This is a genomic window from Pseudotabrizicola sp., assembly GCF_030656345.1.
Classification (GTDB): Bacteria; Pseudomonadota; Alphaproteobacteria; order Rhodobacterales; family Rhodobacteraceae; genus Pseudotabrizicola.
Map to the genome: position 1 here is coordinate 57,672 of NZ_JAUSNR010000006.1, position 55,611 is coordinate 113,282.

Annotated in this window: 52 protein-coding genes and 1 tRNA gene (2 of these 53 running past the window's edge); 32 read left to right on the plus strand and 21 right to left on the minus strand. The window is 64.5% G+C overall.

The window, feature by feature from the left end:
- Positions 1-410 carry the final stretch of an efflux RND transporter permease subunit gene (locus Q7J44_RS02220; protein ID WP_304876567.1) on the plus strand. 2,686 nt of this gene lie to the left of the window's left edge, so 410 of the gene's 3,096 nt are visible here — the last part of the coding sequence; its start codon lies beyond the left edge, outside the window; its stop codon occupies positions 408-410.
- 141 nt (positions 411-551) lie between these two features.
- On the opposite strand, the gene Q7J44_RS02225 is transcribed toward Q7J44_RS02220, so the two are convergent.
- Entirely contained in the window at positions 552-1,580 is a 1,029-nt protein-coding gene (locus tag Q7J44_RS02225; protein ID WP_304876569.1) for an ornithine cyclodeaminase, read from the minus strand.
- Positions 1,581-1,590: 10 nt separating this feature from the next.
- Complete coding sequence (rocF, locus tag Q7J44_RS02230; protein WP_304876571.1) at positions 1,591-2,514, minus strand: arginase; 924 nt, start codon at positions 2,512-2,514, stop codon at positions 1,591-1,593.
- A gap of 111 nt (positions 2,515-2,625) precedes the next feature.
- On the opposite strand from rocF, the gene Q7J44_RS02235 reads away from it, so the two are divergent.
- From Q7J44_RS02235 to Q7J44_RS02245, 3 genes are all read left to right on the plus strand, one after another.
- Complete coding sequence (locus Q7J44_RS02235) at positions 2,626-3,057, plus strand: Lrp/AsnC family transcriptional regulator (RefSeq protein WP_304876573.1); 432 nt, start codon at positions 2,626-2,628, stop codon at positions 3,055-3,057.
- A 193-nt stretch (positions 3,058-3,250) separates the two neighbouring features.
- Positions 3,251-4,753: an ATP-binding protein gene (locus tag Q7J44_RS02240; RefSeq protein ID WP_304876575.1), complete on the plus strand. Its 1,503-nt coding sequence runs from the start codon at positions 3,251-3,253 to the stop codon at positions 4,751-4,753.
- 118 nt (positions 4,754-4,871) lie between these two features.
- Positions 4,872-6,230, plus strand: a complete 1,359-nt coding sequence (locus Q7J44_RS02245) for a GntP family permease (RefSeq protein ID WP_304876576.1) — start codon at positions 4,872-4,874, stop codon at positions 6,228-6,230.
- Between the two features lie 26 nt (positions 6,231-6,256).
- Here Q7J44_RS02245 and Q7J44_RS02250 read toward each other — a convergent pair whose 3' ends face one another.
- The 5 genes from Q7J44_RS02250 to Q7J44_RS02270 all read right to left on the minus strand — a co-directional run bounded on the left by Q7J44_RS02250 (position 6,257) and on the right by Q7J44_RS02270 (position 11,790).
- Positions 6,257-7,315 carry a 2Fe-2S iron-sulfur cluster-binding protein gene (locus Q7J44_RS02250; protein ID WP_304876578.1) on the minus strand — a complete coding sequence of 353 codons (1,059 nt, stop codon included), beginning with the start codon at positions 7,313-7,315 and terminating at the stop codon, positions 6,257-6,259.
- On the minus strand, positions 7,312-8,073 hold the full coding sequence (locus Q7J44_RS02255; RefSeq protein ID WP_304876580.1) for a PepSY domain-containing protein: 762 nt from the start codon (positions 8,071-8,073) through the stop codon (positions 7,312-7,314). Before Q7J44_RS02255 ends, Q7J44_RS02250 begins: the two co-directional genes overlap by 4 nt.
- Before the next feature lie 35 nt (positions 8,074-8,108).
- Positions 8,109-10,271, minus strand: coding sequence for a TonB-dependent siderophore receptor (locus Q7J44_RS02260; RefSeq protein WP_304876582.1), 2,163 nt, complete (start codon positions 10,269-10,271; stop codon positions 8,109-8,111).
- A gap of 467 nt (positions 10,272-10,738) precedes the next feature.
- Positions 10,739-10,813: transfer RNA gene (locus Q7J44_RS02265), tRNA-Asn, on the minus strand.
- Positions 10,814-10,878: 65 nt separating this feature from the next.
- Positions 10,879-11,790 carry an MBL fold metallo-hydrolase gene (locus tag Q7J44_RS02270; protein ID WP_304876584.1) on the minus strand — a complete coding sequence of 304 codons (912 nt, stop codon included), beginning with the start codon at positions 11,788-11,790 and terminating at the stop codon, positions 10,879-10,881.
- Positions 11,791-11,819: 29 nt separating this feature from the next.
- On the opposite strand from Q7J44_RS02270, the gene Q7J44_RS02275 reads away from it, so the two are divergent.
- Complete coding sequence (locus tag Q7J44_RS02275; protein WP_304876586.1) at positions 11,820-13,142, plus strand: ATP-binding protein; 1,323 nt, start codon at positions 11,820-11,822, stop codon at positions 13,140-13,142.
- Here the strand turns inward: Q7J44_RS02275 and Q7J44_RS02280 are convergent.
- From Q7J44_RS02280 to Q7J44_RS02290, 3 genes are read right to left on the minus strand one after another with little or no spacing between them, the layout of a single operon-like run.
- Entirely contained in the window at positions 13,139-13,789 is a 651-nt protein-coding gene (locus tag Q7J44_RS02280) for an ATP-binding cassette domain-containing protein (protein WP_304876588.1), read from the minus strand. The two genes, Q7J44_RS02275 and Q7J44_RS02280, sit on opposite strands and share 4 nt — an antisense overlap.
- Positions 13,786-15,459 carry an ABC transporter permease gene (locus Q7J44_RS02285; RefSeq protein ID WP_304876589.1) on the minus strand — a complete coding sequence of 558 codons (1,674 nt, stop codon included), beginning with the start codon at positions 15,457-15,459 and terminating at the stop codon, positions 13,786-13,788. Before Q7J44_RS02285 ends, Q7J44_RS02280 begins: the two co-directional genes overlap by 4 nt.
- Complete coding sequence (locus tag Q7J44_RS02290; protein WP_304876591.1) at positions 15,456-16,661, minus strand: ABC transporter substrate-binding protein; 1,206 nt, start codon at positions 16,659-16,661, stop codon at positions 15,456-15,458. Before Q7J44_RS02290 ends, Q7J44_RS02285 begins: the two co-directional genes overlap by 4 nt.
- 175 nt (positions 16,662-16,836) lie before the next feature.
- Here Q7J44_RS02290 and Q7J44_RS02295 point away from each other — a divergent pair, with 175 nt between their 5' ends.
- Positions 16,837-17,466, plus strand: a complete 630-nt coding sequence (locus tag Q7J44_RS02295) for a CDP-alcohol phosphatidyltransferase family protein (protein ID WP_304876593.1) — start codon at positions 16,837-16,839, stop codon at positions 17,464-17,466.
- On the opposite strand, the gene Q7J44_RS02300 is transcribed toward Q7J44_RS02295, so the two are convergent.
- Positions 17,463-18,677 carry an FAD-binding domain-containing protein gene (locus Q7J44_RS02300; RefSeq protein ID WP_304876595.1) on the minus strand — a complete coding sequence of 405 codons (1,215 nt, stop codon included), beginning with the start codon at positions 18,675-18,677 and terminating at the stop codon, positions 17,463-17,465. The two genes, Q7J44_RS02295 and Q7J44_RS02300, sit on opposite strands and share 4 nt — an antisense overlap.
- Positions 18,678-18,854: 177 nt before the next feature.
- Here Q7J44_RS02300 and Q7J44_RS02305 point away from each other — a divergent pair, with 177 nt between their 5' ends.
- The 5 genes from Q7J44_RS02305 (at position 18,855) to Q7J44_RS02325 (ending at position 22,306) form a co-directional block, all read left to right on the plus strand.
- Positions 18,855-19,487, plus strand: a complete 633-nt coding sequence (locus Q7J44_RS02305; protein ID WP_304876597.1) for an ATP-dependent Clp protease proteolytic subunit — start codon at positions 18,855-18,857, stop codon at positions 19,485-19,487.
- Between the two features lie 98 nt (positions 19,488-19,585).
- A complete protein-coding gene (clpX, locus tag Q7J44_RS02310; protein ID WP_304876599.1) occupies positions 19,586-20,851 on the plus strand; it encodes an ATP-dependent Clp protease ATP-binding subunit ClpX in 1,266 nt (421 codons plus the stop codon).
- A 185-nt stretch (positions 20,852-21,036) separates the two neighbouring features.
- Positions 21,037-21,411 carry an NADH:ubiquinone oxidoreductase subunit NDUFA12 gene (locus tag Q7J44_RS02315; RefSeq protein WP_304876601.1) on the plus strand — a complete coding sequence of 125 codons (375 nt, stop codon included), beginning with the start codon at positions 21,037-21,039 and terminating at the stop codon, positions 21,409-21,411.
- Positions 21,411-21,881, plus strand: coding sequence for an outer membrane lipid asymmetry maintenance protein MlaD (gene mlaD / locus Q7J44_RS02320; protein ID WP_304876603.1), 471 nt, complete (start codon positions 21,411-21,413; stop codon positions 21,879-21,881). The genes Q7J44_RS02315 and mlaD overlap by 1 nt, the downstream gene beginning before the upstream one ends.
- Complete coding sequence (locus Q7J44_RS02325; protein WP_304876604.1) at positions 21,878-22,306, plus strand: DUF2155 domain-containing protein; 429 nt, start codon at positions 21,878-21,880, stop codon at positions 22,304-22,306. The genes mlaD and Q7J44_RS02325 overlap by 4 nt, the downstream gene beginning before the upstream one ends.
- Here the strand turns inward: Q7J44_RS02325 and aat are convergent.
- Genes aat through accB form a run of 3 tightly spaced genes read right to left on the minus strand, consistent with a single transcriptional unit; the run spans position 22,201 to position 24,798 of the window.
- A complete protein-coding gene (aat, locus tag Q7J44_RS02330; RefSeq protein ID WP_304876606.1) occupies positions 22,201-22,905 on the minus strand; it encodes a leucyl/phenylalanyl-tRNA--protein transferase in 705 nt (234 codons plus the stop codon). The two genes, Q7J44_RS02325 and aat, sit on opposite strands and share 106 nt — an antisense overlap.
- Positions 22,906-22,960: 55 nt before the next feature.
- On the minus strand, positions 22,961-24,310 hold the full coding sequence (accC, locus tag Q7J44_RS02335) for an acetyl-CoA carboxylase biotin carboxylase subunit (protein WP_304876609.1): 1,350 nt from the start codon (positions 24,308-24,310) through the stop codon (positions 22,961-22,963).
- Between the two features lie 5 nt (positions 24,311-24,315).
- A complete protein-coding gene (accB, locus tag Q7J44_RS02340) occupies positions 24,316-24,798 on the minus strand; it encodes an acetyl-CoA carboxylase biotin carboxyl carrier protein (protein WP_304876611.1) in 483 nt (160 codons plus the stop codon).
- Positions 24,799-25,047: 249 nt separating this feature from the next.
- On the opposite strand from accB, the gene Q7J44_RS02345 reads away from it, so the two are divergent.
- Together Q7J44_RS02345 and preA are read left to right on the plus strand one after the other, a co-directional pair.
- On the plus strand, positions 25,048-26,373 hold the full coding sequence (locus Q7J44_RS02345) for an NAD(P)-dependent oxidoreductase (RefSeq protein WP_304876613.1): 1,326 nt from the start codon (positions 25,048-25,050) through the stop codon (positions 26,371-26,373).
- Between the two features lie 24 nt (positions 26,374-26,397).
- Positions 26,398-27,702, plus strand: a complete 1,305-nt coding sequence (gene preA, locus Q7J44_RS02350) for an NAD-dependent dihydropyrimidine dehydrogenase subunit PreA (protein ID WP_304876615.1) — start codon at positions 26,398-26,400, stop codon at positions 27,700-27,702.
- Position 27,703: 1 nt separating this feature from the next.
- Here preA and Q7J44_RS02355 read toward each other — a convergent pair whose 3' ends face one another.
- Positions 27,704-28,564: a LysR family transcriptional regulator gene (locus tag Q7J44_RS02355; protein ID WP_304876617.1), complete on the minus strand. Its 861-nt coding sequence runs from the start codon at positions 28,562-28,564 to the stop codon at positions 27,704-27,706.
- A 161-nt stretch (positions 28,565-28,725) separates the two neighbouring features.
- On the opposite strand from Q7J44_RS02355, the gene Q7J44_RS02360 reads away from it, so the two are divergent.
- From Q7J44_RS02360 to Q7J44_RS02375, 4 genes are all read left to right on the plus strand, one after another.
- Positions 28,726-31,167, plus strand: a complete 2,442-nt coding sequence (locus Q7J44_RS02360) for an FAD-dependent oxidoreductase (RefSeq protein WP_304876619.1) — start codon at positions 28,726-28,728, stop codon at positions 31,165-31,167.
- Between the two features lie 57 nt (positions 31,168-31,224).
- Positions 31,225-33,675 carry an FAD-dependent oxidoreductase gene (locus Q7J44_RS02365; protein WP_304876621.1) on the plus strand — a complete coding sequence of 817 codons (2,451 nt, stop codon included), beginning with the start codon at positions 31,225-31,227 and terminating at the stop codon, positions 33,673-33,675.
- Positions 33,676-33,743: 68 nt separating this feature from the next.
- A complete protein-coding gene (locus Q7J44_RS02370; protein ID WP_304876623.1) occupies positions 33,744-35,297 on the plus strand; it encodes a trimethylamine methyltransferase family protein in 1,554 nt (517 codons plus the stop codon).
- A 25-nt stretch (positions 35,298-35,322) separates the two neighbouring features.
- Complete coding sequence (locus Q7J44_RS02375) at positions 35,323-36,222, plus strand: NAD(P)-dependent oxidoreductase (protein WP_304876625.1); 900 nt, start codon at positions 35,323-35,325, stop codon at positions 36,220-36,222.
- Positions 36,223-36,342: 120 nt separating this feature from the next.
- Here the strand turns inward: Q7J44_RS02375 and Q7J44_RS02380 are convergent, their stop codons facing one another.
- Positions 36,343-37,266 (minus strand): CehA/McbA family metallohydrolase, encoded by a 924-nt coding sequence (locus Q7J44_RS02380; RefSeq protein WP_370692940.1) that lies wholly within the window; start codon positions 37,264-37,266, stop codon positions 36,343-36,345.
- A 69-nt stretch (positions 37,267-37,335) separates the two neighbouring features.
- Entirely contained in the window at positions 37,336-38,586 is a 1,251-nt protein-coding gene (gene tyrS, locus Q7J44_RS02385) for a tyrosine--tRNA ligase (RefSeq protein ID WP_304876627.1), read from the minus strand.
- Positions 38,587-38,678: 92 nt separating this feature from the next.
- Between tyrS and Q7J44_RS02390 the strand changes: the two genes are divergently transcribed.
- Positions 38,679-39,773 (plus strand): anhydro-N-acetylmuramic acid kinase, encoded by a 1,095-nt coding sequence (locus Q7J44_RS02390; protein ID WP_304876629.1) that lies wholly within the window; start codon positions 38,679-38,681, stop codon positions 39,771-39,773.
- A 4-nt stretch (positions 39,774-39,777) separates the two neighbouring features.
- Here the strand turns inward: Q7J44_RS02390 and Q7J44_RS02395 are convergent, their stop codons facing one another.
- Genes Q7J44_RS02395 through glmU form a run of 3 tightly spaced genes read right to left on the minus strand, consistent with a single transcriptional unit; the run spans position 39,778 to position 43,674 of the window.
- A complete protein-coding gene (locus tag Q7J44_RS02395; protein WP_304876631.1) occupies positions 39,778-40,488 on the minus strand; it encodes a DNA alkylation repair protein in 711 nt (236 codons plus the stop codon).
- Positions 40,485-42,320, minus strand: coding sequence for a glutamine--fructose-6-phosphate transaminase (isomerizing) (gene glmS, locus Q7J44_RS02400; protein ID WP_304876633.1), 1,836 nt, complete (start codon positions 42,318-42,320; stop codon positions 40,485-40,487). Before glmS ends, Q7J44_RS02395 begins: the two co-directional genes overlap by 4 nt.
- Positions 42,321-42,324: 4 nt before the next feature.
- Positions 42,325-43,674: a bifunctional UDP-N-acetylglucosamine diphosphorylase/glucosamine-1-phosphate N-acetyltransferase GlmU gene (gene glmU, locus Q7J44_RS02405; RefSeq protein ID WP_304876635.1), complete on the minus strand. Its 1,350-nt coding sequence runs from the start codon at positions 43,672-43,674 to the stop codon at positions 42,325-42,327.
- An 86-nt stretch (positions 43,675-43,760) separates the two neighbouring features.
- On the opposite strand from glmU, the gene Q7J44_RS02410 reads away from it, so the two are divergent.
- On the plus strand, positions 43,761-44,420 hold the full coding sequence (locus Q7J44_RS02410; RefSeq protein ID WP_304876637.1) for an HAD-IA family hydrolase: 660 nt from the start codon (positions 43,761-43,763) through the stop codon (positions 44,418-44,420).
- Between the two features lie 3 nt (positions 44,421-44,423).
- Here the strand turns inward: Q7J44_RS02410 and Q7J44_RS02415 are convergent, their stop codons facing one another.
- Positions 44,424-44,768 (minus strand): hypothetical protein, encoded by a 345-nt coding sequence (locus Q7J44_RS02415; RefSeq protein ID WP_304876639.1) that lies wholly within the window; start codon positions 44,766-44,768, stop codon positions 44,424-44,426.
- Between the two features lie 66 nt (positions 44,769-44,834).
- Here Q7J44_RS02415 and Q7J44_RS02420 point away from each other — a divergent pair, with 66 nt between their 5' ends.
- From Q7J44_RS02420 to nuoH, 13 genes are all read left to right on the plus strand, one after another.
- Positions 44,835-46,091 (plus strand): DegT/DnrJ/EryC1/StrS aminotransferase family protein, encoded by a 1,257-nt coding sequence (locus Q7J44_RS02420; protein ID WP_304876641.1) that lies wholly within the window; start codon positions 44,835-44,837, stop codon positions 46,089-46,091.
- A gap of 246 nt (positions 46,092-46,337) precedes the next feature.
- Positions 46,338-46,703: an NADH-quinone oxidoreductase subunit A gene (locus Q7J44_RS02425; protein WP_304876643.1), complete on the plus strand. Its 366-nt coding sequence runs from the start codon at positions 46,338-46,340 to the stop codon at positions 46,701-46,703.
- Positions 46,694-47,227, plus strand: coding sequence for an NADH-quinone oxidoreductase subunit B family protein (locus tag Q7J44_RS02430; protein ID WP_103333781.1), 534 nt, complete (start codon positions 46,694-46,696; stop codon positions 47,225-47,227). The genes Q7J44_RS02425 and Q7J44_RS02430 overlap by 10 nt, the downstream gene beginning before the upstream one ends.
- Before the next feature lie 10 nt (positions 47,228-47,237).
- Positions 47,238-47,843: an NADH-quinone oxidoreductase subunit C gene (locus Q7J44_RS02435; RefSeq protein ID WP_304876647.1), complete on the plus strand. Its 606-nt coding sequence runs from the start codon at positions 47,238-47,240 to the stop codon at positions 47,841-47,843.
- A 29-nt stretch (positions 47,844-47,872) separates the two neighbouring features.
- Positions 47,873-49,108: an NADH-quinone oxidoreductase subunit D gene (locus tag Q7J44_RS02440; protein ID WP_304876649.1), complete on the plus strand. Its 1,236-nt coding sequence runs from the start codon at positions 47,873-47,875 to the stop codon at positions 49,106-49,108.
- Positions 49,108-50,358 (plus strand): NADH-quinone oxidoreductase subunit E, encoded by a 1,251-nt coding sequence (locus Q7J44_RS02445; protein WP_304876652.1) that lies wholly within the window; start codon positions 49,108-49,110, stop codon positions 50,356-50,358. Before Q7J44_RS02440 ends, Q7J44_RS02445 begins: the two co-directional genes overlap by 1 nt.
- Before the next feature lie 9 nt (positions 50,359-50,367).
- Positions 50,368-50,592 carry a DUF5337 domain-containing protein gene (locus tag Q7J44_RS02450; protein WP_304876654.1) on the plus strand — a complete coding sequence of 75 codons (225 nt, stop codon included), beginning with the start codon at positions 50,368-50,370 and terminating at the stop codon, positions 50,590-50,592.
- A gap of 10 nt (positions 50,593-50,602) precedes the next feature.
- Positions 50,603-51,898: an NADH-quinone oxidoreductase subunit NuoF gene (gene nuoF / locus Q7J44_RS02455; protein WP_304876656.1), complete on the plus strand. Its 1,296-nt coding sequence runs from the start codon at positions 50,603-50,605 to the stop codon at positions 51,896-51,898.
- A 5-nt stretch (positions 51,899-51,903) separates the two neighbouring features.
- On the plus strand, positions 51,904-52,158 hold the full coding sequence (locus tag Q7J44_RS02460) for a hypothetical protein (RefSeq protein ID WP_304876657.1): 255 nt from the start codon (positions 51,904-51,906) through the stop codon (positions 52,156-52,158).
- Between the two features lie 107 nt (positions 52,159-52,265).
- Complete coding sequence (locus Q7J44_RS02465; protein ID WP_304876659.1) at positions 52,266-52,667, plus strand: DUF5333 domain-containing protein; 402 nt, start codon at positions 52,266-52,268, stop codon at positions 52,665-52,667.
- 102 nt (positions 52,668-52,769) lie between these two features.
- The gene (gene nuoG, locus Q7J44_RS02470; protein ID WP_304876661.1) at positions 52,770-54,779 is read left to right on the plus strand and encodes an NADH-quinone oxidoreductase subunit NuoG; all 2,010 of its coding nucleotides are present in this window, start codon (positions 52,770-52,772) and stop codon (positions 54,777-54,779) included.
- A 3-nt stretch (positions 54,780-54,782) separates the two neighbouring features.
- Positions 54,783-55,184: a hypothetical protein gene (locus Q7J44_RS02475; protein ID WP_304876663.1), complete on the plus strand. Its 402-nt coding sequence runs from the start codon at positions 54,783-54,785 to the stop codon at positions 55,182-55,184.
- Positions 55,185-55,200: 16 nt separating this feature from the next.
- Positions 55,201-55,611 carry the start of an NADH-quinone oxidoreductase subunit NuoH gene (nuoH, locus tag Q7J44_RS02480; RefSeq protein WP_304876665.1) on the plus strand. It continues 627 nt past the right edge of the window, so the window shows 411 of its 1,038 coding nt (coding positions 1-411); the start codon lies at positions 55,201-55,203; its stop codon lies beyond the right edge, outside the window.

Below are 55,611 nucleotides of genomic sequence, written 5' to 3' on the forward strand. Positions count from 1 at the left end.
GGACGCTGAACATCTACACGCAGGTCGGGTTGATCACGCTGATCGGTCTGATCACCAAACACGGCATCCTGATGGTGGAATTCGCCAACCAACAGCGCGATGACCACGGGATGTCGCAGCGTCAGGCCATCGTGGCGGCGGCCAAAACCCGCCTGCGGCCCATTCTGATGACCACGGCTGCCATGGCTCTGGCTGTGGTGCCACTGATCATCGCCGAAGGGGCGGGGGCGGCGGCGCGTCAGGCCATGGGTCTGGTGATCTTTGCCGGCCTGCTGATCGGCACGATCTTCACGCTGTTCGTGGTGCCCGCGTTCTACACCCTGATCTCGCTGAGCGACGCGAAGTATCTGCTGCATAAGCGCAAGGTGGAACGCCAGTTCGGTGCCGGGTCTGCGGCCCCGTCGCACTGACGGACAGGCCGTGCAAGCAACAGGGCGGCATCCGCAGGGATGCCGCCCTTTTTCTGTCCGGTCCACGGTGCCTTTGGCTCCGGCTTTCTTAACAAATCATAAAGATCGAAAATCCGGCCTGTAACACTGGGCAAAGCCCTGTCACCGCGCCCGCAGGATCATCCCGAACAGATCCCGCGGATCGTCCGGGTCGGCGATCATGTCCAGCTGGTCGCAGAACCCGGTTTCGTGCAACCGGGCGCGGATGTAGCGCAGAGCGCTGAAATCCTCGATCGCAAAGCCGACGCTGTCGAACAGGGTGACCTGCGCCGCATCGCGCCGGCCTGGCGCGTCGCCTGCGATGACCTGCCAAAGCTCGGTCACCGGGTGGTCGGGGGCCAGCTGCTGGATCTCGCCCTCAATCCGGGTCTGGGCCGGGTATTCCACAAAGATCGCCGCCCGCAGCAGGATGTCGCGGGCAAGCTCTGTCTTGCCCGGACAGTCGCCTCCCACCCCGTTGATATGGACCCCGGCACCGACCATGTTGTCGGTCAGAATGGTCGCATTGGCCTTGTCCGCCGTCACTGTGGTGATGATCCCTGCGCCCAGAATCGCCTCCTCTGCCGTCCGGCAAGAGGTCACCGTCAGGCCGCGCCCCGCCAGATTGGCCGCACATTTCGCGGTGGCCTTGGGGTCCAGATCATACAGCCGTACCTCGGTCACCCCGCAGATCGCCTTGAAGGCGAGGGCCTGAAACTCCGCCTGCGCCCCGTTGCCGATCAGCGCCATGGTGGCGGTCTTCGGGGCCAGCCACTTTGCCGCCATCGCCGAGGTCGCTGCCGTGCGCAGCGCGGTCAGGATGGTCATTTCCGACAGCAGCAGCGGATAGCCGGTCTCTACATCCGCCAGCAGGCCAAAGGCCGTCACCGTCTGCAACCCCCGTTTGAGGTTCGCCGGATGGCCGTTCACATATTTGAAGCCATAAGTCTCGCCGTCCGATGTCGGCATCAGCTCGATCACCCCCACATCGGAATGCGAGGCAACACGCGGGGTCTTATCAAACTGCGGCCAGCGGCGGAAATCGGCCTCGATCTCTGCGGCCAGATCCACCATCACACGTTCTACGCCCAGATGAAGCACCAGCTTCATCATGTTGGCGACGCTGACAAAGGGCACAAGGTTCAGGGTCATGATCCGCGCCTCACTTCGCACGCGTCGGGCGGTCAAACACCTTTTTGCCCATCAGACTGCCGACCAGATCGACCATCAGCCGGGCCGTCACGCCGCGGTCATCCAGAAACGGGTTCAGCTCTACCAGATCAAGGCTGGTGACCAGACCGGAGTCGTGCAGCAGTTCCATCACCAGATGCGCCTCACGGAAGGTGGTGCCGCCGGGCACGGTGGTGCCGACCGCAGGCGCAATGGCGGGGTCGAGGAAATCGACATCCAGGCTGACATGCAGCATCCCCCCCGCCGCGCGCACGCCTTCCAGAAACAGGCGCAGCGGGGCCACGACGCCATGTTCATCCAGCACCCGCATGTCATTGATGGCGATGTCATGCTCCAGCAGCGCCGCATGTTCGGCCGGATCGACCGAGCGGATGCCGTAAAGGCAGATCCGGTCAGCAGGCACCGGGGCGGGGAAGAGCGGAAACGCCTCAAACCCCGCGCGTCCGGCGATATAGGCAACGGGGGTGCCGTGCAGATTGCCGCTGGTGGTGGTCATCGGCGTGTGGAAATCCGAATGCGCATCCAGCCACAGCAGGAACAGGGGCCGCCCGGTCCGGCTGGCATGCGCCGCCGCCCCCGAGACCGAGCCGAGCGCCAGCGAATGATCGCCGCCAAGGATGATCGGCATCGCCCCATCCGTCAGCGCCTGTTCCACCTTTTCCGCCAGCACCTGCGTCCAGCCCAGAACCTCGGCCAGCGAATGCACCGCCGGGTTGGGGCAGGGCGGGGCCACCACCTGCGGGCAGGTCAGATCGCCCCAGTCTTCCACCCCATGGCCCTGACCGGAAATCGCCTGCGCCAGACCGGCCACGCGGTAAGCCGCCGGGCCCATCAGGCAGCCGGGCCGCTGTTGGCCTGCGTCGACGGGTGCGCCGATAAGGATGGTCTGGGTCATTGCAATCTCCTGTGCTTCGGGCAAGAATTGCGCAGAAGGCTGGTGTCTTCATCCGGTTTCCTGTGCAAAATGCGCAAGGGTTCCGTCAAAACGGCAGGGGATATGCGCAAAATGGACGATACCGATACCCGCCTGCTGTCGGAACTGCGCCGCGACGGCCGTGCTGCCATTTCCGATCTGGCCGACAGCCTTGGCCTGTCCCGCGCCACCGTCCGCGCCCGGATGGAGCGGCTGGTGGAGCGGGGCGAAATTGCGGGCTTTACCGTGGTGACGCGCGCCGATGTCACCTCTGCCGCCGTGCGCGCCCTGATGATGATCGGGATCGAAGGCAAGGGTGCCGAACGCACCATGGCCCGGCTGGCGGGCCTGCCTGCGGTGCAGGCGGTGCATTCCACCAACGGGCGGTGGGATCTGATCGTCGATCTGGCGACCCAGACCCTGCAGGAGCTGGACGAGGTGATCTTTCGTATCCGCAACATCGACGGGGTGATGACAAGTGAGACCAACCTGCTGCTGAGCACCCGCAAAGCCGGTCGCCGCTGAAGGCATGTGCGTTAAGGCGCTGGTGACGCCTGCGCTGCATTCTATGGTTCTGAAACGGCGCAAAGGGTGCTGCCGCCTTTTGCCCTGAACCGCCCCATCAGCCACCACAACTCTGACGCATTTTTTGATTACGCGCCGTGGTTGAACTGCAATAGTGTCCTTGTGGAGGTGCCATGAAAATACCAAGCCAGAAATGACCACGCCGCAGACTTCAGGGCAGGATCGGACGATCCGGCCCGGCCGACGGCACAGCATCGGTTGGCTTGATGCCTTTCTGACCATGGCCGAACGGATCAGCCCCTTTCATCTGAACGCGGCACTGGTCGCAATCATTTTTGGGTCCAGCCTGATTCTTTCGCTGCTGTTTGCCGCTCTGTTTGCGCCGTTGGTGGGCATGCACCCCGAGGCCCCGCTGTTCGAAATTGTGGTGCTGACTGCGGCGTTTGTCTCGGTGATCATTGCCGTGCCTGCGGTCATGTACGCCAACGCATTGCTAAGGAAAATCAGTGGTGTGCGCCGCCAGTTGCGCGATGCCCTGACCGAGGCGACACTGGCGAACCGCGCAAAATCCGAGTTTCTGGCCAATATGAGCCATGAGATCCGCACCCCGATGAACGGGGTTCTGGGCATGGTGCAGGTTCTGGACGCCACCGCGCTGACCGACAGTCAGCGGGAAAGCCTGCGTCTGATCCGCGTGTCCGGTGACATGCTGATGTCGCTTATCGACGACATCCTTGATCTGTCCCGGATCGAGGCCGGGCGGATCGATCTGCGGCTGTCCGCCAATGCGCTGATCAGATCGCTGGCAGATACCGTCGCCCTGTTTCAGGCCAGAGCAGAGGAAAACGGCACCTCGCTTACGTTTATCGCGGCCCCCGATACGCCCGAACGGCTGGTCTATGATTCGGTGCGGGTCAGGCAATGTCTGGGCAACCTTGTTTCCAACGCGGTGAAGTTCACACAGGGCGGCACCATCACGGTCACATTGTCGGCGCTGCCACAGGGTGCCGGGCAGGCCGAAGTTACGCTGACCGTGCAGGATACCGGGATCGGGATGGACCCGGCTGCGCAACGCAAGCTGTTCGAAGCCTTTGCGCAGGCTGAGAATACTCCGGTCCGGGACTATGGTGGCACCGGCCTCGGGCTGGCCATTTCGCGCCGGCTGGCCCGGATGATGGGCGGTGACATCACGGTCACCTCGGCAGCCGGGGTCGGTTCCTGCTTTGTGTTCCGGTTTCGGGGCAAAACCCTTACGCCGGTCAGCGGGGGGGCGGCTGATGTTGTGGAACCCGTCGCCAGCCAGACCGCCAATCTGCAGGGCATCTCGATTCTGGTGGTGGATGACAGCACGGTAAACCGCCGTGTGGCCTGCGGTCTGCTGGCGCCTCTGGGGGCCCTGTGCCATGAGGCTTCGGGGGGTGAAGAGGCGCTTGCCCTATTGGCCGGGTGTCAGACCGATCTGATCCTGCTCGACATGCAGATGCCGGGGATGGACGGCGCCGCCACTTTGCAGGCGATCCGCACCTCTGGCACGCCGTGGGCACAGGTGCCGGTGGTCGCGTTGACCGCCAACGCGATGGAGGGCGAGCGGCGGCGCTGTCTGCAGATGGGCATGCAAGGCTATGCCAGCAAGCCGGTGCGTCTGGCAGCCCTGCTGGAGGAGATCACCCGCGCCTTGCCCGACGCGCGGCCCTGACCGCCGGGCGTTTGCCACGGGGCGGCAGCGAAATCACAGCACCACGCGGCCCCGCGCACAGATATCTCGCATATCCCGGATCGTTCGCCTATGCTGCAACGCAGCAACGGAGGGCCTTGTGAGTGTTGTTCTGATCCTTGCCGCCTTGGCGACGCTGATCGTTGGCGCGTGGCGCGGCGTATCGGTGCTGGTGCTTGCGCCTGCGCTGGCCATGCTTGCGGCACTGGCCTCGGGTGCGCCGGTCCTTGCCGGGTATACCCAGGTCTTCATGCAGGCGGCAGGGGCGTTTGTGGTGGCGTTCTTTCCGCTGTTTCTGCTGGGTGCCGTCTTCGGCAAGGTGATGGAGGCCTCGGGGGCCGCCGCCCGTCTGGCCTCTGCCATCATCACGACGCTGGGGTCGCAAAATGCCATTCTCGCCGTGGTGCTGAGCTGCGCCGTGCTGACCTATGGCGGGGTGTCGCTGTTCGTGGTGGCCTTTGCGGCATGGCCGCTGGCGCGTGCCCTGTTCGCACAGACCGGATTGCCCGCCCGGCTGATCCCGGCGGCGATCGCGCTGGGGGCGTTTACCTTTACCATGACCGCCTTGCCCGGCACCCCGTCGATCCAGAACGCAATTCCGATGGCAACCTTTGGCACGACATCCTTTGCCGCCCCCGGTCTGGGGCTGATTGCGGGCGCTGTGATGCTGGCGATCGGGCTGGTGTGGTTGCAGTTTCGCGTGCGGGCGCTTGCAGGCGATCCGGCCCCCGACGCGCCCGAGACCGCGCCGGATGCGCCACCGCTTGCCCTGTGGGTCGCGCTGGTGCCGATCCTGTCGGTCGGGGTGGTCACATTGCTGATGGGCACTGTCCTGCTGCCCGCGATGGATACCGGCTATCTTGCCGATCCGGCCTTTGGCGCGACGGATCTGTCGCGGGTCAAAGGGCTGTGGTCGGTGATCACGGCGCTTGCGGTGGCCTTGGCTCTGGCGCTGATCCTGAGCCGCCCGGCCAATATGATGCAGGTCCTGAACACCGGCGCCGAATCTGCGCTGCTGCCCTTGTTCAACACCGCCAGTCTGGTGGGCTTTGGCGCGGTGATCGCCTCTTTGCCGGGGTTTGAGGTGTTGCGGGCAAGTCTTGACGGGCTGTCCGGCGGCAACGTTCTGATCGCGGCGGCCCTGTCGTCCAGCGCTCTGGCGGGCATCACCGGATCGGCCTCGGGCGGCATGTCGATCGCGCTGGATGTGCTGGGACCATCGCTTCTGGCGCAGGCTTTGGTTCAGGGTGTTGAACCTGCGCTGCTGCACCGCGTGGTCGCGGTCGCAACCGGGGGTCTTGACACGCTGCCCCACAACGGCGCGGTCATCACGCTGCTGGGGATTTGCGGAATGACCCACAAGCAGGCCTATGGCGATATCTTTGTGGTGGCGGTGCTGGCCCCCACGATGGCCTGCATGATCATTATCGTGCTGGGAATGATGTTCGGCAGTTTTTGAGCTTCACTTTGGCGTGGCGGGACCTGCTACGCCAGATGACGCAGGGTGATGTCGGTTTCCGGAATGACCGAACAGGCAAGGACACGTCCGGTGACCGGGTGTCCGGTGGCGATGTCGCGGACGCGGCCTTGCAGGATTTCGACCGAGCACAGGCTGCATTCTCCGGTGCGGCATTCGCTGTCAGGCGCGATGCTGCCGCGCTCCAGCGCTTCTAGCAGCGAACCGATGCGGCCGGGGCGGAAACTGTGGCTGCCCATGGTGATGGTGATGCCAAGGTCTTCGGGCGGCAGCGCAAGTGAAAACGCCTCGACATGCAGCCGCGCCGCCGGAAGCCCCGCGGCCAAAAGATCATGGCTCAGAACTGAGGTCAGACTGTCGCCGGCACAGATCATGACATGCGTTTCGGGGCCGGTCCGTGCGAGGATATCGGCCGCCGTCAGCCGGGCCTGGGTGGCGGTTGCGCGCGGAATGTAGCGGAACCCGCAATACCGGGCCGAAAGCTGCGTCAAAGCCGCGCGCCACAGCAGTTCTGGCACCGTGCGCGCGGTCTGGTGCAGGGTGACCGGAGCCGCCCAAGGCTGCGCCGCACGCTGCATCACCAATGCGCGGAACGGCGTCACGCCTATTCCGCCCGCAACCAGCAGCAGCGGCGCGCGCGGGTCAGGGTCGGTGAAATGCCCGCGCGGGGCCGAAACCGGCCACCGGGTCAGGGGCCGGGCAGAACGGTGCAGCACGGCGCTTGCGTCCGTGCCCTTGCGGATTGCCAGACAATACCACAAGGGAAAGCGGTGCCAGGCCGCCAGAGAATAGGCGCGCTTTGCAAGGCGTCCGTCGGGCAGCGGAACACTGACAACCACATGCTGCCCGGCGGAAAACCGGGGCAGCAGAAACGGCCAGCCCACCAGCCAGAGGCGGAACAGATCCGGTGCCGGGTCATCGCGCCAGATCACCCTCAGCCGCAGCCCTGTCACCGCAGTTTCAGCGGCATGCCTGCGCCACACCGCAGCGACGCCCCCCGCCAGATGCCACAGGCCAAAGCCAGCGGGCAGGGCGATCAGCAGGATGGCGAGGACCAGTCCGGTCATTCCGCAGGCATCGCAAACGCTTTGTCGCGCGGCACCAGCTTTGCCTCGGCCTGACGGGCCTTTGCCTTTTCAGACCGGCGCCAGATGACGATGCCGGTGATGCCCAGCAGAACCATCGCCCCGCCGACAAGGTCGATCCAGATCCATTCCCAGGTCTTGCCAAAGAAAAACTTGCCGGTGTGCAGGTCCATCACCAGCTTTGCCAGCGTATAGGGCGGGGCAACCCCAAGTGCGGCACCCGCCTGCAGCGGCGCGCCAAACGTGGGGTCGGGGCGGGCGATGCCATGAACACTGACCCGCCAGACCCTGTCGTCCGCCGTTGCCAGAAATCCGCCGCCGGTCTGCCGGGACAGGCTGCGGAACTCACCGTTCGCCACTTTGGTCCAGTCTTGTGACGGCGATTGCACAAACAACCCCTCTTTGGCGGCTGCCACCAGCGCGCCACTGTCCAGCCGGTCCAGATCGCGCAGGTCATAGGGCAGGCCGGCATCCACCGGTGCCGCCCCGTTTTCAGACCGCATCAGACCGTATTTGGTTGCGTAAAGCACCGCACCCTCTGCCCCGGTCGCAACAGCGCGCACTTCGTATTGCAGCAGCAGGGCCTTCTCCCGGGCGGGGGCGTCGGCTGCGATGGGCAGATGAACCTCTTTGGTGCCAAGGCTGGTGTCATGGGCAATCAGAATGGCCGTACCGCCGACAATCAGGATCGGCACGATCAGCAAGACAGAGGCCCAGGTGTGGATTTTGCGCAGGTTCATGATGATCTCCGTTAAATGCGTCAGGGGGTGCCGGGTCAAAAGCGCTTGGTCAGGCCGGCCGAGATCAGATAGGGGCCGGATTCGCGTTCAATGTCGCCATTGGCCTTGCGCTTGACGCGCTCTGTCCGCAGCAGGTTTTCGCCCATCAGATAGACCTGCGTGCCGTTTTCAAAAGTGTAGGTGGTCTTGAGGTCCAGCGTCAGTTCGCTGTTGCGCACTTCGTCGCCACTGTCGCCGGACGAGGTGATCTTTCCGGTGTACCCGGCGGCCGCCATCAGCGACAGGCTGTCAGACGGGCTGCGCCATTCGACAAACACATCCCCCCAGAGCTTGGGCTGCTCTTTGAACGCGCGGGTCGCCCCGGTTGCGGCAACGTGCAGCCGGGATGTTGCCCAGTTCTGGTTTGACCCGAGGGTGAACCCGCGCCAGACCGGGCTGGCCAGATGATCAAGGCTGACACGCTGTGTCAGCGACAGGCCGGTGGTTGTGCCGTTGCCGACATTTTCGGGCGAAACCAGCGCATTGCCGCTGCCATCGGTGCCGATCGTCACATCCTCGATCACGCCCTTGATATTGCGGTGCCACAGGCCGAACACCAGTTCGGCCCGCTCGCCCTTGTAGGTCATGTCCAGATCGTAGGTGATGGCCGTCTGCGGCTGCAGGTCGGGGTTGCCGATGGTGGTCTTGCTGCCGCTGGTGGTCATGAACGGCGACAACTGGTCAAACTTAGGCCGGTTGACCGAGGTGCCGATGCCGCCCGACAACATCCACCTGTCATTGGCCTGCCAGCTTGCGACGAAAGACGGCAGCACATCGCGCGAGGTTCCCCCCGCCCGGTTGCCCGTCGTCGGATCAAAGCCGTTCAGGTGGTTGTATTCATAGCGAAGGCCCGGCTTGAGGGTGACGTCTCCGGCTGAGAAGTCACCCATGACAAAGGCGGCGGCGTATTCCTCATCCAGCACATAGCGGTCTTTGCCGGTGGCCAGAACGCCGTTCTTGTCCTTGTCCTTGACGCGGTGTTTGTCGCGATAGGCAAAGCCTGCCTTGACCTTCCCGTCCAGCGGACCAAAGGCGACCGGAATCTTGGCATCCCCCTCAAGGCTGCGGTTTTCATCCACCTTGTGCTCGGTTTCGACCTCGGTGGTCTGCAGCGTGCCATTGGCGCGATAGGTGTGCTTCAGCTTGGTCTTGTCTTCGTCGCCCCGCATCAGACCCGCGCGCGCCTGCACCGCGACGGTGCCAAAGGTCTGGGCCCATGACAGGGTTGCGCCACGGGTCTGCTTGACCTTGTCTTCGGCTTCCGCCTCAGACCCGTTGGCAGCACCTGCGGCTGTGAACTTCGCCTTGGTCTTGCCCTTGGACTCTTCCTGCCACAGCCAGAGCGGCTTGAACCGGAACGTGCCTGCATCGGTGCCGACCATCACATCCCCCAGAAACTCCCGCGATGTGATGGGTTTGGTCTCGCTCTCGGTTTCGCGTGATCCGTTGGCCGCAAGTTTGACTTTGTCTTTTGACCCTCCGTCGCGCGAAAAACTCAGCACCGCCTGCGCGCCGAAATCGGGGGTGATCATGCCACCGATATGGCCGGTCAGACCATAGGTGCTGACACCATCAGACCCTGCGCCGCCGCTGACCGCAATGCTGCGCGTCAGAGTTTCGGGAATATCCCTGGTGTGCAACAGCACCTTGCCGGCGATGCCATCGGCTTCCATGTCTGCGGTTTTGGCGCGCACCACCTCGACCGAGTCGACCATCGCCACGGGAAAGCGGTCCAGGTTGAATTCGCGCTTTTCGCCGCCGTCGGGAAGTTGCAGCCCGTCGACCACGGTGCGGGTGTATTCCTTGTCCATCCCAAGCACCCGCGCATCCTTGTCTTCGCCGGGGCCGCCGCCCGTGGTGACAGAGGGCAGGCGCTTGACCAGCGTATTGGCGCGTGTGCCGGTTGGCAGGCGGTCAAACTGGCTGCGGTCCAGTGTGGCACCGGGCATGTCCCCCCGACCGACACCCCGACCAAGGCAGACCGGGCGGGTGTCCCCCTCTGTCCGGGCGGCATCAAGGGGCAGGCAGTTGGCGGCAGACAGGCCATTCACGATGATGGAGTCGAGCTCGATCGCCGCCGGATCGGCGTAATGCGCCTGTTGGGCAAGACCGGCCGCCGCCGGAAGGCAGAGCGCTGAAGTCAGCAGCAGTTTGCGCATATGTCCCTCTGTGACCCTTTGGGTCATCAATGGTTCGGGCGCTGGCTTACCGTCTGGCTGACGCGACACTGCGTGATTTGTCGTATCCGAGTATTACAGTCAAGAATTCTTTAAACCAGAACATATCTCCGGATCAGAATTTTCAGAACACGCCCTGTGCTGCCGCCCGGTGGCGACAATGCCTGCCGCATAAAGCAGCAAGACCCGCCCAGGTCGCTGTGGCGCAAGAGGATCAGGGTGACCAGCATACCGAAACCTTCGGAACCCGCGGCGGCCATGCCCTTCGGTTCTGCAAAGCCTGAACCGTGGCACCCTCACAAGGTCGGAGTTGTGGTGTCGGAGTTGTGGTTGCACAAGGTGCAGGCAAACAACGCCGCGCAACTGCTGACGAGATGCCCGTCACCTCAAAAGCAGCCCTCACCGAGGCCGCGAGGCCTACAGTAAGTAGCTGAAATCTTTTGGATTTTTGGCTCCGGCGGTAGGGATCGAACCTACGACCAATTGATTAACAGTCAACTGCTCTACCGCTGAGCTACGCCGGAACACGTGGGCCGTATAGCAAGTGGTTTTGGGGGCGTAAAGGGGATATGGGGAAAAATCGTCATCCTCAGGCGGTTCGGCTGAAGATTGTGTCGGGGCCGGGCAGATCCTTGCAGGTCACCAGGTTTCTTTGTTCCAGATCAATAAGATGCGCCAGGACGTTTCTTTGGGCGGCGGGCAGCAGGGCGGCGGGTGTGGTGTGGTAAAGGCGGCGGGTCAGGGTGGCGGGGCTGGCGGGGCCGGAGTTCAGGGCGGCCAGCACCCCGGCCTCACGCGCGCGGCGGTGGTCTGACAGGGCCTGCAGGCGGGCGTGGACCTCTGGCACCCCTTCGCCATGGCCCGGCAGCATCAGGCGCCAGCGTTCCGCCATCAGACGGTCAAGCGAGGCCATATAGGCCGCCATATCCCCGTCGGGCGGCGAGATCAGGCTCGTCGCCCAGCCCATGGCGTGGTCGCCCGACAGCAGCACATCGCCAAAGCCCGCGCAGATATGCCCGCCCATATGGCCGGGTGTGTGCAGGATGCGCAGGCCCGGCGCGCCGCAGGGCAGCACTTCGCCATCGGCCACCCGCCTGTCGGGGCGAAAGTCGTGATCCACGCCTTCGCCGCCGCCCGCAAGCCCGCTGGCCATCAGCCGCGCCATCCCAGCGCTGCGCCCGGACGCGGCATCGCCAAAGGCGAGCACCGGGGCGGATGTCAGGGCCGAAAGCGGCCGGGCCGCGTCGGAATGGTCTTTGTGGGCATGTGTGACCACAATGGCCGAGACGCGGTCTGAGGCCCCAAGCGCCGCAGTGATCGCCGCAATATGCGACGGATCGTCGGGGCCGGGATCGACCACGATCACGCCCGCGCCATGGCCCAGAATATAGGTGTTGGTGCCCGGCCCGGTCATGGCCGAGGGGTTGGGTGCCAGAATCCGCCGGATATCGCTTGTGATCCGCTCCACCACGCCTGCCTGCACCGTGTTGCCCGCTTTCATTTGCCGCTTTGCGCGGCTAGGCTAACGGCATGCGCCTCAGCCTCAAGCCCTTTTTGCCCCGCAGCCTGTTCGGTCGTGCCGCGCTTATACTGGTGGTGCCGATCATCACCGTGCAGCTGATCGTGTCGGTCGCCTTTATCCAGCGCCATTTCGAAGGCGTCACCCGGCAGCTGGTGCATGGCGTGGTGGTCGAGCTGGCCCTGCTGCGCGACGCGGTCGAAACCGCCGACAGCCCCGAGGCCGCCCTTGCCGCCGTGCGCCCGATTGCCGATACGGTCGAAATGACGGTTGATCTGCCTGCGGCAACCCGTGCCGGGGCCGATCTGCGCGACTGGTCCGATCTGACCGCGCGGCCCGTGATCGCCGAGCTGCGCAGCCGCCTGCCCAATGTGCTGTCGATTGATCTGGCCAGCCAGAAGGGCATTGTGCTGCTGGCCGAGCAGACCCGCCACGGGCCGATGCTGGTGTCTTTGCCGCGCGCGCGCGTGTCGGCATCCAACCCGCATCAGTTGCTGGTGATCATGATGCTGGCCTCGGTCCTGATGACCCTGATCGCCTATCTGTTCCTGCGCAATCAGCTTCGGCCGATCAAGCGGCTGGCCGAGGCGGCGGCGGCCTTTGGCAAGGGCGACGCGGTGCCCTACCGCCCGCGCGGCGCGCTGGAGGTGCGGGCGGCGGGAGCGGCGTTTCTGGATATGCGGGCCCGGATCGAACGCGCGATCGAGACCCGGACGCTGATGCTGTCTGGCGTCAGCCATGACCTGCGCACGCCGATCACCCGGCTGCGGCTGGGGCTGTCGATGCTGCCCGAGGATGAGGACACGCTGGCGCTGCTATCCGACGTGCGCGAGATGGAGCGGCTGGTCGATGCGTTTCTGGCCTTTGCCCGGGGCGATGCGATGGAAGAGCCGGTTGACTGCGATCCGGCTGAAATTGCCGGCCGGATTGTCGAGAATGCGGCACGCGCGGGTCAAAGCCTTGAGTGGGAGTCGCGGCTGGATGGCCCGGTTCAGATGCGCATGCGCCCGCAGGCGGTGCAGCGCGCGGTCGAGAACCTGACCGGCAATGCCTTGCGCCATGGCGACAAGGTGAAGCTGACGCTGTCTGCCACCGACCGGGGCGTGCGCTTTGTGGTGGAGGACAACGGGCCGGGGATACCGGAGACCCAGCGCGAGGCGGCGATGGCCCCCTTTGCCCGGCTGGGGGCGGCGCGTGACCCCAACCACGGCGGCGGGGTCGGTCTGGGCCTGTCAATCGCGGCAGATGTGGCGCGCAGCCATGGCGGGCGGCTGATGCTGGGCCGGTCGGAAAGCCTTGGCGGGCTGCGGGCCGAGCTGTTTCTGGCGCGCTAAAGCGTGACGGGTTCGCCAAGCGGTGTCACCACTGGCCCCCCAGCCGCGCGCGCATCCTCGGCGTCATGGGTGACCAGCACGACGGGCAGCCCTTCGGTCCGGATGCGCGACAGCACAAAGCTGCGGATCTGCACCCGCAGGCTGGCATCAAGGCGCGAAAACGGCTCATCCAGCAGCAAGGCGCAGGGCCTGGCCAGCAGCGTGCGCATCAGCGCCACGCGGGCGCGTTGCCCGCCCGACAGCGTGGCCGGATCACGCCCGGCAAACCCGGACAGCCCGGCCTGATCCAGCGCATCATTCACAGCCGCCCGCCGTGCCGCGCGACCCTTGACCGCAGGCGGCAGCGCAAAGGCCAGATTGTCGCCCACCGACAGATGCGGAAACAGCACATCATCCTGAAACAGCAACCCGACGCTGCGTTTGTGCGGGGGCAGGGTGGTGATGTCGCGCCCGGCCAGCAGGATCTGCCCCTCGCGCCGGAACACCGGGGGCAGCGTGCCCATCATGGCGGCAAGGGCTGTGGATTTGCCGGAACCCGACGGGCCCATGATCGTCAGCACCGCGCCGGGGGCAACCGTTTGGGTCAGGGACACCACCAGCGCGCCGCCCTGGCTGATGCGCAGGCCCTTCAGGTCAACCCCGCTCATGCCGCCACCGCCATGCCGCGCCGGTTGCGGAACAGGATGGCGGGCAGCAGCAGCGCAAGCGCAAAGCCGAGCGCGGGCAGCAGCATCTGCAGCAGGGCATAGGTGCCGATCAGCCTGCGGTTGCCCCCCGATGACAGGGCCACGGCTTCAGTGGTCAAGGTCTCCACCCGGCCGCCGCCGATCAGCAGGGTCGGCAGGTATTGCCCGACCGACACCGCAAGCCCCACCGCCGCCGCCGTCAGCACCGGGCGCAGCAGCATGGGCAGGCGCAGCCGCCAGAACACCCGCGCAGGGCTGGCCCCCAGCGACAGACCGGCGACCGATATGCGCGGGTCCCATGCCCGCCAGCCGGGCGCGAGCGACAAGAACACATAAGGCAGCACAAAGACCAAATGGGCGGCGGCTACCGCCAGCCAATGCCCCTCAACCCCGCTGCGCAGCGCGGCGATCTGCAGGCCGGGCAGAAAGGCCACCTGCGGCACCAGCAGCGGCAGGTACAGCACCCACAGCGCGCGGGTGTCCGGCGACAGGGCAAAGCGGTGCTCGGCCTCCAGGCAGGCCAGCACAAGCGCCAGCGACAGAGCGGTGGCGGTCATCGCGATGCCAAGCGTCAGCGCCCCGGTGCGGGCGAGATCGGGGGCGGCGCGGGCCCATGTCCGCAGCGTCAGGGTTTCGGGCAGGGCCGCGGGAAACTGCCACAGCCCCGCCACCGACCATGTGGCCAACCCCGCCAGCCCCAGAATCAGCGCCCCCGCCGTCACCGTCCCGGCAAAGATCGCCAGCGTGCGGGCGAGGGCATCCAGCCCATGTGCGCGCAGTCCCATCTGTGCCAGGGACACGATCATCCGGCGTACCAGACGCTCGGCCAGCCGCCAGCCCAGAAGCGCCGCGATGACCAGCCCCAGCTGCAGCACCGCCCCTGCCGCCGCCGTGGCCTGAAACCGCAGCGTGGCGTCGGCCATCCAGACCACCACCTGCGCCGACAGCGTGTTGGGCCGGGTCGGGCCAAGGATCATCGCCATCTCGACCGCCGTCATCGAATAGGCCAGAACTGCATAAACCGGCAGCCGCAACTGCCTGTAAAGGCTTGGCAATACTGAAATCACAAAAGCCGCGATCCGCCCCGCGCCCAAGGATTGCGCCACATTCATCCGCCGCGCCACATCCGATTGCGGCAGGGCGGCAAGCGCCATCAGAAACAGGAACGGCACCTCTTTGGTGACCAGTCCCAGCGTCAGCGACAACCCGTAAGGGTCGTTCAGGATCAGCAGATCGGGCGGTTGGGTCCATCCGGTGGCCCAAGGGGAAAACAGCCGCACAATCCAGCCCGAGGGCGCGATCAGGAACGCCAGCCCAAGCGCCGCCGCCGCATGCGGCACCGACAGCAAGGGGGCCAGCAGATGCTGGACCGCTGTGAAAACCCGCGTGCCCCACAGACTGGCCACCAGCAGCAGCGTGATCCCCAGCGACAGCGCCGTTGCACCGATCCCAGTCGTCAGCGACAGCCAGACCGCCAAGCGCAGGCCGGGCCAGTCAAGAAGGTTGCGCAAGCCATTGGCATTGTCAGAAAATGCTGGAATCACTGTGCCCAGCAAACCCGCCATCACCGGCAGGATCAGCAGGGCCAGTGTCAGACCGGGGGCCCACCGCAGCAGGCCGCCCGTGATCATTGGGCGACGCCGTAGCGTTCCATCCAGTCCTGCCCGATCCGCACCATCCAGCTGCCATGCGGCTCCAGCAACGCCGGGCCGAGGTTGTCCGGGGAAAGTGTGGCCACGCCGAGTTCCAGCGCGTCAAAGCGGGCGCGGTCTGGTGCAGAAAGTGAAGAAAGGTTCAGAACCGTTTGAAATCCCAGCACATCCGGGTCTTGTGCCCGGGCCTGAATCTCGGGATCGAGCAGCAGATTGGCGATCACCTGCGCACCTGCCTGATGTGAGGCGTTGAACGGGATCGCCACGAAAGACGCGTTGCCGATGGTGCCGCTGTCAAAGGTGAAGGTCCGCACCGTATCTGCCAGATTTCCGGCTGCAATCTCTGCGCTCGCCCGGCCGGGGTTCAGGGCAAAGCCGATGTCAACTTCGGCATCGGCCAGCAGTTGCCCCAGTGCGGGTTCGTTCTGCGGATAGGCCGCCCCTGACCGCCACAGCGCCGGGGTCACCGCATCAAGCCATGCCCACATCGGGGCGACCGTCGCCTCATAGGTTGCGTCATCCAGCGGCAGTTGCATCACCATCGGGTCGGCCAATGTGCCGTAAGCCACTTGCTTGAGGAACGTCGTGCCCAGATAATCGGGCGGCTGCGGATAGGTGAAGCGGCCGGGGTTGGCGATGATCCAGTCTTTCAGCGCATCAAGGCTGCGCGGCGGCTGGGGCAGGCGGGTGCTGTCATATTCAAACACCAGCTGCGCCATCGCCCAGGGCGATTCATAGCCTTCGGTCGGCAGGGTGAAATCGGTGACCACCGCAGGCTTGCCCGCCACATCCACCAGTGGCCAGTTCGGCAGGCTTTCCGCAAAGGGGCCGAACAGCAGGCCCTGATCCTTCATGGCCGCGAAATTCTCGCCGTTGATCCAGATCAGATCGACAGCACCCCCGGTGACCGTGCCCGCATTCCGTTCGCCCAGCACCCGCGCGACCGCATCGGCGGTAGAGGCCAGTTTGACATGCGCCAGCGACACGCCGTGCCGCGCCTGCGCCTGTTCGCCGACATAGGCGATGAAATCGTTGATCTTCGGGTCACCACCCCAGGCATGCCAGTACACCGTCTGGCCGCGCGCCTGTTCCAGAATGCTGTCCCAGCTGGTTTGCGTCTGCGCCTGCGCCGGCAGGGCCAGCAGCGCGGCGGCGGCGATCAGAAAATGGCGTCTGTGCATAAAATACCCCTGTGAAATGGCCTGTCAGCCGACCTTGCCCGCTTGTCGCAGGATATATCTTCGGGATAGGCAAGGCAGGCCCGTGCACGCAAGAGAAATCCGGTGCGGACAACTGTTCGTGACGCCGGACCAGCGAATGTGCGGGACAGACTGTAAAGAGTGTGGAGTGCAAGGTATGCTTGACGGAGCCATGCGGCGGCTGATCGACCCGCCCCTGAACCATGCCGGTCGCTGGCTTGCCGCACGCGGTGCGACGGCGGATGGGGTTACGATTCTGGGCCTTGGGTTCGGGCTGGTGGCGGCGGGAATGCTGGCCTGGGGTCTGCCGGGCTGGCTGGCGCTGGTGCCGTTGCTGATTGGCCGGATCTTCGACGGGTTGGACGGGGCGGTGGCGCGGGCCACCTTCAAGACCGATTTCGGCGGCTATTTCGACATTTTCTGCGATTTCGTGTTCTACGCCGCGATTCCGCTGGCCTTTGTCCTGCGCGATCCGCCCGCGAATGCGGTGGCCGGGGCTTTCCTTTTGGCGGCATTTTATACAAATGCTGCCAGTTTTCTGGGCTATGCCATTATTGCCGCCAAACGCCGGATGACCACGGCACAGCAGGGGGAAAAGTCGCTGTATTACGCGGTCGGTTTGCTGGAGGGGACCGAGACGATTGCGTTTTTTGCGCTGATCTGTCTGTGGCCCGCGCTGTTCCCTGTTGCCGCACTCATCTTCGGCGCGCTGTGCCTGATGACCGCAGCGGCGCGGGTGGTGCTGGCGCGACGCGCGTTTTTCGACGCGCCATCCGGGCGCGATTAAACCAGCCCGCGCACCGCCTGATGAAAGCGGAAAAACCCATGCGTGGCATGGGGCCACAGCGCGGCATCATAGGGCCGCATCGCGCGGACCAGACGGATTTTTTCAGCTGCCAGCCGGGTATCGAGCGAGGCCAGCAGCCCCGCCACCGGCCCGACCGGGGCAAAGGGGGTCACCACCTGCGACGCCCCGGTCTGACGGGCCCAGGCGACCAGCGCATCCACCGCCCCCGGACCCTGCACCGGGCCGTGCAGGCTGGCCAGACCGGGGGCCAGACGGCGGCTGCAATCTGCCACGGCACCGCGCAGGAAGGACTTGACCAGCGGCGAGACCGGGCGTGGAGAGCGCGCATCGGGGGCCACCAGAAAGGCTGTGGATTTCGGGCGCAGGCCAGAATCTAGCAGCCAGTCGGGCGACAGATCGTCTTCGTGCAGCAAAAGCGCGGTCGGCAACTGCCGGTCCCACGCCCCGCCCTGCGGGCAGGGGCCGGGCACCGGATTGGCCGGGCCGGGCACTGCAAAGACCTGTTCCGCCAGACCTTTTGGCCAATACATCCCGTCACTGAGCGAGGTGATCACCTCGGGTCTGGCCAGATAGGCCTTGCCGGGGGTGTGCAGGCCGGCGACCCAACGCCAGGACAGGGTGTTCGACGCCGGATCGCCATCCAGCAGGTGGCGCAGAAAGAAATCCGCCCCCAGTTCCCACGGCAGATGCAGGGTGTAGATCCAGATCGAGGCAAAGCACATGCGCTGATGATTGTGCAGATAGCCGGTGGCGGTCAGCGCACGCGCCCAGTCATCAAAACCGTCAATCCCGGTGCGTCCGTCGCAGGCCGCGTCATAGGTATGGGCAAGATCGCGGTCGCGGTCCAGCCTGGCCAGCCCGGCATAGACCCCGGCCTGAGTCTCGCGCCAGAGCTGTGGCCGCATTTCCAGCCAGCCCTTCCAATAGGCGCGCCACAGCACCTCGGTCACAAACACCTCGGCGCGGCTGCCGTGGGCGGCGCGCGCGTCGCGGATCACCTCGGCCTCGGTCAGCAGGCGGTGCCGCAGATAGGGCGACAGGCGCGACACATGGTCATGCCCCTGCGTATGACCCTGCCCGTGCAGATTGCGCAGCTTTGCATAGTCATCCCCGGCGACCGGCAAAAACTGCGCCAGTCTGGCAAGGCCACAGGCGCGGGTCGCGATGGAAGGGGCGGTTGCAATTGTCATTGTCCGGCGCATCTAGGGCGCACGGGGTCGTGATCAAGCCTGCCCGGCCCCGCATCAAGGCCCCGGGTGGCAGGCAGGAAAACACCGCCCGCCCTTGCAGCCCCCGCATCGCCCTACTAAGACTCTGTCAACCACCGCCCGATATTCACCGATCAGACATACAAGAGGCAGGCCCCCATGCGCGATCCCGTTGATTACTTCACGAATAACCTTGTTCCCATGGTTGTCGAACAGACCAGCCGCGGGGAACGGGCCTATGACATCTTTTCGCGCCTGCTGAAGGAGCGGATCATCTTTGTGAACGGCCCGGTGCATGACGGCATGTCCACGCTGATCGTGGCGCAGCTTCTGCATCTTGAGGCCGAGAATCCGTCGAAGGAAATCTCGATGTACATCAACTCGCCCGGCGGTTCGGTCGTGGCGGGGATGAGCATTTATGACACCATGCAATACATCCGGCCCAAGGTCTCGACGCTGGTCTGCGGGTTGGCGGCATCCATGGGGTCGGTGATTGCGGTCGGCGGGGCCAAGGGGCAGCGATTTTCGCTGCCGAATGCGGAATTTCTGGTGCACCAGCCCTCGGGCGGGATGCAGGGCACCGCGGCCGATATCATGATTTCCGCCCGCCACATCGAACAGACCCGCGAACGCATGTACCAGCTGTACATGCGCCATACCGGGCAGGACTACGACACGGTGCGCGCCGCGATGGAGCGCGACAAGTGGATGACCCCGGAAGAAGCCAAGGAATGGGGCCATATCGACGAGATCGTGGCCAACCGCGACAAGCTCGACGACACGACGAAGTGACGCTTTGCCCCCCGGACGCTGGGTCCGGGGGGCAATTTGACATTGTGGAGGGTCCGGGCTTGGCCTAGACTTTCCCCTGACAAGGCTTGAGGAAACCCATGGCGAACAATTCCGGCGACAGCAAGAACACGCTTTACTGTTCCTTCTGCGGCAAAAGTCAGCACGAGGTGCGGAAGCTGATTGCCGGGCCCACGGTGTTCATCTGCGATGAATGCGTGGAACTGTGCATGGACATCATCCGCGAAGAGACCAAGGCCACCGGCCTGAAATCCACCGACGGGGTGCCGGCGCCGCGCGATATCTGCAAGGTGCTGGATGATTACGTCATCGGCCAGGTCCATGCCAAGCGGGTGCTGTCGGTGGCGGTGCACAACCATTACAAGCGCCTGAACCATTCGTCGAAATCCGATATCGAACTGTCGAAGTCCAACATCCTGCTGATCGGCCCCACCGGCTGCGGCAAGACCCTGCTGGCGCAGACGCTGGCGCGGATTCTGGATGTGCCCTTTACCATGGCCGATGCCACCACGCTGACCGAAGCCGGCTATGTGGGGGAAGATGTCGAAAACATCATCCTGAAACTGCTGCAAGCCTCGGAATACAACGTTGAACGCGCGCAGCGCGGGATTGTTTATATCGACGAGGTCGACAAGATCACCCGCAAATCCGACAACCCGTCGATCACCCGTGATGTGTCGGGCGAAGGCGTCCAGCAGGCATTGCTGAAGATCATGGAGGGCACCGTCGCATCGGTGCCGCCGCAAGGGGGCCGCAAGCATCCGCAGCAGGAATTCCTGCAGGTGGATACGACCAACATCCTGTTCATCTGCGGCGGGGCGTTTGCGGGTCTGGAAAAGATCATCGCGCAGCGTGGCAAGGGCTCGGGCATCGGCTTCGGGGCTGATGTGAAAGATCCTGATGGTCGCGGCGTGGGTGAGCTGTTCAAGGAGCTGGAGCCGGAAGATCTGCTGAAATTCGGCCTGATCCCGGAATTTGTCGGCCGTCTGCCGGTGCTGGCCACCCTGACCGATCTGGATGAACCGGCACTTGTCACCATCCTGACCGAGCCGAAGAATGCGCTGGTCAAACAGTATCAGCGGCTGTTCGATATCGAAGGCGTCAAGCTGACCTTTACCCCCGATGCGCTGGTCGCGATTGCCCGGCGCGCCATCAAGCGCAAGACCGGCGCGCGCGGGCTGCGCTCGATCATGGAAGATATCCTGCTGGACACCATGTTCGAACTGCCAGGGATGGAAGGCGTTCAGGAAGTCGTCGTCAAGGAAGAGGCGGTGACCGCCGGGGCCAAGCCGATCATGGTCTATACCGAGACGCCGAAGAAAAAAGAAACGGCGAACGCCGGGTGATCTGACAAAGCGCGGGGTCTGCCCGCGCTTTGAATTTTCGCAGAAAATTTGTCTGATGAAACAGGCATGATTTTTCTGCGAAAAATCGCCCAACGCCCCACCGACCGCGCTGCATGGTCGTTTGCACACCCTAGACCTTGCGCGCCCTTTCCGCCATATCAGGGTCAAGCAACCGGAGGCTCCCGATGTATTTCCTCAAGCGCCTGCTCACCTGGTGGAACAGCCAGACCATCGGCACCCAGATCTTTACCGCCCGCAAAGGCATCAAGGTGGGTGAGGATGATCAGGGCAACCTGTATTACCAGACCGCTGACGCGAAAAAGCGTTGGGTGATCTTTAACGGCGATATCGAGGCGACGCGCGTTTCGCCCGACTGGCATGGCTGGCTGCATTTCACCTGGGATCAGCCGCCGACCAAGGCACCGCTGCTGCACAAGGTCTGGGAAAAACCGCATCAGGAAAACCTGACCGGCACCATGGGGGCCTATGCGCCTGCCGGGTCGCTGCGCCGTGTGGCCCCGGTGGCCCGTGCCGATTACGAAGCGTGGCAGCCTGAATAATGGCGTCTGAACGGGCTGAAATTCTGGCTGGTGCTGCGGTGCTTGCCGTGGCGGTTGGCTTTCTGGCCTATGCGGCGAACTCTGCCGGTCTGATGGCGCGGGTGGGTGAGACCTATCCGCTGACCGCCAGCTTCCGCGCGATGGACGGCATCAGCATCGGGTCTGACGTGCGGCTGGCAGGGATCAAGGTCGGCACCATCAGCGATCTGCGCCTGAACCCGCAGACCTTCTTTGCCGATGCCACGATCCGGCTGCGCAGCGATATCCTGCTGCCCGATGATTCTGCGATCCTGATTTCGTCCGAAGGGCTGCTGGGGGGCAATTTCGTCGAGATCCTGCCCGGCGGGTCGTTGGAAAATTACGCCCCCGGCGACGAGATTGAGGATACCCAAGGCGCGGTCAGTCTGATCACCCTGCTGATGAAATTCGTCGGCGGCGGCGGGTCTGACACGGCGGGGCCAATCGAATGATCCGGATTTTTCTGCTGGCGCTGCTGGCGGTCTGCCCGCTGCAGGCTGCCGCGCAAGAGATGGTGTCGGCTCCCGGCGGCACGGTGCGGCTGCTTGACAAGGTGACGGGCCGGGTCACCGATCTGGCGCTGTCGCGCGGGCAGTCCGATGTGCGCGGCCGGGTGACGGTTCAGCTTGATGAATGCCGCTACCCCCGCGACAACCCGGCGGCCGATGCGCAGGCCCATCTGACGGTGATTGACACCGCCGCAGGGACAACGGTGTTTTCCGGCTGGATGCTCGCCTCCAGCCCGGCGCTGTCGGCGATGGACCATCACCGCTATGATCTGTGGGTGCTGTCCTGCGATTCCGGCTTTGTCGCGCCGGAGGTGACGGAACCGGTGGAAGACCCCGACGCGCCGCTGGAAGAGATCAACGAAGGATAGGGCGCATAGCCGGGCGGGTCGAAGGCGGCCCGGCGGCCAAGGGCGTGCTGCAACCGGAGGTGATAGGCGGCGCGCGAAATTTCCTGCGCGCCAAGGCTCGCCAGATGCGGGGTCAGGAACTGCGTGTCAAACAGGGTGAACCCCCCGGCGCGCAACCTGTGCACCAGCCACGCGAGCGCGATCTTTGATGCATTCGTCCGGCGCGAAAACATCGACTCGCCAAAGAACGCCGCCCCCAGCACCACCCCGTAAACTCCGCCGATCAGGTCATCACCCTCCCACACCTCCAGACTGTGGGCATCCCCTTGCCTGTGCAGCGAGACGTACAGGGCGGTCAGCGTGTCATTGATCCAGGTTTCGGGCCGGTCGGCACAGGCCGCCAGCACGCCCGCAAAATCGGTGTTGACCGTCACCCGGTAGCCGCCGCGCAGAATGGCGCGCTGCAGGCTGCGCGAGATGTGGAAACCGTCCAGCGGGAATACCCCCCGCCTGCGCGGGTCGATCCAATGGACCGTCGGGTCTGTCACCGACTCTGCCATCGGAAAGATCCCGATGGCATAGGCGTGCAGCAGCAACTCGGGCGTGATCTGATCGGTCATCCGCCCTGTCCGGAACCGGGGCGCGGAAAAGGGGGCCAGTGGCCCCCTTTGCGATTTACTGGCCGAACTGCGACGCGAGCCATTTTTCCAGCCAGTGAATGTTGTACTCACCCGCCTGAATGTCAGGCTCGTTCAGCAGCGCCTCGAACAAGGGCGTGCTGGTGTCGACGCCGTCGATGATCAGCTCTCCCAAAGCGCGGCGCAGGCGGGCCAAGGCTTCGGGCCGGTCGCGGCCATGCACGATCAGCTTGCCGATCAGACTGTCGTAATAGGGCGGGATCGAATAGCCGGAGTACAGCGCCGAATCCATCCGCACGCCAAAGCCACCCGGCGCGTGGAACATCTTGACCTTGCCGGGGCAGGGCGAGAAGTTCGGCAGCTTTTCCGCATTGATCCGCACCTCGATGGCGTGGCCGTTGATCTCCAGCTCATCCTGCGTGAAAGACATCGGCAGGCCGGATGCCACGCGGATCTGTTCGCGCACAAGGTCAACGCCGAAGATGTATTCGGTGACCGGGTGTTCAACCTGCAGACGGGTGTTCATCTCGATGAAGTAGAACTTGCCGTCTTCATACAGAAACTCGACCGTGCCCGCGCCGATGTAGTTGATCTTGGCGACTGCATCGGCACAGATCTTGCCAATCTCGGCCCGCATCTTGGGCGTGATCGACGGGCCGGGGGCCTCTTCGAACACCTTCTGGTGGCGGCGCTGCAAGCTGCAATCGCGCTCGCCCAGATGCACGGCGTTGCCCTTGCCGTCGCCGAACACCTGAATTTCGATATGGCGCGGTTTTTGCAGGTATTTTTCGATATAGACTTCATCATTGCCAAAGGCGTTCTTGGCCTCGGACCGGGCGGTGCGGAAGGCGACTTCCAGCTCGGCGGCGTTCTTTGCCACCTTCATGCCACGCCCGCCACCGCCTGCGGTGGCCTTGATGATGACCGGAAAGCCGATTTTCTCGGCAACGCCGATCGCAGATTCGAAATCTGCCACGCCGCCATCAGACCCCGGCACCACCGGAATCCCCAGATCCATCGCGGTGACCTTGGCGGTGATCTTGTCGCCCATGATGCGGATATGTTCGGCATTGGGGCCGATGAAGGTCAGGCCGTGGTCTTGCAACGCCTGCGCAAAGCTCGCGTTTTCCGACAGAAAGCCATAGCCCGGATGTACGGCTTGTGCGCCGGTGATCTCGCAGGCGGAAATGATCGCGGCCTTGTTCAGATAGCTTTCCGAACTGGGCGCGGGGCCGATGCAGATCGACTCATCCGCCATGCGCACATGCATGGCATCAGCATCGGCGGTGGAATGGACGGCGACCGATTTGATCCCCATCTCACGGCAGGCGCGGATCACGCGCAGGGCGATTTCCCCCCGGTTGGCGATCAGGATTTTTTCAAACATCGGCGTCACTCGATGATCAACAGCGGTGCGCCGAATTCAACGGGCGTGCCATCCTCGACCAGAATCCGCTTGATCACACCGGCGCGCGGGGCGGGGATGTGGTTCATGGTTTTCATCGCTTCGATGATCAGCACGGTCTGACCCTCGGCCACGGTGGCCCCGATGGTGATGAAGGGCGTCGCACCGGGTTCGGCCGCAAGGTAGCAGGTGCCGACCATGGGCGATGTGACAGCGCCCGGGTGCTGGGCCGGGTCTTCCGACGCCGCTGCGGCGGCCGGGGCGGCTGCGGCAGGGGCGGCTGCATAGACCGGGGCCGGGCCAGCCACTTGCGTGGTGACGATATTGGCCTGCTTGACCACCCGCACCTCAAGGCTGTCATCCTCGCCATATTCGCGCTTCACGCTCAGCTCGGTCAGTTCGTTCTTGTTCAGAAGTTCTGCAAGGGCCGAGATAAAGGCCACATCTGCGTCGGGGGAATGTTTGCTCATGCCGTCCTCTGGTTGGCTTTTTGCCAGTTGGTGACCGATCTGCCATGGCGCACAGGCCGGGCGTCGGGGCTGTCCGCTTATAGCCCGCGTTTTCCGGCGAGAAAAGCACCCATTCGGTTGCGCAATTATTGGGCATTCAGCGCCCTGTGCCCTGAAATTTTCTGGCGCGCCAAAATTTACCGTTTGATAAAAAAATCGACCTGTGCCAGCGTTTTTCCAAAGAACACCCAACAGGGGAGAGGACTGCCCATGACCAACAGCCCGCTGACGCCCGGCATTGTGCCCAGCCGTCTGCCAGCCGACCGGATCGCCCGGAACTTTGCCGACCACACCCCGCCGCTTGACGGGCACGAGGCGCTGGTGGCGGCGGATCGCTGCTATTTCTGCCACGATGCGCCCTGTGTGACGGCCTGCCCGACCAGCATCGACATCCCGCTGTTCATCCGCCAGATCGCGACCGGCACGGCGGAATCTGCCGCAACCACGATCTGGACGCAGAACATCCTTGGCGGCATGTGCGCCCGGGTCTGCCCCACGGAAACCCTGTGCGAAGAGGTCTGCGTGCGGGAGGTGGCCGAGGGCAAGCCGGTAGAAATCGGACGTCTGCAACGCTTTGCCACCGACAGGGCAATGGCGCGCGGGCTGCACCCGTTTGTGCGGGCCCCCCGCACCGGCAAGTCGGTTGCGGTGGTGGGGGCGGGGCCAGCGGGGCTGGCCTGCGCGCACCGTCTGGCGCTGCACGGGCATGACGTGGTGGTGTATGAGCGCCGCGCCAAGGCGGGGGGGCTGAACGAATTTGGCATCGCCAGCTATAAATCCACGGGCGGCTTTGCGCAGGCCGAGGTGGACTGGCTGCTGCAGATCGGCGGCATCACGATCAAGACCGGGGTAGAGCTGGGGCGCGATATCACGCTCGACGGGCTGCTTTCCACGCATGACGCGGTGTTCCTTGGCATCGGTCTGGGCGGGGTCAACGCCCTGCGCGCGCCCGGTGAGGACAAGGCGGGCGTCACCGATGCGGTCGATTTCATTGCCGAGCTGCGTCAGACCACGGACCTGACCACCCTGCCGATTGGGCGCGATGTGGTGGTGATCGGCGGCGGCATGACAGCAGTGGATGCGGCGGTGCAAAGCAAGCTGCTGGGGGCGGAGAACGTCACCATCGTCTACCGCCGCGGGCAGGAGAGGATGAGCGCGTCGGGCTATGAGCAGGACCACGCCACCAGTGCCGGCGTGCGGATCATCTGCAACGCGGCCCCGGTGGCGGTGCACGGCAATGGCGCGGTGCGCGAGGTGGAGTTCGGCTATATGGCGGACACGCCAGCGGGCTTGCAGCCGACCGGAGAGACCTTCCGCCTGAAGGCCGATCAGGTGTTCAAGGCCATTGGCCAGACCCTGACCGGCGCACCTGATGGTTCCACGCTTGAGGGTGGCAAGATTGCCGCCTTGCCCGCGCGGGTCTGGGCCGGGGGCGATTGCACCGGCGGCGGCGAAGACCTGACCGTGACGGCAGTGGCGCAGGGGCGCGACGCGGCCGAAGACATTCATTTGGCCCTGATGGGGGTGGCGGGGTGAACCCCGCCCTACGGAGAGATTGACATGGCAAACCTGACAACCGACTTCATCGGCATCAAATCCCCCAACCCGTTCTGGCTGGCCTCGGCCCCGCCGACGGACAAGGAATACAACGTCCGCCGCGCGTTTGAGGCAGGCTGGGGCGGGGTGGTATGGAAGACCCTGGGCTCGGAAGGGCCGCCGGTGGTGAACGTCAACGGCCCGCGCTATGGCGCGGTCTGGGGCGCGGACCGTCGCCTGCTGGGCCTGAACAACATCGAACTGATCACCGACCGCCCGCTGGAGGTGAACCTGCGCGAGATCAAATCGGTCAAGCGCGATTACAAGGACCGCGCGCTGATCATATCGCTGATGGTGCCCTGCGATGAGGAGAGCTGGAAAGACATCCTGCACCGGATCGAGGATACCGAAGCCGACGGGGTAGAACTGAACTTCGGCTGCCCGCATGGCATGGCCGAACGCGGCATGGGATCAGCCGTGGGGCAGGTGCCGGAATATATCGAGATGGTCACCCGCTGGGTGAAACAGCACAGCCGCATGCCCTGCATCGTGAAACTGACGCCGAATATCTCTGACATCCGCAAACCGGCGGAAGCGGCGAAGCGCGGTGGGGCGGATGCGGTATCGCTCATCAACACCATCAATTCGATCACCACCGTCAACCTGGACAACTTCAGCCCCGAACCGATGATCGACGGCAAGGGCACCCATGGCGGCTATTGCGGCCCGGCGGTCAAACCCATCGCGCTGAACATGGTGGCCGAGATTGCGCGCAGCCCGGAAACCCATGGCCTGCCGATTTCTGGCATCGGTGGGGTGACCACCTGGCGCGACGCGGCAGAGTTCATGGCGCTCGGCGCGGGCAATGTGCAGGTCTGTACGGCGGCGATGACCTATGGCTTCAAGATCGTGCAGGAAATGATCTCGGGCCTGTCGCAATATCTGGATGACAAGGGCATGACCTCTACCGCCGATCTGGTGGGGCGTGCGGTGCCGAATGTGACCGACTGGCAGTTCCTGAACCTGAACTATGTGACCAAGGCGCAGATTGATCAGGATCTGTGCATCAAATGCGGCCGCTGCTATGCCGCCTGCGAAGACACCAGCCATCAGGCGATTGCGATGCTGCCGGGCCGGGTGTTCGAGGTGAAGGACGACGAGTGCGTCGCCTGCAACCTGTGCGTCAACGTCTGCCCGGTGGAGAATTGCATCACCATGACCGAGATGCCGAAAGGGGCGGTGGACCCGCGCACGCAGATCCCTGTGGGCGATTATGCCAACTGGACCACGCATCCGAACAACCCGTCGAGCGCAACGGCGGCGGAATGACCTAGCGCGCGCCGGGGCTTTGCAGCCTGCGGCGCGCGGCCTCGACCATGCGCTTGTGGGTGGTGCCGGTGCGATTGCGCAGATGCATCGCGCCGTAGACCGGCTGACGGATCACCGGCGCGTCGGTGACCATGTGGAACCCGCCCGCCGCCACCAGACCCCGCGCATGGCTTTCCATCACATAGCCCGCCCCGCCCAAGCTGTGCAGCAGAAGCGCCACGGCGCTGCTTTGGCCGACTGACAGAGGGGCGGCGTGCAGCGCGGGCAGCAACTGGCGGTGCGCTGCCTCGAACGCCGGGGAAAAATTGGCGCAGATATAGCGGTCGGGGGTGAGGCCTGACAGGCTGGCGGGCGTGGTCGCGATCAGCCGGTAGGGAATATCGGGAAGAGAGACAAAAAACAGGTCGGGTTGCGGTTTGGGCGTGAACAGAATGGCGAAATCGAGCGCACCTGTCACCAGATCGGCGCACATCTGGGTGGAGTAATCCGGCTCGACATACAGCGCCGCCTGCGGCAGCATCGCCCGGAACGCCGCAATCAGCGCGCCCAGATGTTCCGACACCAGATCGTTCTGGATGCCGATCCGTAGCGTCAGCGCCGCCGTGCCCGACTGAGCCACCGCCCGCCGCGCCATCATCCATTCCTGACGCAGCAGCCGGGCGTGGGGTTCGAACTTCAGCCCCTCGGTGGTAAGCTGCGTGCCCGCGCGCGAGCGGGTGAACAGCCGTGCGCCAAGCGCAGTTTCCAGCGCGATCACCCGGCCCGAGATGGTGGATTGCGTGAGGCCAAGACGTTCGGCGCTGCGGTTGAAGCTGCGGGTCTCGATCAGGTCGAGGAAGGTGTCGATGAGCTCTATCTGCATGGGGTGATCCTGTGGCAGCCCCCGGGGCTCTGCCCCTGACCCTGGAGTACTTGGGTCAAGATGAAGCTGATCGGGATTTCCGATCAATAGGGGGCATGAGGGTGAATTGAAAGACTTTGTGTCTGCGCGGATAGTGGCGACAGTTGGCAGGGGAGAGTGGCATGGCAGGCTTGCCGGGCAGCGCGCGTGTGGTGATCATTGGCGGGGGCGCTGTGGGGGCGTCGTGCCTGTACCATCTGGCCCTGGCCGGGTGGCGCGACTGCGTGTTGCTGGAGAAGAACGAGCTGACGGCGGGCAGCACCTGGCATGCGGCGGGCAATGTGCCGACGTTTTCGGCCAGCTGGTCTATCATGAACATGCAGCGCTATTCGGCAGGGCTTTACCGGACCCTGGGCGATCAGGTCGGCTATCCGATGAATTACAATGTCACCGGATCGGTGCGGCTGGGGCATAGTGCGGAACGGCTGCTGGAGTTCCGCCGGGTGGCCGGGATGGGCCGGTCGCAGGGGATGGATCTGGAGATCCTTGGCCCCGACGAGATCCGCGCGCGCTATCCGTTTGTGCAAACCCATGACCTGACCGGCGCGCTGTATGATCCCTATGACGGCGACATTGACCCGGCCCAACTGACGCAGGCGCTGGCCAAGGGCGCGCGCGATATGGGCGCGCATGTGGAGCGGTTCTGCCCGGTGACTCAGGCCGCGTGGACCGGGACAGAATGGGTGCTGACCACACCCAAGGGCGAGATCCGGGCCGAATATGTGGTCAACGCAGGCGGCTACTATGCGGCAGAGGTCGGCCGGATGTTCGGCCGCCGCGTGCCGATGATGGTGATGAGCCATCAGTACATGCTGTTCGACGCCATCCCCGAGCTGGAAGCCTGGACGCGCGAGGTCGGCCACAAGTTGCCGCTGCTGCGCGATGTGGATTCGTCTTATTACCTGCGGCAGGAAAAGATGGGCTTCAACCTTGGCCCCTATGAAAACCCCTGCCGCGCGCATTGGGCGACGCCCGATGACCCGATGCCCGATGACTTCAGCTTTCAGCTGTTCCCCGACGATCTGGAGCGGCTGGAATTCCAGATCACCGATGCGATGGCGCGGGTGCCGCTGTTGGCGCAGGCGAACCTGCAAAAGGTGATCAACGGGCCGATCCCCTATACCCCCGACGGCAACCCGCTGATCGGGCCGATGCCGGGGGTGCCCAATGCGTTTGAGGCCTGTGTCTTCACCTTTGGCATCTGTCAGGCGGGGGGCGCGGGCAAGGTTCTGGCGGAATGGGTGACGGAAGGGGCGACGGAATGGGACATGTGGTCCTGCGATCCGCGCCGGTTTACCGGGTTTGAAGATCACGATTACTGCGTCGCCAAGGGGATGGAGGTGTACGGGCATGAATATGCCATGCATTTCCCGCATCATGTCTGGCCTGCCGGGCGGATGAAGAAAGCAAGCCCCGTGCATGACCGGGTGGCCGCTCTGGGCGCGCAGTTCGGGCCGTATAACGGCTGGGAGCGGGCGCTGTGGTATGCGGGCGACGGGGATGACACCAGCGAGGACGCGCAGCGCACATGGGCCCGCAAGGGGCCGTGGTTCCGGGCGGTGCAGGCGGAGTGCGCGGCGGTGCGGGATGCCTGCGGCATCCTCGACCTGCCGGGGTTTTCGCGCTTTGTGGTGACCGGGCCGGGGGTGGCGGAGTGGCTGGCCCTGCAGATCACCGGCAAGGTGCCATCCGTCGGGCGGCTGGGGCTGGCCTATTTCGCCGATGACAAGGGCCGGATCGTGACCGAGATGTCGGTGGCCCGGCTGGCCGAAGACAAGGTGCTGCTGATCACCGCCGCCACCGCGCAAGCGCATGACAAGGACTGGCTGCTGCGGCATCTGGCCCCGGGGCTGGTGCTGGAAGACCAGACCGAGGCGTGGTCGACGCAGATCCTGACCGGACCAAAGGCGCGGGACGTGCTGGCGGGGGTAACGGATGCTGACCTCACGCGGCCTTGGCTGACGTGGCAGACTGCGCGGATTGCCGGGGCCGATGTGCTGCTGATGCGGGTCAGCTTTGCCGGCGAGTTGGGATGGGAGATCCATTCTCGGGTGGCGGATACGCCTCTGGTCTGGGAGGCAGTCTGGGCGGCGGGGCAGGCGCATGGGTTGCGACCCTTTGGCATGTTCGCGCTGAACGCCCTGCGGATCGAGAAGGGCTACCGCGCGTGGAAGGGCGATCTGTCCACCGATTACACCGTGCTGCAGGCCGGGCTGGAGCGCTTTGTCGACTGGTCCAAGCCCGCGTTCCGGGGGCGGGCGGCATTGGCGGCTGAAAAACAGGCCGGTGTCACCAAGCGCTTTGTCACCCTGCGGATTGCAGCGGGTGAGCTGGACCCGCCCTATATGGCGGCGCTCTGGCACCACGGCGTGGTGGTGGGCGAGGTCACCAGTGCAGGCTGGGGCCACCGGGTGGGGGCCTGCCTTGGGCTCGGCATGCTGCGCACGGATCTGGCGGTGCCGGGGACGGTGGTGGAAGTTGAGGTGTTTGGCGACCGGGTCCGCGCGGAAGTGATGCCCGAGGGGCCGGTGTGGGACGCGGATAACGCGCGGTTGCGCGGCTGAGAGGACAGGACCGGGGGGCTGTCTGCCCCCCGGACCCCCCGAGAGTATTTAGTCAAGATGAAGGGGCGGGACGTGGGTTTGCCGGAGAAAGCGCGGGCGGTGATCATTGGGGGGGGCATCTCGGGATGCTCGGTCGCCTATCATCTGGCAAAGGCGGGGTGGACCGATATTGTGTTGTTGGAGCGCAAGCGGCTGACCTCGGGCACCACCTGGCATGCAGCGGGGCTGATCGGGCAGTTGCGCGGATCGGCCAACATGACCCGGCTCGCGCGCTATTCGGCGGGGCTTTACGTGGGGCTGGAGGCAGAGACCGGCATCGCGACGGGCATGCGGCAGGTGGGCTCGATTTCGGTGGCGCTGACGCCGGACCGGCTGGAAGAGCTGCGCCGTCAGGCGACGCTGGCGCGGATTTTCGATGTCGAGGTGGGGGAGGTCTCACCCGCCGAGATCAAGGCGATGTATCCGCATCTGAACGTGGGCGATGTGCTGGGCGGCGTGCATCTGCCGCTGGACGGGCAGTGCGATCCGGCCAATATCGCCATGGCCTTGGCCAAGGGTGCCCGGATGCGCGGGGCGGTGATTGCCGAAGGGGTGGCGGTGACGCGCGTGACAACGGCAGGGGGGCGGGTGACGGGCGTCGAATACACCGGGCCGGAGGGGCCGGGGACCATTGCCGCTGATGTGGTGATCAACTGCGGCGGCATGTGGGGGCGTGATCTTGCGGCGCAGAACGGGGTGACGGTGCCGCTGCATGCCTGCGAGCATTTCTATCTGGTGACCGAACCGATCGAGGGGTTGGGCCATCTGCCGGTGCTGCGGGTGCCCGATGAATGCGCCTATTACAAATCCGACGCCGGCAAGATGATGCTGGGGGCCTTCGAGCCAAAGGCCAAACCCTGGGGCATGGGCGGCATCCGCGCCGATTTCGAATTCGACACGCTGCCCGAGGACTGGGACCATTTTCAGCCGATTCTGGAAGCGGCGATGGAGCGGATGCCCTTGTTCCAGTCGGCGGGGATTCACACGTTTTTCAATGGGCCGGAGAGTTTCACGCCTGATGACCGCTATTATCTGGGTGAGGCTCCGGAACTGGGCGGCTATTGGGTGGCGGCGGGGTACAATTCCATCGGGATTGCGTCGAGCGGCGGGGCGGGGATGGCGCTTGCCCACTGGATCACCGAAGGCGAGCCGCCGTTTGATCTGTGGGAGGTGGATATCCGCCGGGCGCAGCCGTTCCAGAAGAACCGCCGCTATCTGCAGGAACGGGTCAGCGAGACTCTGGGGCTGCTCTACGCCGATCACTACCCCTACCGCCAGATGGCGACCAGCAGGGCCATCCGGCGCAGCCCGCTGCACGGGGCCTTGACCGCGCGCGGCGCGGTGTTCGGCGAGGTGGCGGGATGGGAGCGGGCGAACTGGTTTGCCGATGCGGGGCAGGAGCCAGCGTACCGCTATGGCTGGGGACGGGCGAACTGGTTTGCCAATCAGCGCGCCGAGCATATGGCGGTGCGGACCGACGTGGGCCTGTTTGACATGACCAGCTTTGGCAAGATCCGGGTCGAAGGGCGCGACGCCTGCGCCTTCCTGAACCGGGTCTGTGCCGCCCAGGTCGATGTGGCGGTCGGGCGGGTGGTCTATGCCCAGATGCTGAATGCGAAGGGTGGGATTGAGAGCGATCTGACCGTCACGCGCCTGTCGGAAACCGCCTATCTGCTGGTGGTGCCGGGGGCGACCTTGCAGCGCGATCTGGCCTGGCTGCGGCGGCATCTGGGGGATGATTTCGCGGTGATCACTGATGTCACGGCGGCGGAAGCGGTGCTGTGCCTGATGGGGCCGAATGCGCGCGATGTGCTGGGCCGGGTGTCGCCGCAGGACTTCAGCACTGCAGCGCATCCCTTTGGCACAGCCCGCGAAATCGAGATCGGCATGGTGCAAGCCCGGGCGCACCGGGTGTCTTATGTGGGGGAACTCGGCTGGGAGCTGTATGTGTCGACCGATCAGGCCGCCCATGTGTTTGAGGCGCTTGTCGAGGCGGCGCCCGAGTTGAAGCTGTGCGGTCTGCATGCGCTTGATTCCTGCCGGATCGAGAAGGCCTACCGGCATTTCGGCCATGATATCACCGACGAGGATCATGTGCTGGAGGCCGGACTTGGCTTTGCCGTCAGCCGCAAAAAGCCTGCCTTCATCGGACGCGACGCGGTGCTGCGCAAGCAAGACGCCGGCCTGTCGCGGCGGATGGTGCAGTTTCTGGTGCGCGACCCGGAAGCGATGATCTTTCACAACGAGGCGATTGTGCGCGATGGCCGCATCGTCGGGCCGGTGACAAGTGGCAATTATGGCCATGCCTTGGGTGGGGCTGTGGGCTTGGGCTATGTGCCTTGTGCGGGGCAGAGCGAGGCGGATGTGCTGGGATCGGGTTATCAGATCGAGATTGCCGGGCGGCGGTTCGAGGCCGAGGTGTCCTTGGTGCCGATGTATGACCCGAAATCCGAACGGATGCGTGCGTGACAAGCGCCGGGGGGCTGTCTGCCCCCGGACCCCCAGAGGATATTTATGAACAGATGATAGGCAAAGCGATGAGTGATCTTGGCGAAGTGTGTGAGCCGTCGCGTGCAAAGCGGTCAGGCGGGCGGGGGGCGCGGGTGGCGTTGCGCTCGGCCCCCTTGTCGGATGCGATGCGCCCGATCCGGCCGGGGATGCCGGGCGGGCAGTACCGGCCGCTGACCGACGCGGGCATGGCGCGGATCCATCAGGCGGCGTTGCAGGCGCTGGAGGAGATCGGGTTGTCGCAGGCCCCACCATCAGGCGTGGAGGTGATGACGGCGGCGGGGGCCATTCAGGGCAATGACGGGCGGCTGCGCTTTCCGCGTGGCTTGGTCGAGGATATGCTGGCGGTCGCGGCGCGCGATATCACGCTTTACGCCCGCGACCCGCGCCATGACATGCACCTGACCGGGACCAATGTGCATTACGGCACGGCGGGCGCGGCGGTGCATATCGTGGACCCGTTCACGCTGGAGTATCGCGACAGCACCGCGCAGGATCTGTATGATGCGGCGCGGCTGGTCGATAACCTCGACAATATTCATTTCTACCAGCGCACCATGGTCTGCCGCGATGTGGTCGACAACCGCGATATGGACCTGAACACGCTGTATGGCTGTCTGGCGGGCACGGTGAAGCATGTCGGCACCTCGTTCAGCGACCCGGCCCATGTGGCTGATTGTTTTGACATGCTCTACATGGTGGCGGGCGGCGAGGAGAAATGGCTGGAGCGGCCGTTTGTCAGCAATTCCAACTGCTTTGTCGTGCCGCCGATGAAGTTTGCCGAAGAAAGCTGCATCACCATGGAGGATTGCATCCGGCGCGGGATGCCGATGCTGTTGCTGTCGGCGGGGCAGGCCGGGGCGACGGCACCTGCGCCGATTGCGCTGACCATCGTGCAGGCGGTGGCGGAATGTCTGGCCGGCGTGGTCTATGCCAATTCCATCAAAAAGGGCGCGCCCTGCATCTTTGGCACCTGGCCTTTCGTCAGCGATCTGCGCACCGGCGCGATGTCGGGCGGATCAGCCGAGCAGGCGCTGCTGACGGCAGGGTGCGCGCAGATGCACCGCTTTTACGACCTGCCGGGGGGGGCCGCATCGGGCATATCGGACAGCAAGCTGCCCGACATGCAGGCCGGGTGGGAGCAGGGGATCACCAACACCCTCGCGGGGCTGGCGGGCCTCAACCTGTGCTACGAGGCGGTGGGAATGCACGCATCGCTGCTGGGGTTCTGTCTGGAATCGCTGGTGCTGGGCGATGACCTTCTGGGGCAGGCGATGCGCTGCGTGCGCGGGATCGACGTGACCGAGGACAGCACCAGTATTGAGGCGATGAAAGAGGTCTGCCTTGGCGGGCCGGGGCATTACCTCGGGTCAGACCAGACCCTGCGGCTGATGCAGACCGAATACACCTATCCGATGGTGGGCAACCGGATGAGCCCGAAGGAATGGAACGAGGCGGGCAAGCCGCAACTGCTGGACAAGGCGGTGGAGCGCAAGAATGCAATTCTTGCAAAGGCGGGGTGCCGGGTTGCGCCGGAAATCGACGCGGCGATCCGGGCGAAATACCGGATTCATTTTCAGTGAAACAGCCCATGGACGGAGAAGCAGCTTGAAGATCGGCTATATCGGCCTTGGCAATCTGGGCGGGCATCTGGCGGCCAGCCTGATCCGGGCGGGCCATCAGGTGGTGGTGCATGACCGTGACGCGGGGCTGGCAGACCGGCACCGGGCGATGGGGGCAGGGGTGGCGGACAGCCCGGCGGATCTGGCGGCGCAGGTGGACCATGTGTTCACCTGTCTGCCCTCACCCGCCGTATCGGCGGCGGTGCTGGCGCAGGTGCTGACCACGGCCCGGCCCGGCATGACCTGGGTGGAAAACTCCACCCTCGGCCGCGACGATGTGCTGGGGCTGGCCGCACAAGCGCAGGCGGCGGGGCTGCGGATGCTGGAGGCCCCTGTCACCGGCGGCGTGCATCTGGCGGCGCGCGGCGAGATCACCGTGCTGGTCGGCGGCGAGGCTGACCTTTTGGAGCTGCACCGCCCCGCACTCATGGCGATCGGCAACCGGCTGTTCCACATGGGGCCGCTGGGGTCTGCGGCGGTGATCAAGGTGATCACCAATATGCTGGCCTTCATCCATCTGGTGGCGGATGGCGAGGCGCTGATGCTGGCACGCCGCGGCGGGCTGGACCTGAAAACCGCGTGGGAGGCGATTGCAGCCTCATCGGGCAGCAGTTTCGTGCATGAGACCGAGGGCCAGCTGATCCTGAACGGCAGCTATGACATCGCCTTCACCATGGATCTGGCGCTGAAAGACCTCGGCTTTGCGATGGGCTTCGGACAGGAATTCGGCGTGCCGCTGGATCTGGCGGGGCAGACCTTGCAGACCTTTGTCAAAGGTCGCGCGGCCTATGGCGGGGCGGCGCAATCGACGCAGATCGTGAAGCTGCTGGAAGATGTGCTGGGCACTGATCTGCGCGCAGAGGGCTTTCCGGCGCGGCTGGAATAATGGGGGCGCTGCCCCCAAACCCCCGGAGTATTTGGATCAAGATGAAAGGATGACGCGTCTGCCGTTTCATTTTGACACAAATACTCCCGCGCGGAGCGCGCCTGTCCGTTCTGCCCGGCACTACCGCCAGATCGGATTGGACCAGGCTTTCTTGCCCGCCGCATCCATCACCGTGACCCGAAGCCAGGGGCTGTTGCCGAACCGGCTCAGGTCCAGTTCGGACGTGGTCATCGAATGGCCATGCACGGCGCGGGCGGCGGTGCCTTGGCCCTGCACGATCATGGCGGCAACGGTGGTGCTGTCGACCTCGATCCGGTCTTCAAACAGGCGGATGTCGCGCAGCTCCGGCCCCTGGCTGGAGTAGAACTCGCCGGATTTCAGCGCGGCCAGCAGGGCGTCGGGCGTGTTCTCGGGAGATTTCACCATCACCCAGCCGCCGAAATGGTCGGGTTCATAGAAATGCGCGTCATCGGTGGCGATCATGGTCAGGTGCCGGCCCTCAGACAGCAGCAGGTCGGCTATGGCGGCACCGTCGGGCCGGTCGCAACCCATGGCGCAGCCGTGGTTGTAGATCTCCACCGCATGGGCAGCGGTCACGCCGCGCGCATCCGCCAGTGTCAGGCCCGACCATTGCGGATGGGCGATTGCGACGAAGGCCCCGGCGGCCACGGCGCGGGTGGCCAGATCAGCGGCGGTTTCCTGCCCCGGTTTGGGGTGAAAATCCGGGCTGTCGGAGGGGGCGAAATCAGGCGGCAGGCCGACGGCAAGGATGTGCCACAGCTCGCCATTGGCCATCGCGCCGGAATGCAACTCGGCCCCCAGTATGGTGGTGAAGCGATCATCGCGGAACGGCACCGTATCGACGATCGGATAGTCATACGCGCCGACGAAATGGTCGGTCAGCGCCAGAAAATCATAGCCTTCCGCGCGGTAGCGGCGGCACACCTCTTCCGGCGGCAGCACGCCATCGGACCGGGTGGAATGCGTGTGCAGATTGCCGCGCCAGAAGCGACCGGCGGCGGAAAAGGCGGTGGGGCGGATCATGGCGGGTGCTTTCTGAAAAGGGTCTGCCCCGGCACGCTAGCCGGGGCAGATCACCGTTTCAAGAACCCGTCAGCCCAGTGTCACCAGCGCGTGCCGCTTTTTCCCTGCCGTCAGTTTCAGCGGTTCGGCCAGATCGCCCGCGCCGAAGCGGCGGCCGCTGTCGGTTACGATGTCATCATTCACCCGCGCGCCACCTTCGGAGATCAGGCGCTTGGCATCCTTGCCACTGGCCGACAGACCCGCACGCACGAACAGCTGCACGATGCCGATGCCATCCGCCATTTCCTCGGGCGTCAGCGCCACCGTGGGCAGATCGTCCCCGATGCCGCCTTTTTCAAACACTTCGCGCGCCGTCGCCTCGGCGGCCTGTGCGGCCTCAACCCCGTGCAGCAGGCTGGTCACCTCATTGGCGAGGATGACCTTGGCGGCGTTGATCTCGGACCCTTGCAGCGCGCCCAGACGCTCACACTCCTCCAGCGGCAATTCGGTGAACAGCTTGAGGAAGCGGCCGACGTCGGCATCGGTGGAATTGCGCCAGAACTGCCAGAATTCATAAGGCGACAGCATCGCGCCATTCAGCCAGACCGCACCATTCGCCGATTTGCCCATCTTGCGCCCGTCTGACGTGGTCAGGAGTGGCGTGGTCAACCCATACACCTCATGATCCACCACCCGGCGGGTCAGGTCGACGCCGTTGACGATATTGCCCCATTGATCCGACCCGCCCATCTGCAACAGGCAGCCATAGCGGCGGTTGATTTCAAGAAAATCATAGGCTTGCAGGATCATGTAGTTGAATTCGAGGAAGGACAGCGATTGCTCGCGGTCCAGCCGCGACTTTACGCTGTCAAACGACAGCATCCGGTTCACGCTGAAATGCCGCCCGATGTCGCGCAGGAATTCGAGGTAGTTCAGATGGTCCAGCCATTCGGCATTGTTGAGCATGATGGCATCGGACGCACCGTCGCCATAGGAAAGGTAGCGGGCAAACACCTGCTGCATTCCGGCAATGTTCTCATCAATCTTTTCCGGCGTCAGCAAGGGCCGTTCCTCGGCGCGGAAGCTTGGGTCGCCCACCTTGGTGGTGCCGCCGCCCATCAGGGTGATCGGCTTGTGCCCGCATTTCTGCAACCAGCGCAGCACCATGATGTTCAGCAGGTGGCCCACATGCAAGGATGCCGCCGTCGCGTCATAGCCGATATAGGCCGGCACGACCCCCTTCAGAAACGCCTCGTCCAGCGCCTGATAATCCGTGCAATCGGCCAGAAAGCCACGGGTCATCATCACGCGCATGAAGTCTGATTTCGGATGGTAGGTCATATCGTCCTCGTGTCATAGACTGTGGGGGGTATAGCGGCGGCCAAGGGGCTTGGAAAGATGGCGGGGCTTGGAAAGATGGGGGGCTTGGAAAGATGCGACAATCGGAACCGGTCTGGGCCTTGGGGGCAATGTCGGGCACCTCGCTGGACGGGGTGGATGCGGCGATGGTGCTGACCGACGGGCACAGCATTGCGGAATTCGGCCCCGATGCCTACCGCGCCTATACGTCTGACGAACGCGCGGTGATCCGCGATGCCTTTGGCCGCTGGCCGGGGGATGCGCAGGTGGCCGCGGCGGCAGATGTGGTGGAAACCGCCCATGCGCAGGTGCTGTCGCGGTTTTCCGGGGCCGATGTCGTGGGGTTCCACGGCCAGACGCTGGCGCATGAGCCCGCCGGTCGCGGCACGCATCAGGCGGGCAACGGGGCCTTGCTGGCGCAGGTGCTGGGCGTGCCTGTGGTCTGGGATTTCCGCAGTACCGATGTGCAGATGGGCGGGCAGGGCGCGCCGCTGGCCCCGTTCTTCCACCACGCCTGCGCCCGTTTTGCCGGGCTGGACGCGCCGGTGGCGTTTCTGAACCTTGGCGGGGTGGGCAACCTGACATGGGTGGACCCGAGGGTCGAGCGGCCCGAGGATGCGGGCGCGCTGCTGGCCTTTGACACCGGGCCTGCCAATGCGCCGGTGAACGATCTGATGCTGGCGCGGCGCGGGCTGGCGCAGGATGTGGGGGGCGAGTTGGCGGCTTCGGGCACGGTGGAGGAAGCGGTGGTCACGGCCTTCCTGTCCCACCCCTATTTCTTCAAAATGCCGCCGAAGTCACTGGACAGGAATGATTTTCCGGCGCTGCTGCCCGCAGTGGCGCATCTGCCCGACGCCGATGCCGCCGCCACGCTGGTCGCCTGTGCCGCTGCCGCAGTCGCGCGCGGGGCCGAGCATTTTGCGCAACCCGTATCGCGTGTGCTGGTCTGCGGCGGCGGGCGGCACAATGCGGCGCTGATGGCGGCGCTGGCTGCGCGTCTGGGCGTAACGGTGGACCCGGTCGAGGCGATCGGGTTGAACGGCGACATGCTGGAGGCGCAGGCCTTTGCCTATCTGGCCGTGCGGGTGATGCGCGGCCTGCCGACATCGGGCCCCGCCACCACCGGGGTTCGTGCGGCGGTGGGGGGCGGGCAGATCAGCCGGCCCTAGCCTTTCAGTCTTCGGTCAGCGGCAGGTCGGGCAGGCGGCGCGCAGCCTCTTTGCGGGCAAAGGTTTTCAGCCCCAGACCGGGGCCATCCATGAACTCGGCTGCGCGGGCGGGGTCATGCTTGGCCAATGTGTCGATCCAGTCGGCAATCGCCTTCTGGATGAACCAGTTGCGGTCTCGCACCAGATGTTCGGCCCAGATCAGCCCGGTTTCGCGGATGTCGTAATCGGCGTCTTTGAGGTTGTTCATCTTGGCCCAGGGCAGCAGCATCATCAGGCTGGCGCGCCGCACCCAGTGGTTCGGGCTGTCCACCCACTCTTCCAAATCGGCGATCCGGTCCGGGTCCGCCATCAGCCGCTTTTGCCCGGCAGTCGTCACCAGATCGGCCAGTGCCCAGACGTCAAGCTCCGGCACCCACATGCAGATCACCGTCCACGCCCGGTTGTCAGGGCGCAGGCGCGCTTGCGTCAGCAATTTCGTGGCGGCAACCCGTGCATCATGCACATTGGTGTTCCACAAACCTTCGGCCAGCGACACCCGCGCTTCGACCGACAGATCGGCGCGCCATTGCGTGGCGTGTTCATCGATCTGCGCCGGGGTCAGGCCCAGATAGCGGCGGGCGGAGTCTGCGGGGGCCTTGTGGTAGTCGGCAGCCTCGGCGGCTTTGGCCGGGTCCGACAATGCCTCAAGGATTTCAAGCGCCTGATAGGGGGTCATTCGACAGTCACCGATTTGGCCAGATTGCGCGGTTGGTCCACATCGGTCCCCTTGGCAATGGCGGTGTGATAGGCCAGCAGTTGCGCTGGAATGGCATAGAGGATCGGGGCAAAGATCGGGTCGACGGCGGGCATGGTCAGTGTGGCCCAGGTGCCGGGACCAGCCTCGGCCAGACCGGCGGCATCCGAGATCAGCAGCACCTTGCCGTGCCGCGCCATCACCTCTTGCATGTTTGACACGGTCTTGTCGAACAAAGCGTCGCGCGGGGCCAGAACGATGACCGGCACCTGCGCGTCGATCAACGCGATGGGGCCGTGTTTCAGCTCACCCGACGCATAACCTTCGGCGTGGATGTAGCTGATTTCCTTGAGCTTCAGCGCGCCTTCCAGCGCCATCGGATACATCGGGCCGCGGCCCAGAAACAGGATATCCTGCGCGCGGGCCAGTTCCTCGGCCAGCTTGGCAATCTCGCCCGACTGGCCAAGCGCGTGGTTCATCAGCCCCGGCAGCGCATGGAGCGCCGCCAGATGCCCGGCCAAGGCGGCGCTGTCCAGCCGCCCCCGGTCCACCCCAGCCTTGAGCGCCATCACCGCCAGCACCATCAACTGCGAGGTGAAGGCCTTGGTCGAGGCCACCCCCACCTCGACCCCCGCCATGATCGGCAGGGTCAGGTCAGATTCGCGCGCGATGGACGAGGTGGGCACGTTGACGACCGAGACGACCTTGGCCACCTTTTCTTTCGCATAGCGCAGGGCGGCGAGGGTATCTGCCGTTTCCCCCGACTGGCTGACGAAGACCGCCCATTGATTGGGGGAAAGCGGCGGTTCGCGGTAGCGGAATTCCGATGCGATATCGATGTCGCAGGGCAGGCCCGCCAACGCCTCGAACCAATATTTCGCGACGTGGCAGGCATAGGATGCGGTGCCGCAGGCAACCAGCACCAAACGGTCAACGCCGGTGAAATCCACGCCCGCTGGCAGGTGTAGGGCGGGGTTCACCCCGCCATCCGACCCGCCTTGCGAATAATGGCGCAGCCCGTCGGCCAGCACCACCGGCTGTTCAGCAATTTCCTTGGCCATGAAATGCTTGTAACCGGCCTTTTCGATCCGCGTGGCATCAATCTGGATGCGGGTCTCGGCCCGGTTGGCGCGGCGGTCGTGATCATCAAAGATCTCGGCCCCCTTGCGGGTGATCACCGCCCAGTCGCCTTCCTCCAGATAGGTGATGCGGTCGGTCATCGGGGCCAGTGCGATGGCGTCCGACCCCACAAACATCTCGCCGTCTCCATGGCCGATGGCGAGCGGGCTGCCCTTGCGCGCGGCGATCAGCAGGTCGTCTTCGCCGTCGAACAGAAAGCACAGCGCAAAGGCGCCGTGCAGGCGCTTCACAGTCTGGCGTGCAGCCTCTGCCGGGGTGGCCCCGCCGTCCATCGCCTGCCGCACCAGCAGCGCCACGGTTTCGGTATCGGTCTGGCTTTCCTGCGCGTAGCCCGCCGTCGCCAGCTCTGCGCGCAGCTCGCGGAAGTTTTCGATGATGCCGTTATGCACCACCGCCACCGGCCCGGCCTTGTGTGGGTGCGCGTTCACCACCGTGGCGGCACCATGCGTGGCCCAGCGGGTGTGGCCGATACCCGCCTTGCCCGCGAGCGGTTCATGCACCAGCAGGTCCGACAGGTTCACCAGTTTGCCCACCGCGCGGCGCCGGTCCAGCTGCCCGTGGTTCACCGTGGCGATGCCCGCGGAATCGTAGCCGCGATATTCCAGCCGCTTGAGCGCTTCGACCAGCAGGGGGGCAACCTCGTGATCGCCCAGAACGCCGACAATTCCACACATGGGGTTATCCTTTGGCCTTTGCGGCCTTGATGGCGCGCAGACGCGCGAACAGTTTGGTTGCCAGCCCGGGTTTGGTCAGCTGTCGCGCGCGGCCAATGGCGAGCGCCTCGGCCGGCACATCTTCGGTGATCACGGAACCAGAGGCGGTCATCGCATGGTCGCCCACGGTGACCGGGGCCACCAGCATGGTATCCGACCCGATGAAGGCGTTTTTGCCGATCCGCGTGCGATGCTTCATCACGCCATCATAATTGCAGGTGACGGTGCCCGCGCCGATATTGGTATGCTCACCGATATCCGCGTCGCCGATATAGGTCAGGTGGCCAACCTTGACGCCTTCATCCAGAATGGCGTTCTTGATTTCCACGAAATTGCCGACATGCACATCCTCGGCCAGTTCCGCCCCCGGGCGCAGGCGGGCAAAGGGGCCGACGGTGGCGCCGCGGCTGACGTGGCAGCCTTCCAGATGGCAGAAGGCTTTGATCTCGGCCCCGGATTCCACGGTGACACCGGGGCCGAAGATCACATTCGGCCCGATGGTGGCATCGCGGCCCACCACGGTATCCAGCGCGAAGAACACGGTTTCGGGTGCTGTCAGGGTGACGCCGTTTTCCAGCGCCTCTGCGCGGGCACGGATCTGGAACGCGCGTTCGGCATCCGCCAGTTGCGCGCGGGTGTTCACGCCCAGCGTCTCCGCCTCGTCGCAGATCACCACACCGGCGGACAGGCCACGCGCCCGCGCCAGTTCCGGCAGATCGGTCAGGTAGTATTCCCCCGCCGCATTGGCATTGCCCACTTGGCCCACAAGGTCGAACATCAGCTTGGCATCGGCGCAGATCACACCGGAATTGCAAAGGGTTATCGCGCGTTCCTCATCTGACGCATCCTTGTATTCGACGATCTTCAGCAGGCTCTCCCCCTCAGCCACCAACCGGCCATAGCGCCCCGGATCGGCGGCGTGAAAGCCCAGCACCACCACCGCATGGCGGGCGCGGGCGGCCTGCATCGCTTCCAGCGTCTCAGCCCGCACCAGCGGCGTGTCGCCGTAGAGCACGATCACATCGCCCGAGGCATCGGCCAGCAAGGGTGCAGCCTGTGCCACCGCGTGGGCGGTGCCGTTCTGTTCGGCCTGCACCACGGTCAGCGCGTCTTCGTCATAGGCCAGCGTGGCGCGGGTGACCGCATCGGCACCATGCCCGGTGACCACGACCACCCGTTCAGGATCGAGCGCACGGCCGGCCTGCATGGCATGGTGCAACAGGGGGCTGCCTGCCACATGGTGCAGCACCTTGGGCAGGTCGGAGTTCATCCGCGTGCCCTGACCTGCTGCCAGAATGACCAAGGATACCGGCATAACGCCCCTTTCTTTCTTGTTGTCCCCGTTTTACCCATGGGGCCCCGGGCCGCAAGGCCTGTGTTCCTCACGCAAGGTTACAGTCTATGCGCACTGTCGTTTTCGATCTGGACGGCACTCTGGCCGATACCAGCGGCGACCTTCTGGCCGCCGCCAATGCCTGCTTTGGCGGGCTTGGCCATGGTGCCCTGCTGGGGCCGGACGACACGCTGACCGCCTTTCACGGCGGGCGGGCGATGCTGCGGCTGGGGTTTTCGCGGCTGGGGGCGGTGGATGATGCGATGATCGACGCGCAATATCCGCTGCTGCTAGAGGCGTATGGGCAGGCAATCGCCGTGCACACAAAGCTGTATCCCGGCGCGGTAGAGGCGGTCGAGGCGTTGCGCAGCAAAGGCTTTGCGGTGTCGATCTGCACCAACAAGCCCGAAGGGCTGGCCGAAGAACTGTGCCTGCGGCTTGGCATCCGGGGGTTGTTCGGCGCGTTGATCGGGGCCGATACCCTGCCCACCTGCAAACCCGATGCCGCGCCCTATATCGCAGCGGTGCGGCAGGCGGGCGGCAACGTCAGCCGGTCGATGCTGGTGGGTGACACAGAGACCGACCGCAACACCGGGCTGGCCGCCGGGGTGCCTGTTGTGCTTGTCACCTTCGGCCCCGAAGGCCGCAGCATCGAACGCCTGCACCCCGAGGCGTTGCTGGATCATTTCGACGAATTGCCAGACCTTGCCGCGCGGCTGCTGGGCTGACCCTCACCGCAAAAACGCGTTTCTGCACCAGCGGGCCGTGTCGTTGTATTCGGTCACCAGTTCGGCCGGGGTGCGGCTGGTCATGATCCGGTCAAACCGCTGCACCATCGCGCGGCGGCGCTGATCTTCGGTGCCGGGCACCTGATCAAGGATCACCAGCGCTGCGCGCTGCGCCGTGTCGCGGGTGTTGCGCGTAATTTCGCCCATGTCATACAGCGTGGAGGACACGATGAACAACATGGCCGAACAGTGCAGCGCCTGCGCCGCGCGCCCGTCGATGACCAGATCTGCCTGTGCCGGGGTGGCGAGGGACAGCGCCAGACAGGTGGCGATGCAGTATTGGCGCATGGGGGCTTCCTTTTTCCTGAACCCCACCGTGCCACAGCCACACCCCCGCGCCAAGCCATTGACGACATGGCGATTGCGCCCCATGTTCCCGGCATGGAACGCTTTACCGGCAGCTTCACCCAACAGGAACCCATTCCCGACGCGGGGATAGAGGCGGCCATCGCCATCCTGCGCCACGGGCGGTTGCACCGCTATAACACCGCCCCCGATGAAACAGCGCAAACCGCCCTGCTGGAAGAGGAATTTGCCGCCTTTACCGGCGCGCGCTATTGCCTTGCGGTGGCGTCTGGCGGCTATGCGATGGCCACCGCCTTGCGCGCCTTGCAGGTGGCTCACGGGGAACCTGTGCTGACCAACGCCTTCACGCTGGCCCCTGTACCGGGGGCGATTGCCAGCATCGGCGCGCGCCCGGTGTTCATCGAAACCACGCCCGATCTGACAATCGATTTCACGCATCTTGAGGCGATGGCGCAGGCGACGGGTGCGCGGGTGCTGATGCTGTCGCATATGCGCGGGCATATCTGCGACATGGACCGGCTGATGGCGCTGTGTGCCCGCCTTGGCGTGCAGGTGATCGAGGATTGCGCCCATACCATGGGGGCCGCGTGGAACGGCGTGCCCTCGGGGCGGCACGGGGTGATCGGCTGCTATTCGACGCAGACCTACAAGCACATGAACTCGGGCGAGGGCGGGTTTCTGGTGACCGACGATGCCGGTCTTGCCGCGCGGTCTGTGCTGCTGTCGGGCAGCTACATGCTCTACGCCCGCCACCGCGCCGCCCCGCCGGCGGAGGTGTTCGAAGGGTTGCGGCTGGATGTGCCCAATATCTCGGGGCGGATGGACAATCTGCGCGCGGCGATCCTGCGGCCGCAGATTGCACTGCTGGAGGATCGTGCCGCGCGGTGGCTGGCGTTGTACCGCGGGCTGGAACAGGGGCTGGACCAGACCAACGGGCTGCGCCTGATCCCGCGCCCGGTGGCCGAACGCTTTGTGCCGTCAAGTTTCCAGTTCACCCTGCCGGGGTGGGAGCCTGCGCGGGTGGCGTCGCTGGTCGCGCGCTGTGCAGCGCGGGGGGTAGAGCTGAAATGGTTCGGCGCGCCGGACCCCGTGGCCTTTACCAGCCGCTACGATCATTGGCAGTACGCCGACCCCCAGCCCCTGCCGCAGACCGATGCGGTGCTGGCCGGGCTGATCGACATGCGCCTGCCGCTGACCTTCACCGCCGCAGATGCAGCGCTGATCGCGCGGATCATCCGGTCAGAGGTGCTGCGCGTGGGGCAGGGTGAGGTTGCCCCGGTTGCGGCGCTGCCCTTGGGCGACTGACGGGCTGTGCCCGGCGGGGAAACGATTAACCTTTCGATTCGTGTGCCGCAGTGCAGCAAGCAATTGGAACTGCAAGCCATGCAGTCTGTATAGTTTTTCAGATGCGACGAATTTCACCCTGCATTGTTGCCGTATTTCGGTGCCCTGTCCGTTGACCCCGCTGGGGGACCAGAGTAAACGAAGACCAAGAGTGCAAGCGGGTCGCCAGCATCCGCAGCTCGCAGTCGCCAGCCGAAGGAGCATCTCGTGGACGCACTTCTCCGAGAGTATTTTCCCATTATCGTTCTGCTCGCCCTTGCCATCGGTCTGGGGCTTGTTCTGCTTCTGGCCGCTGCGCTGCTTGCCGTGCGCAATCCGGACCCGGAAAAGGTGTCGGCCTATGAATGCGGGTTCAACGCTTTTGACGATGCGCGGATGAAATTTGATGTGCGGTTTTACCTCGTGTCAATCTTGTTCATCATCTTTGATCTGGAAGTCGCGTTCCTGTTCCCCTGGGCGGTCGCCTTTGGGGAAATCAGCATGACCGCGTTCTGGTCGATGATGGTGTTTCTGGGCGTGCTGACGGTGGGCTTTGCCTATGAATGGAAGAAGGGGGCCTTGGAATGGGAGTGATGGCAGGAGCCAACACGGCGGGCGGCGACATGGAGGTTGCCACCCAGGCCCTGAACCGCGATTTGCAGGACAAAGGTTTCCTGCTGACCTCGACCGAAGACATCATCAACTGGGCGCGGATCGGGTCTTTGCACTGGATGACATTCGGTCTGGCCTGTTGTGCTGTGGAAATGATGCACACTTCGATGCCGCGCTATGATGTGGAACGCTTCGGCGTGGCCCCGCGCGCATCCCCGCGCCAGTCGGATGTGATGATCGTGGCCGGTACGCTGACCAACAAGATGGCCCCGGCGCTGCGCAAGGTCTATGACCAGATGCCGGAACCGCGCTATGTGATCTCGATGGGGTCCTGCGCCAATGGCGGCGGCTATTACCACTACAGCTATTCGGTGGTGCGCGGCTGTGACCGCATCGTGCCGGTGGATATCTACGTGCCCGGCTGCCCACCCACAGCCGAGGCGCTGCTGTATGGCATCCTGCAGTTGCAGCGGAAAATCCGCCGCACCGGCACCCTGACCCGCTGAGGAGGAAACGATGTCCGAAGCGCTCCAAGAACTGGCTGCCCATATCGAAATGAAGCGGCCCAATGATGTGCTGTCATCACATATTGCCTTTGGCGAGTTGACGCTGGAGGTTGTGGCCAGCCATATCGCGGATTTCAGCGATTTTCTGCGCGTCGACGGGGCCTGCCGGTTTTCGTCGCTGGTGGATATCACGGCGGTGGATCACCCGACGCGCGAACGGCGGTTCGATGTGGTCTATCACTACCTGTCGATGTATCAGAACCACCGCATCCGGGTGAAAATCGCGGTTGGGGAACAGGACATGGTGCCGTCGCTGGTCGATGTCTTCCCGGCAGCCAACTGGTTCGAACGCGAAGTGTTCGACATGTTCGGCATCCTGTTTTCCGGCCACCCCGACCTGCGCCGTATTTTGACCGATTACGGCTTCCGCGGCCACCCGCTGCGCAAGGATTTCCCGACCACCGGCTACACCGAAGTGCGCTATGACGAGGCGCAGAAGCGTGTGGTCTATGAGCCGGTGAAGCTGGTGCAGGAATACCGGCAGTTTGATTTCATGTCCCCTTGGGAAGGCGCGCAATACGTGCTGCCCGGGGATGACAAGGCGGGGGCGAAGTAAATGGCCCGCGACCATAGGGGAGCAATCTGATGGATGGCGATATCCGCAAGAACAGCTATGACGACGGCTCGACCGATTTTGAAACCGGCGAGCAGCGCATCCGTAATTTCAACATCAACTTCGGCCCGCAACACCCTGCGGCGCATGGCGTTTTGCGTCTGGTGCTGGAGCTGGACGGCGAGATTGTCGAACGTTGCGACCCGCATATCGGCTTGCTGCACCGTGGCACCGAAAAACTGATGGAGAGCAGGACTTACCTGCAGAACCTGCCGTATTTCGACCGCCTCGACTATGTGGCCCCGATGAACCAGGAACATGCCTGGTGTCTGGCAATTGAACGGCTGACCGGAACGGTCGTGCCGCGCCGTGCGTCGCTGATCCGGGTGCTGTATTCCGAGATTGGCCGGGTGCTGAACCACCTGCTGAACGTGACCACCCAGGCCATGGACGTGGGCGCGCTGACGCCGCCGCTCTGGGGCTTTGAGGAACGCGAAAAACTGATGGTGTTTTATGAGCGGGCCTGCGGTGCCCGCCTGCACGCCGCCTATTTCCGCCCGGGTGGGGTGCATGTCGACCTGACCGACCAGCTGGTCGAAGATATCGACCAGTGGGCGGTGGAGTTCCCGCGCGTTCTGGATGATATCGACACGCTGCTGACCGAAAATCGCATCTTCAAACAGCGCAATGCCGATATCGGCATTGTCACCGAAGATGATGTCCTGAAATGGGGCTATTCCGGTGTGATGGTCCGTGGTTCAGGCATGGCATGGGATTTGCGCCGCGCGCAACCCTATGAATGCTATGACGAATTCGACTTCAAGATTCCGATCGGCAAGAACGGCGACTGCTACGATCGCTATCTGTGCCGCATGCAGGAAATGCGCGAGTCGACTCACATCATCCGTCAGGCCTGCGCCAAGCTGCGGGTGGAAAAGGGCGATGTGCTGGCGCGCGGCAAGATCACACCGCCCAAACGCGGTGAGATGAAGACCAGCATGGAAGCGCTGATCCACCACTTCAAACTGTACACCGAAGGCTTCCATGTGCCTGCGGGTGAGGTTTACGCAGCAGTGGAGGCCCCCAAAGGGGAGTTCGGCGTCTATCTGATGGCGGATGGCACCAACAAACCCTACCGCGCCAAGATCCGCGCGCCGGGGTTTTTGCACCTGCAATCCATGGATTATATCTGCAAGGGGCATCAGCTTGCTGACGTCTCTGCCATCATCGGCACGATGGATGTCGTGTTCGGGGAGATCGACCGCTGATGCTGCGCCGCCTTCACAAAGACCAGCCTGCCTCGTTTGAATTCACGCCCGCAAACCTTGCCTGGGCGCAGGGGCAGATTTCCAAATACCCCGAGGGGCGTCAGGCCTCGGCCATCATCCCGCTTTTGTGGCGCGCGCAGGAACAGCATGGCTGGCTGACGCGACCTGCGATTGAATATGTGGCGGGTATGCTGGGCATGGCCTATATCCGCGCGCTGGAAGTGGCGACGTTCTACTTCATGTTCCAGCTGCAACCCGTTGGGTCCATCGCCAATATTCAGATCTGCGGCACCACGTCGTGCATGATTTGCGGGGCGGAGGATCTGATCGCAGTCTGTCAGGAGCTGATCGCGAAGCAGCCGCATACGGTGTCAGCCGATGGCAAGTTTTCCTGGGAAGAGGTCGAGTGTCTGGGGGCCTGTACCAACGCGCCGATGGCCCAGATCGGCAAGGATTACTATGAGGACCTGACGCCTGAAAAGCTGCGCGACCTGATCGCGCGGTTCAGTGCCGGTGAGGTGCCGGTGCCCGGCCCGCAGAACGGGCGCTACGCGTCGGAGCCGGTGACGGGTCTGACAAGCCTCAAGGACCATGAAGCCGGGCGCAAACCCTATAACGCAAGCGTGCAACGGGCGGTGGACATTGGCGAAACCGTCAAGCGGATCGATGGCACCGAGGTGCCGCTGACCACGCCATGGATCGCCCGGCCCGAAGCGCCGCATGGGTCTGACGCAGCCGATGACGTGCCCAGCGAACCGACGCCCGGCGCGGGCATCCCGGCGGATGCCACCGGCGTGACCGTGCAGGAGGCTCCGGCCAAATCCAAGGGCAGGCCGATTTCCAAGCAGGAACCGGCGAGCACCCCGACCGAGGTTGCCGCCGCGCCGGAAACGGTGCCGACCAAAGCCACCCAAGACGGGGTTGCGCTGAAACCCGAACCGGGCCTTGCGCCGCCGCTGACCGCAGGCACCAAACCGCAGGGGCTGGCCGCCCCGCGCGGTGGTGTGGCCGATGATCTGAAGGTTATCGAAGGCATTGGCCCTGCGCTGGAAAAGCTGTGCCATGAGCTTGGGATCTACCACTTTGACCAGATCGCCGGCTGGTCCGAAACTGATATCGCCTGGATGGACCAGAACCTGAAAGGCTTCCGTGGCCGTGTCACCCGTGACAAATGGGTGGCGCAGGCAAAGATCATCGTGACCGAAGGTCTGGACGCATTCCGCATCCGGGCCAGAACCAACGACTACTGAGGCGCAGGGATGACCGCGCCAGATCCGGACCGCGACCGCAGCACGGCCCACAAGGCCCGGCTTGTCGCCTTCGTTCTGGCCGGAACCATGCTGTTGTGGATGGGCGCGCAATTTGTGGGCGGACAGATGGGGTGGGACCCTCGCTATGTCTTTCTGTTCGATTTTGCCGCAATTGCCGCGTTCTTCTGGGCGCTGGTTGTGACGTATCAGATCTGGCGCTCGCGCCGGGGATAAGGAAAAGACGATGCTCAAGGATCAGGACCGCATCTTTACCAACCTGTATGGGATGCATGACCGCACCCTTGCCGGGGCAATGAAGCGTGGCCATTGGGATGGCACCGCTGAAATCATCGCGCGTGGCCGGGACAAGATCATCGAGCAGATGAAGGCATCCGGTTTGCGCGGGCGTGGTGGGGCAGGGTTTCCCACGGGCCTGAAATGGTCGTTCATGCCCAAGCAGTCCGACGGTCGGCCCGCCTATCTGGTGATCAACGCTGACGAGTCCGAGCCCGGCACCTGCAAGGACCGCGAGATCATGCGCCATGATCCGCATACGCTGATCGAAGGCGCGCTGATTGCGTCTTTCGCGATGAACGCCAATGCCTGCTACATCTATATCCGTGGTGAATACATCCGCGAGAAAGAGGCGCTGCAGGCGGCGATTGACGAATGCTATGATGCCGGGATGCTGGGCCGCAATGCCGCGAAATCCGGCTGGGATTTCGATCTGTACCTGCACCACGGCGCCGGGGCCTATATCTGCGGCGAAGAAACCGCATTGCTTGAAAGCCTTGAGGGCAAGAAGGGCATGCCGCGGATGAAGCCGCCGTTCCCGGCGGGCGCGGGGCTGTACGGCTGCCCGACCACGGTGAACAATGTGGAATCGATTGCCGTTGTGCCCACGATCCTGCGGCGCGGGCCGGAGTGGTTTGCCAGCTTTGGCCGCCCGAACAACGCGGGCACCAAGCTGTTCGGCATCTCGGGCCATGTGAACGCACCCTGCGTGGTGGAAGAGTCGATGTCGATCCCGCTGAAGGAATTGCTGGAGCGGCATTGTGGTGGCGTGCGCGGCGGGTGGAAGAACCTCAAGGCCGTGATCCCCGGCGGGTCTTCGGTGCCCTTGCTGAACGCGGCGCAATGTGACGATGCGATCATGGATTTCGACTGGCTGCGTGAACAGCGGTCGGGTCTGGGCACGGCGGCGGTGATCGTGATGGATCAGTCGACGGATGTGATCAAGGCGATCTGGCGCTTGTCGAAGTTTTACAAGCACGAGTCCTGCGGCCAGTGCACGCCCTGCCGCGAAGGCACCGGCTGGATGATGCGGGTGATGGACCGTCTGGTGCGCGGTGAGGCTGAGATTGAAGAAATCGACATGCTGATTTCCGTGACCAAGCAGGTTGAAGGCCACACGATCTGCGCTTTGGGCGATGCGGCGGCCTGGCCCATTCAGGGGCTGGTCCGGGCGTTCCGCGATGAGATTGAAGACCGGATCAAGGCCAGGAAAACCGGGCGCATCAGCGCCGTCGCGGCGGAGTGATGCGGATGCGCGCCGCCCTTTCCCTGACGCTCGCACTTGGTGCCTGCGTGCAACCGGCCCCGCAAGGGGCGGGTCAGGGTACGGCTGTGCGTGAACCTTTGCGGGTGACCAACAATGGCCAGCCGTTCCGCCTGTATGAAGGTGCCGCCGCCCGCCGGGTGGCCGATGCCACCTGCGCTGCGCAAGGCCGCCGGTTGCGGCCCAGCATCTATGACAGGTTCGACGCGGGCGCATGGGTTTATGTGGAGGGCTGCGCATGATGCGTTATGCGATAGCACCCCAACTTCGCGTGATGGCACGGCCTTGTCATGGCCTATCAGCCGCCGCAGCCCCTATCTCCCTGGCATGGAATGCCAAGGAGGCCCTGATGAAACTGATCCCCCTGACCCTCGCCGCCCTGATGTTTGCTGTACCCGCCTTTGCGCTGGTGCCGATCAATCAGGAACAGCGGATCAACGACACCTTGCGCAGCGGCTTCATTGCCGATGCGATTGCCGACAATTGCCCGACGATGCAGCCCCGCAAGCTGCGCGCGCTGAATGAGCTGCGCAAGCTGCGTGACTATGCGCTGGGGCAAGGCTACAGCGCCACCGAGGTACGGGCCTTTGTCGAAAGCCGGACGGAAAAGGCCCGTGGCCGGGCCGAAGCTGCGACATGGCTGGCATCCAAAGGTGCCGTGCCCGGACAACCGGCGGCCTATTGCACGGCAGGCGAGGCGGAAATCGCGCGTGGCAGCATGGTCGGATACTTGCTGAGGTCAACCAGATGACCGCAGCGCACATAATTCGCCGGGCGGCGCACCGCCCGGCACAGAACACGGCGCGGGGGCGGGTGATCTACCCCAGTGCCACGATGGCTGCGGAGTAAGCAGATGACGAACCTGAAAAAGATCAGCATTGACGGTATCGAGGTCGAGGTGGATGGCGCGATGACCATCATCCAGGCGGCCGAGGTGGCAGGCGTGGAAATTCCGCGCTTTTGCTATCACGAACGTCTGACGATTGCGGGCAACTGCCGCATGTGTCTGGTCGAGGTTGTGGGCGGCCCGCCGAAACCGGCGGCCTCCTGCGCCATGCAGGTGCGTGATCTGCGTCCCGGCCCGAATGGTGAAGCGCCGCTGGTGAAAACCAACAGCCCGATGGTCAAAAAGGCCCGCGAAGGGGTGATGGAATTCCTGCTGATCAACCACCCGCTGGATTGCCCGATCTGCGATCAGGGTGGCGAGTGTGATCTGCAGGATCAGGCCATGGCGTATGGCGTTGATTTCAGCCGCTACCGCGAGCCGAAGCGGGCATCTGAGGATCTGAACCTTGGCCCGCTGGTCGCCACCACCATGACGCGCTGCATCTCCTGCACCCGCTGCGTGCGCTTTACCTCGGAAGTCGCGGGCATCACCCAGATGGGCCAGACCGGCCGGGGTGAGGATGCCGAGATCACCAGCTATCTGAACGAGACGCTGAACAGCAACCTGCAGGGCAATATCATCGACCTGTGCCCGGTTGGCGCGCTGACCTCCAAGCCCTATGCCTTTACCGCGCGGCCGTGGGAACTGACCAAGACGGAATCCATCGACGTGATGGATGCGCTGGGGTCGAACATCCGCATCGACACCAAGGGGCGTGAGGTGATGCGGATCATCCCGCGCAACCATGATGGCGTGAATGAGGAGTGGATCTCCGACAAGACCCGCTTCATCTGGGACGGCTTGCGCCGCCAGCGGCTGGACACGCCTTATATCCGCGAGAATGGCCGCTTGCGCAAAGCGGGCTGGGGTGAGGCTTTGGCCGCTGCCGCCGCTGCGATGACGGGCCGCAAGGTCACGGCCATCGTCGGCGATCTGGCCCCGGTGGAGGCTGTGTTCAGCCTGAAACAGCTGGTCGAAGGTCTGGGTGGCCGGATCGAATGCCGCACCGATGGCGCGAAACTGCCCATCGGCAACCGCTCGGCTTATGTGGGCACAGCGGCGATTGAAGATATAGACACGGCACGCGCGATCATCCTGATCGGCACCAACCCGCGCGATGAAGCGCCCGTGCTGAACGCCCGCATCCGCAAAGCGTGGAGCGCGGGGGCCGATGTGACCGTGATCGGCACGGCGGTCGATCTGACCTATGATTATGCCCATGCAGGCAGTGACCGCGCGGCCTTGGTCAAGGCGGCGGCTGAGGCGACGGAAACCGAAGGCGCTGTGGTGATCGTCGGGCAGGGTGCCCTGAACGAGGCCGATGGCGAGGCGGTTCTGTCTCAGGCCATGCAACTGGCCGGGGCGATGGGGGCAAAACTGCTGGTCCTGCACACCGCTGCGGCCCGTGTGGGTGCGATGGATGTGGGCGCCGTCACCGACGGCGGCATGGCTGCGGCGCTGGATGGGGCAGAGGTGGTCTATAACCTCGGTGCCGATGAGGTGGAGATCAAGGCCGGGCCGTTCGTGATCTATCAGGGCAGCCATGGCGATCGGGGCGCGCATCGCGCCGACCTGATCCTGCCGGGCGCGGCCTATACGGAGGAAAACGGGCTGTTCGTCAACACCGAAGGCCGCCCGCAACTGGCGCTGCGCGCCGGGTTTGCGCCCGGTGAGGCCAAGGAAAACTGGGCGATCCTGCGCGCGCTGTCGGCGGAACTGGGCAGTGTCCTGCCGTGGGATTCGCTGGCCGGTCTGCGCCGGGCGCTGGTGGCCGCGCATCCGCATCTGGGCAAGGTTGATCAGGTGGCTGAAAACGCCTGGACCCCGGTCGCGCTGCGCGAGCCGGCGACGGCCAGCTTCCGCCTGCCGGTGCAGGATTTCTACCTGACCAACCCGATTGCCCGCGCCTCGCAGGTGATGGCGGAAATGTCGGCGCTTGCGAAGTCGCGCACCCAAACCCCATTGGCGGCGGAGTAACTGATGCCCCACGCGCCCATCCTTGCCAGCCTGACCGCCGCTTTTGTGGCGCTGTCGGCTTGTGCCGGGACCGGGCCCGTGTCACAGGGCAGCCTCAATCCGTCGTATCAGGGCATTCAGACCGTTCTGTTGCAGGAAGATATGGTCAGCTTCCGCGTCGCGCTGCAGGGCGCGCGCGACAATGCTGATGTCGAGGCTTATGGCCGCTGTGCCGCCGCGCAATATGCGCTGATCCGGGGCTTTGGCTTTGCCCGGCATATACGGACCACGGTGGCGCAGACCGGAAACACATGGCGGGGGGACGCGGTCTATCTGATCTCGGCAGCACTCCCGCCCGGGCTGCGAACGATTGACGCTGAGGTGACGGTGCGCGACTGCGGCGCGCTCGGGATACCGACGATTTGAAGATGAGAGGCTGAGAATGTCTGACTTTCTGGCAACGCCAATGGGCACGTTGGTTCTGGTCGCGGCGCAAAGCCTGCTGATCGTGGGCTTCGTGATGATCAGCCTGTTGTTTCTGGTCTACGGCGACCGCAAGGTCTGGGCGGCCGTGCAGATGCGGCGCGGGCCCAACGTGGTGGGGCCCTTCGGCGTCCTGCAATCGGTGGCCGATGCGCTGAAATATGTGGTCAAGGAAATCGTGGTGCCCGCCGGGGCCGACCGCGCGGTGTTCTTCATGGCGCCGATGCTGTCTTTCGTGCTGGCAATGCTGGCCTGGGCGGTCATTCCGTTCAACGCGGGCTGGATATTGGCCGATATCAACGTGGCGATCCTGTTCGTCTTTGCGGTGTCGTCGTTGGAGGTTTACGGCGTGATCATGGGGGGCTGGGCG

Excerpts from the sequence above, each read along its gene's own strand:
- accC (WP_304876609.1), bottom strand. The coding sequence starts at position 24,310 with ATGTTTGAAAAAATCCTGATCGCCAACCGGGGGGAAATCGCCCTGCGC.
- Q7J44_RS02270 (WP_304876584.1), bottom strand. The coding sequence starts at position 11,790 with ATGAAAGCGGGCAACACGGTGCAGGCAGGCGTGGTGGAGCGGATCACA.
- Q7J44_RS02365 (WP_304876621.1), top strand. The coding sequence starts at position 31,225 with ATGAAGGGGCGGGACGTGGGTTTGCCGGAGAAAGCGCGGGCGGTGATC.
- Q7J44_RS02345 (WP_304876613.1), top strand. The coding sequence starts at position 25,048 with ATGACCAACAGCCCGCTGACGCCCGGCATTGTGCCCAGCCGTCTGCCA.
- Q7J44_RS02290 (WP_304876591.1), bottom strand. The coding sequence starts at position 16,661 with ATGCACAGACGCCATTTTCTGATCGCCGCCGCCGCGCTGCTGGCCCTG.
- Q7J44_RS02440 (WP_304876649.1), top strand. The coding sequence starts at position 47,873 with ATGGATGGCGATATCCGCAAGAACAGCTATGACGACGGCTCGACCGAT.
- tyrS (WP_304876627.1), bottom strand. The coding sequence starts at position 38,586 with ATGACCTACCATCCGAAATCAGACTTCATGCGCGTGATGATGACCCGT.
- Q7J44_RS02450 (WP_304876654.1), top strand. The coding sequence starts at position 50,368 with ATGACCGCGCCAGATCCGGACCGCGACCGCAGCACGGCCCACAAGGCC.
- Q7J44_RS02295 (WP_304876593.1), top strand. The coding sequence starts at position 16,837 with ATGCTTGACGGAGCCATGCGGCGGCTGATCGACCCGCCCCTGAACCAT.
- Q7J44_RS02255 (WP_304876580.1), bottom strand. The coding sequence starts at position 8,073 with ATGAACCTGCGCAAAATCCACACCTGGGCCTCTGTCTTGCTGATCGTG.
- Q7J44_RS02275 (WP_304876586.1), top strand. The coding sequence starts at position 11,820 with ATGCGCCTCAGCCTCAAGCCCTTTTTGCCCCGCAGCCTGTTCGGTCGT.
- clpX (WP_304876599.1), top strand. The coding sequence starts at position 19,586 with ATGGCGAACAATTCCGGCGACAGCAAGAACACGCTTTACTGTTCCTTC.
- preA (WP_304876615.1), top strand. The coding sequence starts at position 26,398 with ATGGCAAACCTGACAACCGACTTCATCGGCATCAAATCCCCCAACCCG.
- Q7J44_RS02430 (WP_103333781.1), top strand. The coding sequence starts at position 46,694 with ATGGGAGTGATGGCAGGAGCCAACACGGCGGGCGGCGACATGGAGGTT.
- Q7J44_RS02305 (WP_304876597.1), top strand. The coding sequence starts at position 18,855 with ATGCGCGATCCCGTTGATTACTTCACGAATAACCTTGTTCCCATGGTT.
- Q7J44_RS02300 (WP_304876595.1), bottom strand. The coding sequence starts at position 18,677 with ATGACAATTGCAACCGCCCCTTCCATCGCGACCCGCGCCTGTGGCCTT.
- Q7J44_RS02410 (WP_304876637.1), top strand. The coding sequence starts at position 43,761 with ATGCGCACTGTCGTTTTCGATCTGGACGGCACTCTGGCCGATACCAGC.
- Q7J44_RS02315 (WP_304876601.1), top strand. The coding sequence starts at position 21,037 with ATGTATTTCCTCAAGCGCCTGCTCACCTGGTGGAACAGCCAGACCATC.
- Q7J44_RS02235 (WP_304876573.1), top strand. The coding sequence starts at position 2,626 with ATGGACGATACCGATACCCGCCTGCTGTCGGAACTGCGCCGCGACGGC.
- Q7J44_RS02360 (WP_304876619.1), top strand. The coding sequence starts at position 28,726 with ATGGCAGGCTTGCCGGGCAGCGCGCGTGTGGTGATCATTGGCGGGGGC.
- Q7J44_RS02445 (WP_304876652.1), top strand. The coding sequence starts at position 49,108 with ATGCTGCGCCGCCTTCACAAAGACCAGCCTGCCTCGTTTGAATTCACG.
- nuoG (WP_304876661.1), top strand. The coding sequence starts at position 52,770 with ATGACGAACCTGAAAAAGATCAGCATTGACGGTATCGAGGTCGAGGTG.
- Q7J44_RS02285 (WP_304876589.1), bottom strand. The coding sequence starts at position 15,459 with ATGATCACGGGCGGCCTGCTGCGGTGGGCCCCCGGTCTGACACTGGCC.
- Q7J44_RS02380 (WP_370692940.1), bottom strand. The coding sequence starts at position 37,266 with ATGATCCGCCCCACCGCCTTTTCCGCCGCCGGTCGCTTCTGGCGCGGC.
- nuoF (WP_304876656.1), top strand. The coding sequence starts at position 50,603 with ATGCTCAAGGATCAGGACCGCATCTTTACCAACCTGTATGGGATGCAT.
- Q7J44_RS02370 (WP_304876623.1), top strand. The coding sequence starts at position 33,744 with ATGAGTGATCTTGGCGAAGTGTGTGAGCCGTCGCGTGCAAAGCGGTCA.
- Q7J44_RS02325 (WP_304876604.1), top strand. The coding sequence starts at position 21,878 with ATGATCCGGATTTTTCTGCTGGCGCTGCTGGCGGTCTGCCCGCTGCAG.
- Q7J44_RS02435 (WP_304876647.1), top strand. The coding sequence starts at position 47,238 with ATGTCCGAAGCGCTCCAAGAACTGGCTGCCCATATCGAAATGAAGCGG.
- Q7J44_RS02225 (WP_304876569.1), bottom strand. The coding sequence starts at position 1,580 with ATGACCCTGAACCTTGTGCCCTTTGTCAGCGTCGCCAACATGATGAAG.
- Q7J44_RS02395 (WP_304876631.1), bottom strand. The coding sequence starts at position 40,488 with ATGACCCCCTATCAGGCGCTTGAAATCCTTGAGGCATTGTCGGACCCG.
- Q7J44_RS02465 (WP_304876659.1), top strand. The coding sequence starts at position 52,266 with ATGAAACTGATCCCCCTGACCCTCGCCGCCCTGATGTTTGCTGTACCC.
- rocF (WP_304876571.1), bottom strand. The coding sequence starts at position 2,514 with ATGACCCAGACCATCCTTATCGGCGCACCCGTCGACGCAGGCCAACAG.
- aat (WP_304876606.1), bottom strand. The coding sequence starts at position 22,905 with ATGACCGATCAGATCACGCCCGAGTTGCTGCTGCACGCCTATGCCATC.
- Q7J44_RS02415 (WP_304876639.1), bottom strand. The coding sequence starts at position 44,768 with ATGCGCCAATACTGCATCGCCACCTGTCTGGCGCTGTCCCTCGCCACC.
- Q7J44_RS02250 (WP_304876578.1), bottom strand. The coding sequence starts at position 7,315 with ATGACCGGACTGGTCCTCGCCATCCTGCTGATCGCCCTGCCCGCTGGC.
- accB (WP_304876611.1), bottom strand. The coding sequence starts at position 24,798 with ATGAGCAAACATTCCCCCGACGCAGATGTGGCCTTTATCTCGGCCCTT.
- Q7J44_RS02280 (WP_304876588.1), bottom strand. The coding sequence starts at position 13,789 with ATGAGCGGGGTTGACCTGAAGGGCCTGCGCATCAGCCAGGGCGGCGCG.
- Q7J44_RS02240 (WP_304876575.1), top strand. The coding sequence starts at position 3,251 with ATGACCACGCCGCAGACTTCAGGGCAGGATCGGACGATCCGGCCCGGC.
- Q7J44_RS02420 (WP_304876641.1), top strand. The coding sequence starts at position 44,835 with ATGGCGATTGCGCCCCATGTTCCCGGCATGGAACGCTTTACCGGCAGC.
- glmU (WP_304876635.1), bottom strand. The coding sequence starts at position 43,674 with ATGCCGGTATCCTTGGTCATTCTGGCAGCAGGTCAGGGCACGCGGATG.
- Q7J44_RS02390 (WP_304876629.1), top strand. The coding sequence starts at position 38,679 with ATGCGACAATCGGAACCGGTCTGGGCCTTGGGGGCAATGTCGGGCACC.
- Q7J44_RS02260 (WP_304876582.1), bottom strand. The coding sequence starts at position 10,271 with ATGCGCAAACTGCTGCTGACTTCAGCGCTCTGCCTTCCGGCGGCGGCC.
- Q7J44_RS02355 (WP_304876617.1), bottom strand. The coding sequence starts at position 28,564 with ATGCAGATAGAGCTCATCGACACCTTCCTCGACCTGATCGAGACCCGC.
- mlaD (WP_304876603.1), top strand. The coding sequence starts at position 21,411 with ATGGCGTCTGAACGGGCTGAAATTCTGGCTGGTGCTGCGGTGCTTGCC.
- glmS (WP_304876633.1), bottom strand. The coding sequence starts at position 42,320 with ATGTGTGGAATTGTCGGCGTTCTGGGCGATCACGAGGTTGCCCCCCTG.
- Q7J44_RS02460 (WP_304876657.1), top strand. The coding sequence starts at position 51,904 with ATGCGCGCCGCCCTTTCCCTGACGCTCGCACTTGGTGCCTGCGTGCAA.
- Q7J44_RS02475 (WP_304876663.1), top strand. The coding sequence starts at position 54,783 with ATGCCCCACGCGCCCATCCTTGCCAGCCTGACCGCCGCTTTTGTGGCG.